The following is a 57,204-nucleotide window of genomic DNA, read 5'->3' on the forward strand; positions in this document are numbered from 1 at the left end:
CCACCCCACCAAAAACCCCACCGTCGGCGAGACAAACACGCCCAAACCACCGCGACCACCCGCCAACACAGGCAACCCCATCGCACACAAAGCAATAACCACCAACGACGCCGCGGCACCACGCCGTGCACCCAACACAGCACCAGCCAACATCACACCCAACGTCTGCAAAGTAATAGGAACACCCGACCCCACCGGATCAATAGCCCCCGGCACACCCAACACCCAAATCAACGCAGCAAACGAAGCCACCAAAGACAAATCACGCGCCGAAAACCCCCGCGACCGCCCCGCCACCTTCGTGAACTTCTGCACACTTTCGCTACTGCCAGGCATGATCACCCTTTCGACGAAGATAGACGGATAGAGTCTGGCAGGTCAGCGCGACACACACCCCGGAGACTCCCGGACAGCCACGTCGCGGCAAAAAAGGCGAAGGAGCCACCCGTGCTGATCGGCATACCGCAGGAAACCACCCCCGGCGAAACCCGCGTCGCCGCCACCCCCAGCACCGTCACCACCCTCATCAAACTCGGACACAACGTCATCATCGAATCCGGCGCAGGCGAACGCGCCGACATCTGCGATGACGCCTACCTCGAAGCAGGCGCACACATCGGCGACACCGCCACCACCTGGGCAGCCGACATCATCGCCAAAATCAACCCCCCCAACGACGAAGAACTCGACAACATCCGCGACGGCGCCACCCTCATCAGCCTCCTCAACCCCCGCACCGACCCCGCCATGGTCGACAAACTCGCCACACGCAACATCACCGCACTAGCCATGGACGCCGTCCCCCGCATCTCCCGCGCACAATCCATAGACGTCCTGTCCTCCATGGCCAATATCGCCGGCTACCGCGCCGTCATCGAAGCCGCACACGAATTCGGCCGCTTCTTCACCGGCCAAGTAACCGCAGCCGGAAAAGTACCCCCCGCCAAAATCCTCATCGCCGGCGCAGGCGTAGCCGGACTCGCCGCCATCGGAACAGCCGGAAGTCTCGGCGCCATTGTCCGAGCCACAGACACTCGCCCCGAAGTCGCCGAACAAGTCCAATCCATGGGCGCTGAATTCGTCGCAGTCAACACCAACGAAAAAACAACCTCCACCGACGGCTACGCACGCGAAACCAGCAGCGCCTACGAAACCGCTGCAGCAGCCGTGTACGCCGAACAAGCCAAAGACGTCGACATCATCATCACCACTGCCCTCATCCCCGGCCGCCCAGCACCACGACTCATCACCGCTGACATGGTCAACAGCATGAAACCCGGATCCGTCATCGTCGACATGGCCGCAGCCAACGGGGGCAACGTCGAAGGCGTCATCCCCGGCGAAAAAACCACCACCCCCAACGGCGTCACCATCATCGGGTACACCGACCTGGCCGGACGCCTCCCCACCCAAGCCTCACAGCTCTACGGCACCAACATCGTCAACCTCCTCAATCTCCTCACCCCCCACAAAGACGGCCACCTCGCCCTCGACATGGACGACAGCGTCATCCGCGGCATGACAGTCATCCACAACGGCAACCTCATGTGGCCCCCACCCCCCGTCAATATCTCCGCCAACACACCCCCCACCAACACAACCCCAACTCCACCAACACAACCCCCACCAACCCCTAACCCCATACGCCGCTACATCGGCATCGGCGTAGCCTCCGCTCTCTTCCTCGCCCTCGCCGCCTTCACCCCAGCACCCCTGCTATCCCACACGGTCGTATTCGCCCTCGCCGTAGTCATCGGCTTCTACGTCATCGGCAGCGTCCACCACGCCCTCCACACCCCTCTCATGAGCGTCACCAACGCCATCTCCGGAATCATCATCATCGGAGCCATCACCCAAATCACCACAAACAACACACTCATCTCCACCCTGGCCTTCATCGCCGTCCTCGTCGCCAGCATCAACGTATTCGGCGGATTCACCCTCACCCACCGCATGCTCGCCATGTTCCACAAGGACCCATCATGACCGCCACCATGACCCAAGGCGCCTTCATCGTCTCCGGGCTACTGTTCATCCTCGCCCTCGCCGGACTGTCAAAACACGAAACAGCCCGCGCAGGAAACGGCTACGGCATCGCCGGCATGGCCATCGCCCTCATCTTCACCCTCGGCGTCACCATCACCCAAGACGCCCCCACATGGACCATCGCGCTGCTCATCATCGGCATCCTCGCCGGCGCAGCTATCGGTACCGCCCGGGCACTCAAAGTCGAAATGACCCACATGCCCGAACTCATCGCCCTCCTCCACAGCTTCGTCGGACTCGCCGCCACCCTCGTGGGCTACAACTCCTGGATCGAAGCAGGCAACCACATCGCTGCCACCACCAGCGACACACGAGCACTCACACTCATCCACAACGGCGAAGTCTTCATCGGCATCTTCATCGGCGCCCTCACCTTCACCGGCTCCATCGTCGCCTTCCTCAAACTCTCCGCACGCATCAAATCCGCCCCCCTCGCCCTCCCCCACCACAACCTCATCAACCTCACAGCACTACTCATCTGCCTCACCCTCATGCTGTGGTTCACCCCCACAGCCCACGCAATACCACTCATCCTCATGACCCTCACCGCCCTCGCCCTAGGCTGGCACCTCGTAGCCAGCATCGGCGGCGGAGACATGCCCGTAGTCGTATCCATGCTCAACAGCTACTCCGGATGGGCAGCAGCAGCCTCCGGATTCATGCTCAACAACGACCTACTCATCATCACCGGCGCCCTCGTCGGCTCCTCCGGCGCCTACCTCTCCTACATCATGTGCAAAGCCATGAACCGATCATTCACCTCCGTCATCCTCGGCGGCTTCGGCTCAGAAGGCACCATCACCAACGACACCAAGGATTACGGAGAACACAGCGAAACCACCGCCGAAGACGTCGCCACCCTCCTCAAAAACGCCAACTCCGTCATCATCACCCCCGGCTACGGCATGGCCGTAGCCCAAGCCCAATACCCCGTAGCCGCCATCAGCACCGCACTACGCAACGCCGGAATTAACGTCCGCTTCGGAGTTCACCCCGTCGCCGGACGCCTACCCGGCCACATGAACGTCCTACTCGCCGAAGCCAAAGTCCCCTACGACATCGTCCTCGAAATGGACGAAATCAACGACGACTTCACCAACACCGACGTCGTCCTCGTCATCGGCGCCAACGACACCGTCAACCCCGCAGCCCTCGACGACCCCGAATCCCCCATCGCCGGCATGCCCGTACTACGCGTCTGGGAAGCAAAAAACGTCATCGTTTTCAAACGCTCCATGAACGCCGGATACGCAGGAGTCCAAAACCCTCTCTTTTTCAACAACAACACCGCCATGCTCTTCGGCGACGCCAAAGAACGCGTAGAAGACATCCTGCGCGCCCTCACCTAACCCCCACATCACCCCAACGCCTGAGACCTCATCTCAGGCAACCCCAACGCAGCCACCGCTGCCACCCCAAACGCAACCCCAAACACAACAAACACCAACACATTCCCACCAACACCAAGCAAAAACGGCACCAACAAAGGCGCCACCACCGACGCAAGACGCCCACACCCCGCAGCAGCACCCACCCCCACACCACGAACCGCCGTCGGATACACCTCAGGCGACACGGCGTACAACGCACCCCACGCCCCCAAATTAAAAAACGACAACACCATCCCAAAAACAACAATCAACAACGGCGACGACGCAAAACCAAACACCCCCGCAGCACAAGCCGACCCCACCAAAAACACCACCAACGTCACCCGGCGCCCCCACCACTCAATCAACCACGCCGAAACCGCATACCCCGGCAACTGCGCCAACGTGATCACCAGCGTGTACTCAAACGACTTCACCAAATCAAAACCCTGCTTAGCCAACAAACTCGGCAACCAAATAAACGCCCCGTAATACGAAAAATTCACCATGAACCACACCACCCACAATGACACCGTCCTCCACCGCAACACCGACGACCAAATCCCTCCCGCCACCTCACCAACAACCTCCACCCCACCAACCGACCCACCACCAGCCCCAGAAACACCCGCAGCCTCCTCAAACCGACGCACCGCAGCCTCAGCCTCATCAACACGCCCAGCCCTCTCAAGAAAACGCACAGACTCTGGCAACCCGAACCGCACCACCACCGCGTACACCGTCGGCACCACACCAATACCCAGCGCCCACCGCCATCCATCAGGACTCGAGGGAATAACGAAATACGCAATCAAAGCAGCGAAAATCCACCCCACGCCCCAAAAAGATTCCAACGCAACCACCATGCGCCCCCGAATATGCCGAGGGGAATATTCACTGACCAAAGTCGAAGCCACAGGCAACTCCGCCCCCAACCCCAACCCCACCAAAAAACGCAAAGCCATAAGAAGACCGACCCCCGTCGCGAGCGCTGAGGCACCCGTTGCCACCCCATAAACCAAAAGAGTCCCCGCAAACACCTGACGCCGACCAAAACGATCAGCTAGAAGTCCACCCAATGTGGCTCCCACAGCCATACCCACAAACCCAATCGACCCAATCAGCGACAAAGCTCCATCTGACAAGTGCCACTGCTTACCCAGGGCAGCCATGACAAACGAAATAAGCCCCACATCCATGGCATCAAGAGCCCACCCCACACCAGAACCAACCAGCAGTCGCCCATGCATCCACGTGAACGGCAGGACGTCCAAACGCTCAGCACGAGTGCGCCCCACACCTTCGTTTACAACACCAGCGCTCATATCCACTTAACCCTCCATTACGCAGCCCTAGCCGCCACGAACCCCACACATAAACGCCCCCGCTCATCTCGAGGACATTTTTGGTCGCCAAAACTCCAGAATGTTTTTGTTCTTTGCCTGCGGATACGTCCCGTGGATGACGCCTTGAGAACGTGACCTGGCATCCACGGTTGTGCGCGTACTGGGTTCTTTCACTACAGCCACATGCCCAACCGTCGACGGGCCGAGGTAAGAGTCCCAAAAAATAAGATCACCTGGTTGTTCTGCCCCCTCCCCTACACGCTCACAATTCCCCTGCGCGCACCAATCACGTTGAGCATCAGCAGTTCTAGGCATATCTAAACCGACCTGCGCGAACGCAGTACGCGCAAAGCTCGAACAATCCCAGGCTCCAGGACCATTAGCTCCCATGACGTACTCATCGCCCACATGAGAGTCCACCCACGCCAAAACCACCCCAGCCACTCCAGAGCGGGCCGCAGCCACCGCCTGAACTGGACAATCCGCTCCTGTCAACGTGGCCACAATGTTGCGGGCCTCCCCCATCCGCTGCGCATATCTGTCCGGAAAGGCAGAACGCTGAACCTTTTGTGCAGCAGCACCAGGTTCCAAATTCTGCCAATCTGGAACCTGCTTCAACGCTGCGAAAAAATCATCCGCTGCAGCATCAACGTTTTGGCTATTGCCCCACCCTTGAGAAGGGCGTTGTTGCAACCAACCGAGTGAATCCCTATCCCCATGTGAGAGATTCGTCAGCTCAGACTCGACCAAACCCGTCGCCACAATGATCTCGGAACCTACACGCCCCACTCCCGCGCGTTGCGCCGCCGCGATACCTCTCCGCGCCACATCCGTCTGCTCATCACTTAACCCCAGCTGGGACACGCTTTCTGCTTTCACGCAGCTAGTCCCCGTATTCAAGATTGAGCGGCCAGGTGTCGGAAACATCGACATTGATGATTCGCCTGGCACAAGAAAACTCGCTATCAACGGGCAGGTAACCAGCAGTCCTGCCACATAGCGCAGCTTCATCAAAGCGTTCTCAGCGCGGTAAAAGTCATAACAGGAACTGGTGAAAGTTCTATAAGTCCGGATGATGCTTGGGGTGCGTCGGCAATATTTGTCTTCAATTCACGCCACGCAGTCACATACCAAAGGCCATCCCCTGCGGGAGTAGAGGCCTCAACCCGCACACGAACATTCGCCGGTTTAACGTCGAAAACTACATCACACGATGCTGTTTCATCGTGATGATTCACCTGATTCGGTGTGCCTGAGGGCACACGGGAAGGATCGATGTCTGACACGGCGTCACTTAGCTGTGGATCAATCCATCTACCCACTCTGCTTGCCCACTGTTTATCTTTCGGGGCTACGAAGAAATCATGAGCAAAGCCACTCGCCACAATTTGACAGGACGAGCGGTCGAAACCACTTTCTTTTGCTGTTGCTGGATCGTTGGCTTTGCCGGTGACTGCTGTAATGAGCCCGACCAGCAGGGTTAGTGACACGACACCGACTGTTATAACGACAACGGCTGCTCTGCGAGGACTGTTCAGCATCCACGCCAACACCGACACCACACGCGCAGACCTATGCATCGGATGTGCAGGCACGTTGACTCCTTTCTTTTTGGTTCTCTTGACGCGTGAGGTTGTTGTTCTTGTGGACCTTTGAAGCAGCGACATTGGGAGAGCATGACGACGCGTCCAGGCGGCGCGGCCGATCTATCCGATGCCCGTGCACATGCATGTTGTTGGCTTGATCTAATCGATGCTGGATTAGATCATCGAAGTTATTCGGCGTCTGTGCAGCTATGAGTGTCTGGGGCTGCTCGTTCTCGTAATAAGCAGTGGGTTGTTGTGGAGTTAGTGTCGTGCGCTGTTCAGCGGTCTGGGTGGTTTCTTCGTGCACGGTGATACGGCGAGGGGTTTCGTCGGGGAGTTCTCGGTCGTTGGTGTGGTTTGTCTCAGCTTTTACAAAAACTGCTGAAGGGGTTACTGCTTCGGTGGGGGTGTTTTTAGCTGAGTTGTCTCTTAGTTGCCGGAATTCCTCGCGCAGTGCTTCTAATGCGGTCGCAAGTGTTCGGGTGTCTTTGTTGACGCCAGTGTGTTGGGCAAGCAGGTGTCTGCGTTTCCAGGCAGAGCGGGCTACAACGAGCATGATGAGCATCGCGAGTACTTTTGCAGAGGTGCTGGCTTCGGCACCGAGTATGTTGCCCACTCCCCCAGCCACAAAGACGACGAAGAGAGTTGTGGCAATCGCCGCGGTGAGAAAATAGGAGCTGATCCAGCGCACCATGGCGCTGGCTGTCCATTGAAGGCGGGGAAATTGGGCTATGAGCGCGCCGATCGGCGCGATGGCTAGCGCGATATCGAGTACGAGGCGCAGGGTGCCCATCCACCATAGAGACCAAGTGAGGAAGATAACGATAGGTAGGCAGGCGAGAAGTCCTGCCAGGGCAGCGGAGGGTCGTTCGCTGGTGTTGTTCCCTGCGAAGTATCGGTCATAGGTGCCTGGGTAGGTGGTGTGGTATTCGGCGGCTACGCGTGCATAGTCGGCTTTTTGGCTGCTTGAATGTGGGCGGCGTAGGCGCGGTCGGTGGCGGCGCGTTGAGCTTCGTGACGGGTGTATGTTCCGGCAGCAAACAGGCGTGGGCCGAACTGTGCGGCAGCTTTTTGATCTGGGCCGAAGTGGATGGTGGCCCAGGAGGGGTAGATGACGTTTTGCATGAGCATGTCGCCGATGACTGCGTCTGTTTTTCCGAGGGGAGGCAGGTCTGTAGGTGGGTTGAGTTGGGCAGAATTGACTGATCTGCTGATGTGAGGGGCTTGGGTGGTTGCTTCCCCCATTGCTGTATAGAAGGCCGCGACTCCGGATGAGATGAGCGACCCGGCTGTGACGGTGGTGGCCAGAGTGAGGGCTCCGGTTGTGAGGATGAGTGCGGATTTGGCTGAGGCGGAGCTAGCTTCGGCGAGGTCGCCGCGACGGGATCGCAGTAGCCAGTAGATACCGGTGGCTGCTAGGGAGAGTGTTCCGAAGAGTAGCCACCATCTGACTCCGAGAGTGTGACGGGTGAATGAGGTGATGGGTGTGATGAAGGACCAGATTCCTTCGGGGGTGAAGACGATGTGTGTGGCTTCTACTGCTACTGCTACTGCTATGAGTTGGAGTTGTATGTAGAGGGTGGCGGCTTCGTTGCGTGGGTCAAAGATGCGTGAGATTGCTCCTTGGGCGCCGTTGTGTATGGACAGGGGACATCCTGGGTCGTAGATGACCGGTTCGTAGCCGCCGTACCCGTAGCGGGAGTAGAGGCCATTTCCGGGGGTTGAGGGGCCTGCGTCAATCCATCCTGCGAGTCCGTTTTTTGGGTCTCCTGGGGTGGGTGGGTTTTTGCATTGGAGGTCGGACTGGGTTCCACGGATGGTGTTGCCGAGGTCTTCAAGCGGGTTGGGGGGTGTTGGTGGTTGGGTGGGTGTGAGGGTGGGTGTTGCTGACGGGGTGGGTGGGTTGGGTGTTGCGTTTGTGGGGGGCGGGGGTGCGGTGCAGAGCAGTGCGGTGAGTGCAGCGATGCTGAGGTATCGGGTGAGGCGTCTGGCCGGGGTGTGGTCTCGGGGGCGCCGTGGGTGGGGAGTCACGCGGACCAGTCGCCGTAGACGTCGGCGACGCGGGGTGGGGTGTGGAGGCTGGTGGTGTTTGCTGCAGAGCGGAGTTCGGGTGTCCACCATGCCCAGTCGTGTGCGGTGATGGCGAGGCGGTCGTCGAATCCGCGTATGAGCATTTCGGCGTTGCGGAGGCGTTCGATGCGTTCTGGCCATCCTTCGCCGGTGGGGGTGCGCATGAGTTGCGCGACTTCGTTGGCGTTGCGTTCGCTGGCTCGGAAGGTGATGAATTGTCCGATGAGCGTTCGGATGAGATCGTCGCCGAGGTGGGTAAGTGGGGTGATGGTGTGCATGATCCACATGACGGCTGCGGCGACTTTGCGGGTGTCGAGGGCGGATCGGCGCATAAGTGAGGTAATGGCTGATTGGCCTGCTGCCAGGACGCCGAGTTCGTCGATGATTTGCAGTTTGCGTTCTCGGTCGGCCCACAGGTGGAGGGAGGCTAGGCGGGCTGCACCCAGGAGGATGGGTACGGCTTGGCGCATTTGGCTGGTCCATTCGGAGCGGGGCATGTTTGCTTCGGGGACTTCGATGCCGGGGATGGTGACGATGGTGAGAGTTTCGGAGCTGACGAGGTCGATGACTTTGTCTGGGTTAACTTCGGTGGCGGGGAAGACGAGTTGTCCTTCGAGGGATTCGCGTTTTCCGGCAAGTTGGGCGGCCGCGCGGGCTCCGGCGGTGCCTTCTTTGGTGAGCGCGTCGATGATTTCTTGGCTGTGGGTGCCGTAGGCGCCGCCGACGGCGTTGCAAGCTGCTTCGATGGCGGCGAGGGTGTCAGGGTTTTCTGCCATGCCGATGGGTAGGCAGGCGCGGGTCATGTCGATGGCGTGGGCAATGCGTTCGGAGGCGCGGGCGCGGCGGTCGCCTTCGTATTCTTCGGTGTTTTCGAAGTCGGTGGGGCGTGGTTCGGGGATGGCGGTGTGGGGCATGAGTGCGCCCGGTGGTGCTTCTTTGGTGATGGGGACGACGCGGGAGCGGTGGTTGATGGATTTCAAGTGTGCAATGCGGGCGAGGGAGCCGTGTGGGGAAGGGTCGATGACGAGAGTGGGGATGCCTGCGAGGGTGGCTTCGTAGGCGGCGCGAACGGCGAGGGTGGATTTTCCTTCGCCGAGGTTACCGGTGACGAGGGTGGTTCCGGCGCGGTTGCGGCGGGGGCCTTCCCACCAGTCCATGTGGTAGACCTCGTTGGTTCCGGCGATGCTGCCTAGGAGTGCGCCTGTTTCGGCGCCTGCTTTGCCGGTGACTTGGGGCATTCCTGCGGCCCAGCTGATGATGGGCATTTGGGTGAGGTGACCGGTGAAGTCCCATTCGCGGCCAGGTTGGAAGGTGAGCCAGTCTGTGTATTGGCCGAGTTCGTGGGTGAGGGTGGTGTTGTTGTCGGCGTCGGCGGCGGCGCGGATGGCGCGGACGGCGGCGGCGGTGTCTTCGGGGGTGTTTTCGGTGACGGCAATTTTGATGAGTCCGGTGAAGCGGTGGCGCAGGGATGATGAGGTTGAGTTGACTTCGCGTCGGTAGCTGCGGGCGCGGGTGAGGCCGTCTTCGACTTCTGGGCGGGTGTCGTATCCCTGTGCTCGGTCTGCACGGGCGATGGAGGCGTTTTGGCGTACGAGGAGTTCGGCGGTGTTTTTGAGTTCGCGTCCGTCAATGATGTCTCCGCATGCGACGAGGTCGGTGCGGGTGGTGCGGGTGCCGTACCAGGCCAGTGGTGGGGTGAGGAGGTCGTTGGTGTCGATGTTGTCTGGGGCGTTTTCGACGCGGAGGATGGCGGTGTAGCGGGAGGTGGTTTCGCCGTTGTGGAGGGTGGTGAGTTGGACGGAGGGTTGGAGTGCGTCGGCGCTGGGGTGGATGGGGCCGTGTCCGGGTAGTCCCATGCGCATGGATTCGATGAATACTGCTTCGACGCTTTTGGTGGTCATGGGTTCTGCCCATGGCGCGTGGGGGTTGTAGCCGGTGAGGGTACGGGTGAGGTGGTCGACGCGTTCTTGGATGGGTAGGTAGTTGTGCATGTTGTGGGGTACGGGGGGACCGGGTATGCACAGGGGTAGTTCGGTGCGGTCGATGGCGCGGTTGGAGAGGCGGATGGCGAGAATGGTTCGCCATCGTGTGGCGTTGAGTTGGTTGATGGCTTGGGCTTGGCGTTTGAGGCGGCCTTGCCAGCCTTCGGTGTCGGTGGTGGGGTTGGTGGGGACTGGTTGTGGTGCGGTGTTGCTGTATGCCTGGGTGATGGCGTTGGTGGGGTATGTGGTGGGGTAGCTTCGCAGCCAAATGCGTTCGCCGAGGAGTTGGGACCAGATGGTGGCGCTGGTGCGGATGGTGGCGTCGCGTTGGGGGGGGCGGAGCGGCCTCGCCAGGTTTGGTCGTTGAGGCGGAAGAAGAGCCAGGTTTCGTTGGTGATGGGTGAAGCCAGGAGGTTTGCGTGTCCGTAGGGTTCGGTGGTGCGGATGCGTTTGGTTTCGGTGTGGTGTTCACGTAGCGCGCTGAGGCTGCGCCGCAGGCGGGTGATGACTGTCACTGGGGGCTCCAAACATGGACGGTCCGTGGACGGGTGCGGCGGTGGGGCGGCTGCTCCAGTCGGGCATGGTGAGGGCGGGGCCGTCGATGGGTGGGGGGTGTTCGGGGTGCGTGGAGTTCGGCGCGGAGTTGGTGGATTCGGTAGGTGAGGGGGGGGTGGCGGGGTTTCGTATCGGCCGGTGATGGTGAGGATGGCTGTGGTGGCGATGATGGTGATGGTGGCGCCGGTGAGGGTGGCTGTGATGGTGAGCCAGGGGCCGTGGGTGAAGAGTGATCCGAGTAGCCAGAGGGTGAAGGAGGTGAGGGGGGATGCCGATGAGGCAGGCGATGTAGAACCTGACCCATTGGAACCAGCGGGCTTCGCCGGGTAGGTCGTAGAAGGTGAATTCGACGCGGGTGGCGGCGTCGTCGGTGCGGATGCGCATGGGTGTTGGGTTATTGGCCGAAGACGCTGGTGAGGAAGCTGCCTACGCCGGATACGAGAAGGGTGGTGAATCCGCCGATGGCGAGGGCTACCCAGAAGGTGCCGATGGCGGCTACGGCGGATTGGCGGCCTGCTTGGCGGACGTCGCCTCGGCGGGATGAGGCGATTTGGGTGATGCCGATGTAGGCGAAGAGGGCGGTGACGATGCCGATGATGACGGATCCGAGGAAGACCCAGTTCATGCTGCCGGTGTGGTTGAGGTTTGCGGCGTGGTTGAGGGTGTCGCTGGTCCAGCCTGTGGTGGCTAGGTGGGTGGGTGGTGTGGTCAGCATGGTGGTGATCATGTGTGGCTTTCTGGGGTGGGTGAGAAGGAGTGGGGCGTGCTTCCTTTCACGCGGTGTTCAATCTTCCACGATCGCAATCGTTTTCCTAGGAAGCTCGGTGTTGTGCCGGTGGATTGTTTGGTTGGGGTGTTGTTTGTGTTCGCCCGGCACGCGAGACCCTTGGGGCAGGTTGGGTGAGTTGGTCTTATCCTCCTGATATGCCTTCACAGGTCTCCAAAAAATTTGGTCTTCTTCCCAGAATTCTTTTCGCTATCGTCTTGGGGATAGCGTGCGGCCAGTTCTTCCCTCATGAGTTGACACGTGTTTTCGTTACTTTTAACGGAGTTTTCGGAAACTTTCTATCTTTCATCATTCCGTTAATTATTGTGGGGCTTATTACTCCTGCTATCTCTGAGTTAGGTAAGGGTGCAGGTAAGTGGCTGGCAGTGACTGCAGCTATCGCATATGTGTCAACGATCTCTTCGGGACTTTTGGGATGGGCCACGAGTACTGCGGTTTTACCGCACCTCTTGGCGGGGCGAAGTGTTTCATCAGTCACGAATCCTGCAGATTCGCTACTTAAGCCGTATTTTACGATCGAAATGCCGCCCGTTTTTAATGTCATGACTGCCTTGGTCTTAGCTTTCATGGTGGGTGTTGCCCTTACCGCAATCCGGGGCGACGTATTGTTGCGTGGTTTTTGCGAGCTGCGTGAAATGGTGAACAAGGTAATTTCTGCAGTGGTGATCCCCCTGCTGCCGATTTACATTTTTGGTATTTTCCTCAACATGACAGCCGTGGGTGAAGTTTTTAACGTCATCACGACATTCCTTGGCGTGATCGTGATGGTTTTTGCGCTCACCTGGGTGGTTCTTTTTGTGCAGTATGCGATTGCTGGTTTAGTTGCGCGGCGTAATCCTTTGGTTCTTCTTAAAACTCTTTTACCTGCTTATGTGACGGCTTTGGGGACCTCTTCGTCAGCTGCAACTATTCCTGTGACATTGCGTCAGACTGTCAAAACAGGGGTTTCGGAGCCGGTTGCATCGTTTACTGTCCCACTGTGCGCGACCATTCATTTGGCAGGCTCAACAGTGAAAATTGTTTCTTTCTCGCTCGCCGTAATGATGCTTTCTGGTAAGACAGTCGACCCATGGCTGTTCCTTGGGTTCATCCTCATGTTGGGTATCACGATGGTTGCAGCTCCTGGCGTACCTGGAGGTGCGATTATGACGGCGGCTGGACTACTGGCAAGCATGCTTGGGTTCACGGATCCGCAGGTGGGGTTGATGATTGCCACGTATATCGCTATCGATTCTTTCGGTACGGCGACAAATGTCACAGGCGATGGCGCACTGGCTACGATCGTGGACAAGCTTGTCTTGAGGGACCAAGAGAAAAAGAAGTCACTGCAGCAGATCCCTGATGCGCCGTAGGAATACTTACGCCACAAAGAGATTGAGCCTTGCCTGAAGGTCGCCCTCACGTGTGAGGGTGACCTTTCTTTAGCGACGGCTACGCATGCCGATGGGCACAGTAGTCGCGCCTCAATGCCGCCCATCCCGGGAGGAGTCCCTCAGCGCGACAGGAAGACTCCTCGCGTAAGGATTTTCTGTGCTTTCGCGCCGCTCAGGTCCCCTTCACCCTTTCCGGCTGTACCGCTCCGGCCGACTATGTGCCTTCTCGGTCGCTTTAGTGTTTTTAGGAAGTTCGGCTTCCGCCAGCGCTGCTAGCGCTTCAGGGCCAGTTTCAGTTATCACTTTTGGCGATTCGGTCCCAAGTGGGGCGGCGTGCCACTGCATTCCTTTTGGCGAGAAGGTCGCAAATTCTATTGCATCAACTCAGGGTAAGAATTACGCATTTAGAAACTATGCGCGCGGCGGCTCCACTTCCGCTGGACTACTGTCAACTTTGAAAACTCCCGAGGTTCGCACTAACACGGCTGGAAGTGATCTTGTTCTTGTCGAGACGGGCGCGAATGATTTTTCTTCATCCAAAGCAGCACAGTGCCGGAATGACATCGCGTCAAAAAACTGCTACGGCCCGCAGCTGCGTGCACTGCGCTCAAATCTTTCCTCCGCCCTTCGCACGATTAAGTCTTTGCAAAAATACCCTCGCGCTGAAGTCATGGCTCTGGGATATTGGAACGTTTTCCAAGACGGCGTAGTGGGGCATGCAAAAGGAAATGATTTCGTTGTTGGAAGCGATCGACTCACGCGCGAAGTGAATAAAACTATTCGTTTTGCTGCACGTGATGCTGGCGTCTGGTACGTCGACGTTTACACCCCATTTAAGGGCCCTAAAGGGACAAATGACCCGACTTCTCTCCTTGCGGCAGATGGAGATCACCCAAATGGAGATGGGCATCAGGCGCTTGCCGATGCTGTGATCCGCCGTTTGGGGCCTCGTACTTCTCTCGTTTGATGCTGCGACTGCACCTGAAAGGAACCGAAGGGCGAAATATTGCCGTGGGTTTGTGAGGTATCTAGGCTCTACCCATGCTTCGTCTTTCCGGATCCAGGTGCCAGCATCCAGGTACCTCGCGTGCGTCACGGTCGGCTCTTGTTCTACGCGCCGGTGTCGCTTTCGCTTTGGTTGCAGCGCTTGCTGGGTGCGGTGGCGATGACTCTTCCTCCGCGAATCAGGGAAATAAAACTGCTTCGAAACCCACTCCCACGGAGGTCAAGCCACTGGCTTCATGGAGTAAGCAGCCGGTGAAGGTTGGACGTGCGGTTGAAACCAAGTACCAAGGCCCCAAGTCTGGTGTGTCATTCAAAGTTCATGTGTGGCTTCCGACGGACTACGACGAGCCTTCTGCGGCTTCAAAGCGTTACCCGGTAGTTGTTGCATTTCCTGGCGGATCTGGCACGACGGGCACGCCGTGGTTCACGCATGGGGGTCCCTCAGCGATTGCTGCGGGGGCTCAGTCAGGCAAGTCGAGTCAGTTCATTCTCGTGCAACCGCAGATGCAGATTGACGATGCTCATGACACGGAGTGCACAGACCTTGAAGGGCAACCGCAGGTAGGCACCTTTCTCGGCAAGGATCTTCCTGAGCTGATCAAGCATGATTTCCGTACCTCAACCTCCTCCACCGGCTGGGGCACGACAGGAGTTTCTTCTGGGGGGTACTGCGCAGCTGTCATTGCGATGCATAACCCGAACACTTTCTCCGCAGCTGCGCCACTGGATGGGTATTTCAATATCGATTCCAATCTCGCAGCAGGTAAGACCCCGGCTGCGAAAGCAACTGACCCTATGCACGTGGTGCAGACCGCTCCCCCGAAGTTAGCGATTAAGAGCTGGTATGGCACGGGGGCCAACAACGGGGCTTTGTCGAAGAAAAACAGCACAGACTTCGCTGCCGTAGTTAAGCCTCCTACAACTTTCGAGATGCAAGAGGTGCCCAATGGAGCCCACTCCTGGACTACGTACACCTCGATCTTGCCTGACGTGTTTTCTTGGCTAAGTAGCAAGCTGGATAAGCCTGCAGGTTGATACAGCTTGGGCTGTTCCTATCGGTCATGTCGTCGACATCGCACTGTCGGCGAGGCATATCCTGTACCTGAACGATCACGTATCGTCGGACCGCTCCCGGAGCAGGATGTCGAAGGGAACAGCCCATGAACACACCCGAACCATCTGAGCAGGAAGACTCATCGGGTTCATCTATCTATCGGCGTTTTTTCTTTGTCGTGTTGCTTTGCCTTGCCTGCGCTGTGATCGCTGCCGTTTTCGCGACACAGCAGTGGAATATGTTTAAGCCACGCTCACGTCCTACGAGCATGCAGGCAACCACTGCTTGGTTCGGCCCCTCTCCCAGCTTCTCAGGCGATAACAGCACCCCCAGCGCGACTGGCAGCAAGCATCTGTCGATCGTGACTTTGGGAGATTCGGTACCTGCGGGGATGGCATGCGATTGCGATACATATTCGCAGCAGGTGGCCCAAGCCCTCTCGCGGCGCCACAACCGTACTGCAGGGCTAGTGAATCTTGCTCTAGGCGGCGCCCGTAGTTCCGATATTGTTGCCCAACTTGCCACTCCTCAGCCGCGTGCGGACATCACTAATGCGGACCTGGTTTTACTTCAAGTTGGTGCTAATGATTTCAATCCCGAGCAAATCGAAGAATGCGCAAACAATCTCGATGGCTGTTATGGCGCAGACCTGACTCGTCTTCGCCGAAATATCTCATCTTTAACTGATGAAATATCACGAATAAGTAATTATCGAGCGAAAATTGCTGTTATCGGCTATTGGAATGTGTTCCCGGATGGCAAAGTCGGATCTCACTACGGCGAGGGCTACCTCAGGGCAAGTGATCGACTAACACGCAAGGTCAATGCTGCCCTGCGCGAAGCTGCTGGGAAGAACGGGCAGTTTATCGACGCCTACACGCCCATCAAGGGCAAGAACGGCAAAAAAGACCCCACGTCCAAGCTGGCGCCCGATGGGGACCACTTGGATGCTTCGGGGCACACTGCACTTGCTAAGGCTGTCTTGGCGACTCTGGGGCCCTCATTCGCAGCAGGCTGAGTGACCTGACCTCTACTCGCACACGAAAAAGCGTTTTGTCTTAGATGCATGATCTAAGACAAAACGCTTTTTCGTCACCGCACTCAGCGGAGAAGACCGCGCTGTGCTGCTTTGACGAGGTGACGGGGCACCTGAAGCTGCTCGCCGTCGACCTGCACTGCCACCAGGTCAGGAACGCTTGCCTTCCACTGCGACCTGCGGTGACGGGTATTGGAACGAGACATTTTTCGCTTGGGGACTGCCATGGTTTCTTCCTTCGAGAATCAATCAGTTGCGTACTGTGCGGAACCATCTTGCCCGCTTGTTCGGGTTCTAGGCTACGTCGCGCCGTTCTCCAAGCCATGGATCATAGTCGTCCGGGCGCCCTGCCCAACTGTCGAGCCCGGCTGCAAGTTCAGCATCGGTAAGTAGAGCAGCTTCGAACGCGGCTTGTGCTTCGGTGGGGTCACCGTCGACGCCAGTGATAACTAAGCGGGTAACTGGATCGACTCCAGCTTCCTGCCATGTCATGTGCGTGCCGATACTGATCTGCCCTCCAGCGGAATCAAATTGGCAGACTGTCTCCGGGCGAGTGGGTAGCCAAAAAACACCTCGACCACGGCCCGGGGTACCACCAAGGCCTTCAAAGTTTTCACGCAACCGATCCGGATGACATGGACGCCATGAAGAAAGCTCTACTGTCCATACTCCGTGCGCATCCGGAACGCCGGATGGAGCAGCTGCCAGAGGGTCTCCTCGATGCTCCACTTCCTCCTGAGGCAGAGGATCCAAAAGGCTGGATGCCTGCAGCTCACATACCGGAACAGGAGCTGCGCCCCCTGGGTGCATATGACGAAGAACGGTTTCCTCGGCTTGCGCCACGGGCCCTGCAGTGACGACGACGTCGGCGCACTCAATCTGGCGCGCCAGCGCCTCCCCCAAGGCTCGATCATCGTCGGCCCCGAAGCCGAGGTCACGCTCACTGAGCAAGTCGTCGCCACAGAGGTCCCACATCACTTCTTCACCGTCCACTGCGGCTACGACACGTCCGACCTTGCACATCCCCTCTTCAGCAAGCTCAGCCAATGCACGCAAAGCAGGCACTGGTTCAGCACTCAAAGGAAGTGCGAGCACGATCACCTCAGGACGGCGCATGAGGACCTCCCGAATAGCCGGGATGATGTCTTCGCGCAAAGCGCAGCCAAGGCATGCATGCGCCAGGGGGGTGCTGCGGTCATCGATGACACCACTACCGTCAGCGATGACCCGCCGCAAGATCCCCGCATCGGGATCGATGTCGTGTCGGACAAGCACCGCGCCTGGGATATCGAGCAGCAACCCACCGGTAACGGTGGAGCGCATAGACTCGTTGACCGCGGCGCAGGTGATGACTGTCGTCATCGACCCTCCTGGCCACCTGCACGTCGCTTGCCGTAACGGCGGTTGAACTTTTCAACACGTCCCTGAGTGTCAAGAACACGGTTACGGCCAGTCCAGAATGGGTGGCTTGCGGAGGAGACGTCGACATCAACGACGGGGTACGTGTTACCGTCCTCCCATTCGATTGTATTCTTAGGTGTAGCGGTCGAGCGGGTAAGGAATGCATACCCCGCGTTGTTGTCACGGAAGACGACGGGGTGATAGTCGGGGTGGATTCCCTGTTTCATGTGATCTCCTGTACCTTAATGCGAACGATTATCATTCCTAGCATAGGAGGTCCCATGAGCGCACGCTGCCAGGTCACGGGCGCAACGCCTCAGTTCGGAAATTCAGTGTCACACAGTCACCGACGCACAAAACGTCGTTTTGACCCGAACATTCAGCGCAAGCGTTACTGGGTGCCCAGTCTCGGACGCCACGTCACGATCAACCTTTCCGCAAAAGCTATCGGCATTGTCGACCGCCGTGGAATCGACGCCGTGGCCGCTGAACTCATCGCGAAAGGAGAACGTATCTAATGGCAAAGAGCAACGAGATTCGACCGATCATCAAGCTCCGCTCCACCGCCGGAACTGGATACACCTACGTCACGCGCAAGAACAAGCGCAATGACCCTGACCGCATGCATCTCACCAAGTACGACCCCATCGTGCGCCGCCACGTGGAATTCAAAGAGGAACGCTGATGGCTAAGAAAAGCAAGATCGCCAAGGATGCGCAGCGCCGCGAAATCGTCGCTCGCTACGCGGACCGCCGCGCTGAACTGAAGCGCACGATCCTCTCGCCGCAGAGCTCACCCGAGGAGGTTTCCGACGCAGTCAAGGCCCTGGCAAAGCTGCCCCGTGACTCCTCCCCCACTCGTTTGCGCAACCGCGACGTGGTCGACGGGCGCCCGCGCTCCGTCTACCGGAAATTCGGCCTCTCCCGCGTCCGCCTGCGCGAAGAAGCCCACGCAGGCAACCTGCCTGGCGTTACGAAATCCAGCTGGTGACAGAAACACCCTTTTAGGAGACTCTCATGAAGGTCCGCGCCTCCATCCGCTCGCTGGCAGCAGCTCCCGGATCCAAGGTGGTTCGCCGCCGTGGCCACCTCTACGTCATCAACAAAGCGAACCCTCGCTTCAAGGCACGCCAGGGCTGAGTAGCAGCCTCGTGGGCACGATAGCGCGAGCCCCGGACCGACAAGACGTCGATCCGGGGCTCAAATAATGTGCACAGGCCCGCCATAAACACCCCAGGAGCCACCCAGAGGCCCTAAATCCCCTTGTTTGCTCCCGTAGGGACTCGATCTACCCACACGGCCTCGGTGAAGCTTTACAGCCCTTGGAAATCAGGCCTACAGCCCACGGCACGTAAACCCGCTTGCCCCCGTGCTGATCCTCCAAGCCCAACGAAGCGATACACGCAGCCCAAAAATTGCCAGATTATCTATTGACTATCGCTGCAAAATGATTCAGTGAGCAATAACACAAGTTGCCCGTATTTCCTCAGGTTGCCACCACACGAGGAAATACTCAGAGTTCACGAATTCATTTTGAGCACAATCAGATTCCCCGGTTAACTTGACTCAATGGGACTTTCATTTACTTAGGAAGCTTACTCTTTAATTTCCCGGACTATTTCCCAAGCAAGAATTTCCGTGCAACATAAACCAAAAAGTTGTCGGCTTATTTATTCTCATAACTTTGAGGCACCCATTAGCGGCCACACAGGCACCTCCACCACTGTCCCCTGACCGCTTCAATACCTCGCTTCTGCTGCACTCCAAGAGCCAGAGAGTATACACGAAGAGAGCCAGGTTTAACATTCCGGTTAAACCTGGCTCTCTTCTGCACTCCTGGTGGCTGGTCAAGGATTCGAACCTTGGTAGCTTGCGCGACGGATTTACAGTCCGCTCCCTTTGGCCGCTCGGGCAACCAGCCTTGTCGGTGCGAGTACGACGATAGCAGGACGTTCGTTTCACAGACAAACTGGCACCTCGCCCACCCATTTACCCCCTCCCACTTCCCGTGGGGCACGTTCACCAACCCCCGCACGTTGGCTAACCTCAGCCCTAACAAAGTTTCACTTACCAGCACGAGGAGCCCCATGGCAGACAGCTCATTCGACATCGTCAGCAAAGTCGACCACCAAGAAGTCGCCAACGCCGTCAACCAAGCCGCCAAAGAAATCTCCCAACGCTACGACTTCAAAAACGTCGACGCCTCCGTCGACCTCTCCGGCGAAACCATCACCATGAAAGCCAACTCCGAAGAGCGCTGCCTCGCCGTCCTTGACGTCCTCCAAACCAAGCTCGTCAAACGCGGAGTCTCCCTCAAATCGCTCGACACCGGTGACGGCACCCCCAAAGCCTCCGGCAAGATCTACCGCCTCGACGGCGCCCTCAAAGACGGCATCAGCCAAGAAAACGCCAAGAAAATTAGCAAACTCATCCGCGACGAATTCGGCAAAACAGTCAAACCCGTCATCCAAGGCGACGAACTACGCGTCAGCTCTAAAAGCCGCGACGACCTCCAAGCCGTCCAACGCATGCTCAAAGAATCCGACCTCGACGTCGCCCTCCAATTCACCAACTACCGCTAACCAAACAACATGAACACCCCCACCCCGCAGGCACGCCCGCGGGTCCTGATCGTGGCGGCCGGCGGCACCATCGCCGGCTCGTCGGCCGCCGCGACCGGGCACCGCTACACCGCCGGAATCCTGAACATCACCGACCTCACCAACGCGATCGGCCCCATCGGCAACCACATCAACCTCACCGCCAAACAAGTCTTCTCCATCGACTCCACCGAGATGACACTCGCCGACCGCATCACCATCGCCCACACCATTCACACCGAACTCACCAACGCCACCCACCAAGGCGCCCCCTACAACGGCGTCGTCGTTACACACGGAACCGACACCCTCGAAGACACCGCCTTCTGCCTCCACCACCTCCTGCCCGCACAGACACCCATCGTCATCACCGGAGCCATGCTCCCCGCCGACGCCCCCGGCGCAGACGGCCCTGCCAACCTCACCGACGCCATCACCATTGCCGCCTCACCCCACGCACAGGGATGCGGCACCCTCGTCGCCTTCGCCGGACGCATCCACACCGGCCGTGACGTCACCAAACGCTCCGCCTCCCGCATCGACGCATTCACCTCCGACCACGGCCCCATCGGAGAAACGGTCGGCGGCCATCCCTACCGCCTCACCCCACCCCCCACCCCAACAGGACAATTCCCCATCACCCAACTCCCCCACACCCTGCCCCGCGTCGACGTCGCCATCGGCCTACCTGAAAACGCGCCCACCAACCGAGCCATCATCAACACCGCACCCGATGGACTCATCTACATCGGCCCTGGCAGCGGCAACGTCGACACCGCCAACGCAGACATCCTCGACCAGGCCAGCAACAACGGCATCAAAATCGTCCGCACCTCCCGCACCGGAGGAGGCATCACAGATCACAACGGCGCCATCAACGACACCGAACACAACTGGATAGCCGGCGCAGGCCACCCCTGGCACAAAGCCCGCATCCTGCTCACCCTCGCCCTAGCCCACAACCCCACAGCAACTACCACCGAACTACAACACCTCTTCAACCACTCCTAACCCACCACTACTGCCCCATACGCCGCGCCATCTGCTGCAAACGACCAATACGATCAGCCATCGGCGGGTGCGTCGAAAACAGCTGACCGATGTCCTCAGCCCTAAACGGACTAGCAATCATCATGTGCGACGAATTCTTCAGCTCCTGCGTCGGCTCCAACGGCGCCAACGACACACCAGTGCTCAACTTATTCAACGCACTAGCCAATGCCATTGGATCCTGAGTCAGTTTCGCCCCATCTTCATCAGCGTCATACTCGCGCGTACGACTAATCGCCATCTGAATCACCGCCGCAGCCACCGGCGCCAACAACGACAACGCCAACAAAGCCAGCGGATTCGGACGGTTCTCCCGATCACCCCCACCAAAAATCATCAACCCCTGCGCCACACTCGTAATCACACCCGCCAACGCACCAGCAACCGACGACGTCAAAATGTCCCGGTTGTACACATGCATCAGCTCATGCCCCAACACCCCTCGCAACTCACGCTCATCCAACAACGCCAAAATCCCCTCCGTGCAACACACCGCCGCATTACGAGGATTACGCCCCGTGGCAAACGCATTCGGCGCCTCCGTCGGAGACACATACAACTCTGGCATCGGCTGCCCAGCCCGCTGCGACAGCTCCCGCACAATCCGATACATCGCCGGCTGATCACTCTCGCTCACCGGATACGCATGCATCGAACGCAGCGCCAACTTCGCACTGTTCCAATACGAATAAAACGTCGTCGCCACCCCCACCAACGCGAACAACCAAATAAAACGACCGCCACCAACAACCGAACCCAACCCAAGTAACACCGCGAAAATCGCGCCGAACAAAACCGCCGTCTTCAAACCGTTGTAATGCGAATGCATGCCGGTGCAACGCCCCACCACACAATCCTGTTCCACCCAACGCATACACCCCCACGTTCCACCGACAACACCCAACCGAGGCCAAGTGGACTAGCGTTAACCCCAAACGCCGTGTCACCACCCGGACCACGCAACGCCGCCACCACACGCACGCGCAGCGCTGCACACACCACCCGGAACGACACGGCACTGCCATGCCCCCACGGGCCCCACACAACATCGAGAGCCTGGTGACATCCCCAATGGCCGAAAAGCAGGTCGAGCAGCGCGAGCACGTCGTCATCCGCTTCGCCGGCGACTCCGGCGACGGCATGCAACTAACCGGTGACCGCTTCACCAACGAAACAGCGCGCCTAGGCAACGACCTGTCCACCCTGCCCAACTTCCCCGCAGAAATCCGCGCCCCCCAAGGCACACTGCCCGGAGTCTCCAGCTACCAACTCCACTTCTCCAGCCAAGACGTCCTCACCCCCGGCGACGCGCCAGACGTCCTTGTCGCAATGAACCCCGCCGCCCTCAAAGCCAACCTCAAAGACATCCCACCTGGCGGCACCCTCATCATCGACTCCGACGAATTCACCAAACGTTCCCTAGCCAAAGTCGGCTACACAACAAATCCTCTCGAAGACGACTCACTCGACCAATGGCAAGTCCACGCCATCCCCCTGACCTCCATCACAGTCGAAGCACTCCGTGACTACGACCTCACCCGCAAAGAAAAAGAACGCAGCAAAAATATGTTTGCGCTTGGCCTGCTTTCCTGGCTATATCAGCGCACCCTCGAAAGCACCACCGCCTTTCTCAAAGCAAAATTCGCTACTAAACCAACCATCCTCGAAGCCAACCTCGCCGCCCTCAAAGCTGGCTGGAACTTCGGCGAAACCACCGAGACCTTCTCCATCCGTTACGAAGTAGCCCCCGCCTCGGCAATCCCTGGCACCTACCGCAACATCACCGGCAACACTGCCACCGCATACGGCCTAGCCCTCGGCGCCCACCGCACTGGACTGCCCCTCGTCCTAGGCTCCTACCCCATTACCCCCGCCTCCGACATCCTCCACGTCCTATCCGGACTCAAACGCTACGGCGTAGCCACCGTTCAAGCAGAAGACGAAATCGCAGGAGCTGGCGTCGCCCTCGGCGCATCCTTCGGCGGACACCTCGGCGTCACCACCACCTCCGGTCCAGGCCTATCCCTCAAATCCGAAACCATCGGCCTAGCCGTCTCCACAGAACTCCCCCTCGTCATCGTCGACGTCCAACGCGGCGGCCCCTCCACCGGCCTGCCCACCAAAACCGAACAAGCGGACCTCCTCCAAGCTATGTACGGCCGCAACGGCGAATCCCCCGTAGCAATCGTCGCCGCTCAAAGCCCCTCCGACTGCTTCGCAGCCGCCGTCGAAACCGTACGCATCGCCACCCAATACCGCACACCCGCAATCCTGCTCACCGACGGCTACCTCGCCAACGGATCCGAGCCCTGGCGCATCCCCGACATTGATGACCTCCCCGACATGACCGTCGAATTCGCCACCGAACCCAACGCCACAGACGCTAAAGGCAACCCCACCTTCCACCCATTCCAACGAGACCCCCAAACCCTCGCCCGCCCGTGGGCAATCCCCGGAACCCCCGGCCTAACACACCGAATCGGCGGCATCGAAAAAGCCAACGGCAGCGGCGAAATCAACTACACCCCCGACAACCACGACACGATGGTCCGCCTACGCGCAACCAAAATCGAACGCATCGCCGACACCATCGAAGACCTCACCGTCTATGACCCCAGCGGAAAAGCAGAACTGCTCATCATCGGCTGGGGATCCACCTACGGCCCCATCCGCGCAGCCGTCAACCGCATGCAATCCGAAGGCATGGCCATCGCCCACGCCCACCTACGACACATCAACCCCCTCCCCACCAACACCGGCGACATACTACGCAGCTACAAACGCGTCATCATGCCCGAAATGAACCTCGGCCAAATGGCTACCATTCTGCGCGCCCGCTACCTCATCGATATCCACTCCCACACTCAAGTCAACGGCCTGCCCTTCACCTCCGCAGACCTCATCGAACACTTCACCCAAGCCCTCGCTGAACTCGGCCAACCCGCAGCCGAATACCGCACCCACCTCAACGACACCCAGGCCTAACCAGAAAGCAGGTACACACATGAGTATCGATCTGCCCACCCCGGTTCACGGCCTCGCGGGCGTCCCCACTCTCCCCAGCGACGCCCCCAAACCAACCCGCAAGGAATACGCCAGCGACCAAGAAGTCCGCTGGTGCCCCGGATGCGGTGACTACGCCATCCTCGCCGCCCTCCAAGGTTTCCTCCCTGAACTCGGTATCCCCCGAGAAAACATCGCTGTCATTTCCGGGATCGGCTGCTCATCTCGATTCCCCTACTACCTCGATACCTACGGATTTCACTCCATCCACGGCCGTGCCCCCGCTATCGCCACCGGACTAGCCACAGCACGCGAAGACCTCTCCGTCTGGGTCATCACCGGCGACGGTGACGCCCTCTCCATCGGCGGTAACCATCTCATCCACGCAATCCGCCGCAACGTCAACCTCAACATCCTGCTCTTCAACAACCAGATTTACGGACTTACCAAAGGCCAGTACTCCCCCACCTCCAAGCAAGGCCTCATCACTAAATCAAGCCCCGCCGGATGCCTCGACACCCCCTTCAATCCTCTCCAACTAGCGATCGGCGCTGGCGCCACCTTCGCCGCACGCAGCATAGACTCAGACCGTAAACATCTCACCGAAACTCTCCGCCAAGCCGCAGTCCACCGAGGCACGTCATTCGTTGAGATCTACCAAAACTGCCCTATCTTCAACGACGGCGCATTCGAATCGCTAAAAGACAATGACGCCAAAGCCGAACGTCTATTACCTCTCGAAGCTGGAAAACCCATCGTCACCCCCGACGGACGCTTCAAAGTAGTCCGCTCCGGCATGGACTACGAAGTGGTTGGCACGCACTCCAGTGACGAAGAAGCAGTTATCCATGACCCCACCGCTGCCAGTCCTACCCATGCATTCGCTCTGGCAGGCCTAGACGACACCGAATTCCGTCACGTTCCCTTTGGGGTTCTACGCAACGTTGACGCTCCCGCATACGACGACCAGGTGCGTGCACAAATCTCCGCAGCGACCACTGCTGCAGGTGGCGAAGCACAGGATAGCGACTTCGCTGCTCTTTTGCGTGGACGCGATTCTTGGATCGTGGAATAAAGCCATAGAAAACCCATTTGGGGGTATTTCCCGCATCTGTGGGAAATACCCCCAAATTTTTATCCCTGTTTAACCGATCATGCTAAGTATGTTTCATTGGGCAGAAGAATCAGAATTAAGTTCTGCTCCTTTATGCAGGGAGCATCCTTTCTTGTGAAAGTCAATCCTTCCGGAGTCAAAGCATCCAACAAGCTCATCCACGCGCTGCCCATACGAGACACCTTGAGCTACTGAAACTTTCCCGGATTCATCAACCTCGCACGGATTGTCGGCCTCACACTTTTTACCACCTTCGTTTTTCGTATTGTGAATTCCGACGATCTCGCCATCTTTATTGAATATAGGAGAACCACTTGTTCCCGGAATAAGACCACACTTCTCACCCGAGTAACGCAAAGACTTTTCCCAGTAATAATTTCCTTCTTTAAGCACGGGGATAAACCCATTGAACCCACAAAGGTAGCTCTTTCCCCACAGTGCAGAAGGAATCGAAAGCTCATCACCTACTTCAGGGGTAGCTTTCGCAAAGTAACGCGGTTTCACCCCTCCCCTTTCGAGTTCTTCAAACGTCTTATCGAGCTCATACAAAGCAACATCCGACCTCTTCAATGTCGCATAAAGAAGCTTAGTAGTACGGACATCCATTGCATTTGTAATCTTTACGCCTCTGACAATCGTCACAAGATGAGACTCAGGAGCATTGACAACAACCTGATCCCCCGAAGGGGGATTTTCAGCACAATGAGCATTCGTCAAAAAAAGTCCCTTATCGCTCTTTTGCGACGAAGGAAACTTCACAATCGAACCAGAACACTTCATAATCCGGGCTGCACCATCGAAGGCCTCGAGCCTAGAACCCCCCTCAGCGAAAGCTAATGGCGCCCCCGCAACAGCTCCCCCCAGAAGAACCCCAACCATTGCAAACTTAGCGACCCCAAGGCCACCCTTAAGTGTGATCATCATTAAGTTCTTTTCATTAAATTTAAGAAACAAACGAGAGGCAACAGGCACAAAAGAGAGGAATTAATTAACTAAACTCCGCTCTCAACAATCGCGAAAATAGTTGAAAAAACAAGCAATTTCCGTATGCAGCAGATGTAGGCATCCTAGCCTCACCTACACGACACCTAAGAAGCCCCCTTACACGAAACGACCTGTCCCGTAGATCACAGAACAGGCCGCCTCAGCAAGCGTTAGGCTACCTAGCCCCCCACATTCAATGACCCCAAGGCCGTGCCTTCCAAGTGACCCACCACACTGTCCAACACGATCCTCACCACCTCATCGATAGCCTCATCATCCCGATCCACCAACCACGAGAACGTCACCCCATCCACCAACGACAAGATAACCCGAGCCAAAGTGCGCGTTGAAAGCTGTTCTGTCCCCTCCAGCTTCAAACCTTCGCTAATGAACCCTTCCAGCACATCCAAATACGTGGTGTAGAGAACACGTGCAACCTCACCGTCAGAACGAATCGACCACGCAGCCAACTCATAACTCAATAGCTGCCGCCCCGGCGCACGACGCATCTGCACCTTATACGCATCAAACGCTTTAAAAACCAGATCACGCATACTCAAGCCCTGGGCGTCACCCTCTTCAATAGCCGCAGCTACCGGGCCAAGAATAGGCGTCGCAAACGACTCCGCGACCCCGGAGAGCAACGCTTCCTTTGAGTTGAAGCAATAGTGCACAACACCCAGAGACACGTTGGCCCGATCGGCGATACGGCGCACGGATGCGGCGGCGAGACCCTCTTCAATAGCAAGGTCGATCGTCGCCTCGATCAACTGCTCACGTCGCTGCTCAGCTGGAACACGGGACATAGCTTTCACAATACGGCCAGCATCCGGAACAAATCCCGAGGCCGGACGATCTCTTACTCCCCTCATACTCAGCTCTTATCAAGACCGGATAAACACGTGTCGGGTTTCCGCCAAAATGCGGCAACCAGTAATCATCGCCACCACTGCCCTGATGCTGCCTCTCAAACAGAGAAACACCTGCTCAAGAGACAGCCCAGAAGCATCAGCAATAACTAGCCAAGTCACCCCACACGCGCTACAGAACTTGAAGCCAACGCACAAAGTGCTTGCACCACACGACTATTACCTAATGGCGACAGTAACTCAGAAGCTTCCTGCGCGACACGCCGTGTGATCTCCCGTGCCTCATCCAACAAAGGATGAACACGCAGCAATCCCAACGCCTCAGCCAACAGCGCATCATCACTCAAATCTGAATCCAACAGCTCAATAAGCCGCGCATCTTCAGCAGCACCACGACGACGGACAAGGATCGTAACCAGCGTATCCACCCCCTCACGCAGATCAGTACCAGGAGTTTTACCCGACTCTTCAGCATCCGAAGCAATATCGAGTAGGTCATCAGCAAGCTGGAACGCCATCCCAACTTTCTCACCGTATTGCCGCATGATTTCCACGGTTTCCGGATCAGCGCCACCAAACATCGCCCCATAAAGCGCTGCCGTAGCAATCAAAGAACCCGTCTTATCCGCAAGCACTCCCATGTAATGCTCCAACGGATCAGCACCACCAGGCTCCTGCTGCGTATCCCGGATCTGCCCCGAACACAAACGGATAAACGTCTCCGCTTGGATCTTCACTGCTTCAGGCCCCAGCTCAGCGACAATCGCCGAAGCCTTACCGAACAACAAATCACCAACAAGAATCGAAACCGTGTTACCAAACGCAACATTCGAACTCATCACACCACGACGAACCTCCGCCTCGTCCATCACATCGTCGTGATACAACGACGCCAGATGCGTCAGCTCTACCGCCGCCGCAGCAGCAACCACGTCATCTCCAGCAACTTCCTCGCCACCGAGATACGAAGCAAGAACCGTCAACATAGGCCGAAACCGTTTGCCACCAGCCTCAAAAAGGTGCGACGCCGCCCGGGAGATAAACTGCTCTTCCGAACGCACCTGCGCTGCAATGAACTTTTCGACCCTGCCCACGTCTTGCAATACGTGTTCAGACAGTTCCGCATCCACATCAAGACGGCCGAAACCGGCCTGCGGCGCGCTCATCGGATGAAAATCGATGCGCTTTCCAGCAGGCTCAAAGCCGGGCTGGGCATCACACCGAGAACAATAGTGACGAGCAATCCAAGAGCGATCGAAGCCTGCGTCAACGCCGAAGGCGCAACAACACTGACCTCATCGTTAGCGTCATCGGCGAAAAACATCAAGATGACAAATCGGAAATAAACGAACGCAGTGACAGCACTACACAACACACCGATGACCGCCAAGGTCACCCCTGGCGTACCTGCAGCACCAATAGCCGCACCAAAGGCAGCAACCTTGGCAGTAAACCCAGAAGTCAGCGGAATACCTGCAAAAGACAACAGCACAAACCCCATGCTCCCAGCAATCACAGGATGTTTGCGTCCCAAGCCAGCCCACTGAGACAAATCGGTAGCTTCCACGCCACGCACACGAACTAGCATGACCAGCCCAAACGCGGAAATCGTAGTAAAGGCATACGCGGCGAGGTAGAACATCACACCAACCACACCACGCACATCAAAGGCCAACAGACCAACCAGAATGAACCCGGCATGCGCCACCGACGAATAAGCCAGCATGCGTTTGATGTCCGACTGAGTGATCGTCAAGATCGTGCCGATCACCATCGTCAATCCTGCAACCACCCACATCACGGCTTGGAAGTTCCACCGTGCGCCCTCGAAAGCGACATACACAACGCGCATAAGCGCACCAAAAGCTGCCACCTTCACTACTGCGGACATGAAAGCCGTCACCGCAGTAGGAGCTCCCTGGTAAACATCTGCGGTCCACCACTGGAACGGCGCCGCGCCCACCTTGAACAACATGCCGCTCAACACGAGCAGAATGCCGATAACAAGAAGTGGCCCCTTACCTGCCACAGATCCCATCGCCAGTGCGATCGTGCCCAAGTTCAGGCTCCCGGCATAACCGAACAACAGCGCACTACCAAACAAGAAGAACGCCGACGCAAAAGACCCCAACAGGAAATACTTCAAGCTTGCTTCCTGCGAAAGCAAACGACGACGACGCCCCATCGAGACCAAGACGTACAGCGGCAAAGAAAACATCTCCAGCCCCACGAACAACGTGAGCAGATCACCAGCTGCGACAAAAAGCATCATCCCAGCGACGCAGAAACAAGCAAGTGGGTAGAGCTCCGTGGAAGAGCCCTCCCGAGCAGCAAGTGCTTCCTGCGGCGACCCAGGAACTGAAGAGCCTGCCTCGGTAAACGCATCTGCGGTACGCCCAGAAAAACGCTCCGTCGCAAGAACAAGCGCAAGCAAAGACGTCACCGCAATAACTAGCTGAAGTAGCCAGCCGGGGCCGTCAATCACCAAACTGCCAGCAATCGTGGGCCCCGTCATGATCGGTCGCCCGATCACAAGAAGCACGATCGCGAACAGTAACGAAGCGACCATCAAACTTGTTTGAGCAGTGTGACGGCTAGACCGGTTCATGAACGCCTCAAACAAGAGGCCAATAAAACCAGCGAGAACGATCACCGCTACCGGCATGATCGCGGCCGGATTGAAATCTGCGGCGGAGACCGTCGAGACGGCTGTGGGCATGCTCAAGAACGGCATCAGCGGTCACTCCCGATCGATGGTGCAGTAGTCGACGAGGTTGCAACACCTACAACCGACATGGTTTGGGTGACCGAAGGGTTAACAACGTCGAGAGCCACCTTGGGATAGAACCCCAGCAGCAAGAAAGCGACGATGATCGGCGCAACAACCCATTTCTCACGGACAGTGAGATCAGGGACATTTGCACGGTCGGTCGGCCGTGCGCCGGTAAAGATTCGCTGATAGGTGATAAGCACATACACCGCTGCAAGAATCAACGCCGTCGCTGCAATAACAGCAGCAATCGGGCTAGTGGCGTACGAGCCAACCAAAACCATGTACTCAGAAACGAACGATCCAAGACCAGGCAAGGCCAGCGTGCTCAACCCAGAGATAAGGAATGCTCCTGCCAAGACAGGCGTGACCCGCTGCCACCCCCCATATGCGTCTCGGTATTTGCTCCCACCTCGACTGATCAGCATTCCTGCGACCAAGAACAGCCCCGCGGTGGAGAAGCCGTGGTTAACCATGTAGAGCACCGACCCGCTACCGGCGACCGGGGTGAAAGCGAAAATGCCCAAGATGATGAAACCGAAGTGGCTGATAGAGGTGTACGCAATAAACCGCATGATGTCGTTCGACCCAATGGCCAAAACAGCCCCATACAGAATCGATATAACCGCCAGCGCAATGACGTAAGGGGCTGCTTGTTTAGAAGCCTCAGGGAACATCTGCAGACAGAAACGAATCATTCCGAATGTGCCGACCTTGTCAAGAACACCAACGAGCAGCACCGCGGTAGCAGGGCGAGATTCGGTGGAGGCTTCCGGTAGCCAGGTGTGAACCGGCCACATAGGAGCTTTGATCGCAAAAGCGATGAAGAAGCCACAGAACAGCAGCATTTCGATGCCAGGATCCAGCTTCAAACCGGTCAAAGAAGAGACCAAGAAAGCAGTATCTCCGCCGGGGCCCAGCGGGAACAACGCCAGCACCGCAACAAGCATGACCAGTCCGCCGGTTAATGAGAACAGCAAGAACTTCATTGCAGCTGCGCGGCGGCCAGGCCCACCGTAAGAACCGATGAGGAAGAACACCGGGATCAGCATGACTTCGAAAAACACGTAGAACAGCACCACATCGGTTGCTGCGAAGACGCCGACGATCATCGCCTCAAGGAACAGCATCCAGGCGAAGTAGCGATTCTGGCGTGTGCCGCCTTCGGGAACGTCGTCCCAGGCGGCGAGGATGCACACGGGGACGAGGATGGCTCCCATAACGATGAGTGCCAGAGCCATACCGTCAACGCCGAGTGCGTAGCTAATACCCCACTGTGGGATCCACGGGTGGAGTTCGGTGAGCTGGAACTGTTCAGGCGAGCTCGGGTTGAACTGCAGAGCAGCACCAACAGAAACCGTCAGTGTCACAAGAGAAACACCAAGAGCGACGATCCGGCCGGAGGGTGCGCGGCCCATGAAGGCTACGGCCAGAGCGCCGACGAGTGGGATCAATCCCAGCGTCGTCAACCAAGGAAAGGTCGTCATCAGAGCACCACCAACACAGCAGCGAGGATTGCGACGACGCCGGAAAGCATCATCAGGGCATAAGAGCGGGCGTAACCGTTCTGGAGTCGAGCGACAACGCCGGAGAGTCCAGCAAGGCCAGCGCCGATCCCGTTGGCGCCACCGGAAATGACAATCTCGTCTGTTCCGGTAGCGCCTTTGACGACTGCGTTACCAGGACCAACAAGCACGAGATCGTTCACGGAGTCTTGATAGAAGTCATTGCTGGCGATCTTGATCAGTAGGTTGCCTTCAGGTGCAGTGACCGGAACATCCTTCTTTGCGTAGTCACGCCATGCCAAGAAGACCCCCACAGCCACACAGACCAAAGTGATCCCGGTAATCACTGGAACAGGAAGGACCGGGTGGTGTTCAGCACCGTGAGCACCAACAACTGGCTCGAGCCAGTGCGGGAAACCAAAGAAAGTCAACGCCCCACCCAGGAAGACCGACCCGATAGCGAGAATCACCATGGGCACCGTCATCGTGGCCGGAGATTCGTGCGGGTGGTCATCTTTGAGCCAGCGTTTACGGCCATGGAATGTCATGAAAAACAGACGTGACATGTAAAACGCGGTAAGTCCGGCAACAAGTACCACGAGTGGGCCGATGATCCAGGGGCGGATACCTTCGCCGATGAATGCAGCTTCGATGATCTTGTCCTTGGACCAGTATCCCGACAGCAGCGGGAATCCAATGATGGCTAGCCAACCGCAGAGAAAAGTAATCCACGTGGTGCGCATCTGTCCGGCAAGTTCGCCGAAGGTGCGCATGTCGACGCGGTCGGACATGCCATGCATGACCGACCCAGCGCCCAGGAACATCCCGGCCTTAAAGAAGCCGTGGGTAATCAGATGGAAGATAGCGAAGCTGTACCCGATAGGGCCCAGACCCGCAGCAAGCATCATGTAACCGATCTGGCTCATGGTGGAAGCAGCGAGGGCTTTTTTGATGTCGTCTTTCGCGCACCCGATGATCGCCCCCATGGTGAGGGTGATCGCGCCCACGGCAATAACGAAAGTCTGTGCGGTGGGTGCGGAGTTAAAGATTGGGTGGCTTCGGACGATGAGGTAAACGCCGGCAGTGACCATCGTGGCGGCGTGGATGAGCGCCGAGACGGGGGTCGGGCCTGCCATAGCGTCACCGAGCCAGCTTTGTAGAGGGAACTGGGCCGACTTAGCGCAGGCACCTAGCAGCAGGAACAAGCCGATAGCGGTCAAGGTGCCTTCATTGGCTTTTTCCACTCCGGTGAAAACAGTGGCGAAGTCAAGGTTGCCGAAGGTAGTGAGGATGATCATCATCGCGATCACCATGCCCACGTCACCAAACCTGTTGGCGATGAAAGCTTTGTTCGCAGCGGAGGCGTAGGGCGGGTTCCAGTTCCAGAAGCCGATGAGCAAGTAAGAGGCCAGTCCTACTCCTTCCCAACCGAGGAACATGAGGGTGTAGGAGTTCGCCAACACGAGCGTAAGCATTGCCGCGACGAACAGGTTGAGGAAGGCGAAGAACTTACGTTTGTCGGGATCGTGGGCCATGTACCCAAGTGAGTAAATATGGATGAGCGATCCGACGAAGGTGATGAGCAGTACAAAGGAAATCGATAGCTGATCCACAAGCAGCCCCGCATTGAGCGAGAAGGTGCCAGCTGAGATCCAGTTCCACAGGTCTACTGAGACGGCTCGTTGTTCAGCGGGACGCCCGAGCATGTCGACTAGTAGGGCCGCTCCCAGCAGGAAGCTCGCCCAGGACAGCGCGGTTGCCAGGAGCGGGCCGAAGGAGTTGGTTACCTTGCCGCCGATGAGTAGCAAAGCAGCGCCAAGGGCGGGCAGCGCAACCAGGAGCCAAGCCCAGCCGGTGAGGCCCGCTTGAGCGGGCGTCACCGCCGTGGTGACTGCCGGTGCGATCGATATCGCAGTGTGGGATAGCACGCCGTTCGCTCCTTACAGCTTCAGCAAATTGGCGTCATCGACCGAAGCCGAACGACGGGAACGGAACATTGTCATGATGATGGCCAGCCCAACCACGACCTCCGCGGCGGCGACAGCCATGACGATCAGGGCAATGGTTTGGCCTTGGGAGGAGCCGACGCTTCGCCCGAAGGTGACAAAAGCCAAGTTCGCGGCCACCAGCATGAGTTCGATCCCCATGAACGCGATGAGTGCGTTGCGGCGGGTGAGAACGGTGACGGCGCCGATGGCGAACAAGATGCCCGCTAGGACGATGTAGTTGGTGAGGCTCATCGTTCGCTTCCTTCCTCGATCTCGTTCCCAGTGGTTTTTGCTGCCTCGACAAAACCGTCAGGGGTGTTTGTCTGGCGGCGGGCACGCAACACGCGAGATACAGACAGTTCGCTGGGTGTGCCGTCAGGCAACAACGCTGGGGTGTCGGCGGCGTTGTGCCGGGCATACACACCAGGTGCAGGGAGCCCAGCGACGTAGTGGTTGTCCTTGACTCGTTGAGCCATGAGGTCGCGTTGGTGGCGTTTGGGGACGAGGCGTTCGCGGTGGGAAAGGGTTAGAGCAGCAACACCGGCGATGGTCAAAAGCACACCGACCATCTCGAAAGCCAGCAGGTGGGTGCCGAACAGTTCGAACGCTAGGGTGGTCACTCCGCCCAGGTCGCCGGTTGGTTCGGCCATGGGCAAAGCGGTTCCCGCGATGGGGCCGCAGATGAGCACTGCGAGGGCGATGCCTAGCCCCAGGGCGATCCAGCGGTGGCCGCGCAGCGTTTCGGTCAGGGTTTCGGAGGCATCAACACCAACGATCATGATGACGAAGATGAACAGCATCATCACGGCACCGGTGTACACGAACACCTGCACCATGCCGAGGAAGTCGGCGCGTTGGGCGAGGAAGAGCACGCCCATGAGGATCATGGTGAACGCCATAGAGAGGGCGGCGTAGACCGCTCTCTTAGAGAAGATCAGCCCTAGTGCGCTGATAACCATGAGCGGTGCCACGATCCAGAAAAGGACTGCTTCGCCGACGCTGGTCATGCCCGTCCCTCCTTGAAGTGGGCCAGGGGCCGGGTGACGGACTCAGCGGTGCGGCGGGGAGTGAAATCTCCGCGCTGTTCGCGTAGTTCGTGCACAGCCTCGCCGTTCTCCTCAGCCCAACGCTGTTGTCCGGGAGTTGCTTGGGTGACGCGGCCGCGGAAGTAGTCGCGTTCTTCCATGCCTTCAGCCATGGGGTGCGGCGCTGTGAGCATGCCTTCTTGCAAAGGTGCGAGGAGGTCTTGTTTTTCGTAGATGAGGTCTTCGCGGTTGCTGTCAGCGAGCTCGTAATAGGTCGTCATGGTCAACGCGCGGGTGGGGCAAGCCTCGATGCACAGTCCGCACAGGATGCAGCGAAGATAGTTGATTTGGTAAGTGCGGCCGTAACGCTCTCCTGGTGAGAACCGTCCGGTGCCACCTTCTTCCAAGGGGGTGTCATCGTTATCCGCACCCTCGACGAAAATCGCGTCTGCGGGACAGGCCCAAGCGCACAGTTCACAGCCGACGCATTTCTCGAGTCCGTCAGGGTGACGGTTGAGCTGATGACGGCCGTGCCACCGAGGCGGCATCGTGTTTTTCACTTCGGGGTACTCCACGGTGTCCCGTTTGTGGAACATCGTTTTGAAGGAGACGCCGAAGCCAGCTACGGGTGCGAACAGGTCAGCGAGGAGACTTTTTCTTTCCTGCTCGTCTCGTTCGGGGCCCCGGTATGGGGCGACGTCGCCTGATCCGCGGGGGCGGGGGTGCTGTCGGCCACGGTCATGCCTCCTGTCGAGGATTGTCGGAGGGTGTTTCAGTGCCGCGGGTGCCAGCGGTGAGGCTGGGGTCCGGGGTGCTGGTACGAGCGGGTTCGCGTAGTCGCTGTCCAGGCAGCGGCGGGACGGGGTATCCACCAGCGAAGGGGTCGATCTCAGCCGGTGGGGTTTGGCGTTGGGTTTGTTCGGCTCGTCTGACGTCCCACATCCAGGCAGCGCCTAGTGCCAACACCGCAACGGCCGCTACCACCACTGTGGTGGCGAGCATGGTGTTCTCGCCGAGGAAGTTGCGCTGGGCAGCGCGCAAGAACGCCACTGCAAGGACCCACAGGATGGTGGCAGGGATAAGGATCTTCCACCCGAAGGTCATGAATTGGTCATACCGGACGCGGGGCAGGGAACCACGCAGCCAGAAGAAGTAGAAGATGAAGAGCCAAATTTTGATGGTGAACCAGAGCACTCCCCACCAGCCGGTGTTGAAGTAGCCGTCACCAATCGCAGCGATTCCAGGAGGTGCCGCTGGCCCGCCGAGGAACAAGGTAGTGGCCAGGCCTGCGGCAGTAAACATGTTGACGTACTCGCCCAGGAAGAACATCCCGAATCCCATGCCGGCGTATTCGGTGTGGTAGCCACCGACGAGTTCACCTTCACCTTCAGCAAGGTCGAAGGGAAGACGGTTCGTTTCGCCAACCATCGTGATCGAGTACACGACGAACGAGAAGATCGCCGGGATGATGAACCAGACGTTCTGCTGCGCCGCCACGATGGATGAAGTCGACATTGACCCTGCGTAGAGGAACACGGCAATGAGAGACAATCCCATCGCGATCTCGTAGGAGACGACCTGGGCTGTGGAGCGGATACCACCCAGCAGGGGGTATGGGGAGCCAGAGCTCCACCCCGCTAGCACGAATGCGTAGGCGGAGATGCCTGCAGCGGCCAGGACAAGCAGGGAGGAAACCGCCGAGTCGGTCAGTTGTAGCGGTGTGGTGAATCCGAAGACCTCGACAGTGCCACCAATCGGGATCACGGAGAACGCTATGAAGCAGCAGGATCCGGCGATGATGGGGGCGAGGTAGTAGGTCTTTTTGTCGGCGGCTGCGGGAACGATGGTTTCTTTCCACACAAGTTTGAAACCGTCGGCGAGGGTTTGCAGCACTCCCAGCGGCCCGAACCTGTTGGGGCCGGGGCGTTGCTGCATGAAACCCAGAACACGTCGCTCGGCCCAGATCACAACGACAACTTGCAGCAACAAGTAGACGAAGATCATCAAAGCTTTGATGAACGACATCCACAAGGGGGTGTCGCTGAAGTCAGCCACGGGCTGTTCGAGCGCGTGCAGCGCACCGGCCTGGAGCGCGAGACCGGGCATGGAGGTCATGCCACACCTTCCTTTCCGGCTGTGGCCGGTGTGGGCTCAACGGATTTGGGTTCGCCGGCGGCCAGGTGGACTACGTCTCCTGCGCTGGCGCCGAGCATGGTGTGGACTTGGGATCCGCCAGAGTTAGCGGGAACCCAGACCACGTTGTCGACCATGTCAGTGACAATGAGAGGTAGTTCGATGGAGCCGGTGTCGGTGGAGATTGTGATGTAGTCGCCGTCAGTGACTCCGATGGTGCTGGCGGTTCCTGCCGATAGTCGGGCGACGGTGTCGCGCGCGGTGTCGGCGAGGAAAGGATCGCCGTCCTGCATACGACCAAGGTCAAGCAGTTGTCGCCAGGTCGCGAGGATGGCGTCGCCAGCAGGGATGCGGTTCAGGCCGATGGGTGCCACAGCGGGGAATGGTGCGCGGGGTCCGCTCCACGGGTCGAACTCAGCTAGCTCGTTGCGGACCAGCTCGAGAGTAGCGGTGCCGATTTCGTGGCCCATTTCGGTGGCGAGCATGTCTAGTACCCGGTGGTCTGCCATGTGTCGGCTGCTCAGGGATGCCTGTGTTTGACGCGGGCGTCCTTCCCAGTTGACGAAGGTGCCGTTGCGTTCTGCGATAGCCGAGACAGGGAAAACCACGTCAGCAAGGTCGGTGACGTCGCTGCGGCGGATCTCCAGCGAGACGACGAAGGCACGTTCCATGGCGGTACGAGCCACATCGGCCTCTGGCAGATCAGCCAGCTCGACCCCACCAACAAGTAGAGCATCAAGTTCACCGTGAGCGGCAGCGCGGAGAATCTCTGCGGTTGAGCGTCCAGGATTGGTTGGCAGTTTCGTGATCTGCCAAACGTTCTGAACAAAGGAGCGGGCGATGTTCTCCAAGATGGGGCGGCCACCTGGAAGCACAGAACCCAACGCTCCAGCTTCGAGTGCGCTGCGTTCTCCGGAACGGCGTGGAATCCAGGCCAGGCGGGCTCCGGTCTTGTCGGCGAAAGCACGCACTGTCGATAGCGCGCCGGTCACGCCTGCGAGGCGTTCACCGACAAGGATGATCGCATCCTCGCTCATAATATCGGCGTATTTACCCAGTTCAGGGTGCCCGGTGCGCATCGCCTCAATTACCTCAGCCTCAGTGCCGGGGGCTGCCTCGATGAGTGTGCCGAACATCTTTTCAAGGCCGCGTGAAGCGAAAGGCGCGATCGAGTAGACCTTGAGGCCTTTCTTGCGGGCCGCTTTACGCAGTCGCAGGAAAACCATGGGGCATTCGTCTTCTGGTTCAAGACCAACCAGCAGCACTGAGGTGGCTTTTTCCAGGTCGGTGTAGGTGACGGCACCTTCGGCTGGGCCGCGACCGGCGATGCTGGAAGCTAGGAAATTGCTTTCCTCCTCGCAGGTCTGCCTGGCCCGGAAGTCGATGTCATTGGTGCCAGCCACCACTCGCGCGAATTTCCCGTATGCGTAGGCATCTTCACGGGTGAGGCGACCACCGGGCAGGATCCCAGCGCCACTGCGTCCAAGCGCAGCAGACAACCCATCGGCTGCCACAGCCAGCGCTTCAGGCCAGCTCGCTTCACGCAACTGTCCAGAAGCATCACGAACCAGTGGGTAGTCGATGCGGTCTGAAGCAGCGCCGTACTGGAATGCCCAGCGTCCCTTGTCGCAGTTCCATTCCTCATTGACCGCCGGATCATTTGCTGCCATGCGACGCAACACCACACCTCGGCGGTGGTCGGTGCGCTGCGCACAGCCAGCTGCGCAGTGCTCACATGTGCTCGGCGTAGACACCAGGTCAAACGGCCGTGACCGGAACCGGTACATGGCACCTGTCAAAGCACCTACCGGGCAGATCTGCACCGTGTTGCCGGAGAAGTACGACTGGAACGGCTGATCCTGAAAGATACCGATCTGTTGCTGCGCGCCTCGCTCAACCAGAGCGATGAACGGGTCACCGGCGATCTGGTCAGAAAAACGCGTACAGCGTTGGCACAGCACGCACCGTTCTCGGTCCAGCAGCACCTGTGCAGAGATGCCGACGGGTTTGGAGTAGGTGCGTTTGATGTCGGTGAACCGGGAAACAGGCCGTCCGGTGGACATTGCTTGGTTCTGCAGCGGGCACTCCCCGCCCTTATCACAGACTGGGCAATCCAGCGGGTGGTTGATGAGCAGGAACTCCATCACACCTTCCTGCGCTTTTTTGGCTACAGGGGAGGTCAGCTGGGTTTGGACTTCCATGCCCTCCATCACCGTCATGGTGCAGGCGGCTTGGGGTTTAGGCATTTTGCGGACTTCGCCATCGCGGCCTGGCATGGCCACGTCAACGAGGCACTGACGGCAGGCACCGGCAGGGTCAAGCAGTGGGTGGTCGCAGAACCGTGGGATCTCAATCCCGACTTGTTCGGCTGCACGAATAATCAGGGACCCCTTGGGGACGCTCACCTCGACGCCGTCAATTGTCACAGTGACGTTCTCGACGCCTGCAGTGTTCTGGGCTGTCATGAGGACATGCCCTCCTTCACGAACAGAACGGATCGCTGCGGCGGGAATGAGACGTCAACCGGGGTGGTCATGGCCATCTCGAACTCGTCGCGGAAGTGTTTGATGCCGGACAGAACCGGTGTGGCGGCAGCGTCGCCGAGAGCGCAGAAAGAACGGCCAGCGATGTTGCTCGCGATGTCTTCGAGCTTTTCGATGTCGCCGGGCTGCCCTTGTCCTTTCTCCAGGCGCGTCATGATCTGTTGCAGCCAGTACGTGCCTTCACGGCAGGGGGTGCATTTGCCGCATGACTCGTGGGCGTAAAAATCGATCCAACGGGAGACCGCTTTGACTACCGAAACAGTCTCGTCGAATACCTGCAATGCACGGGTACCCAGCATGGATCCGGCGGCCGAGACCTGTTCATAATCCAGCGGCACGTCGAGGTGCTCGGGAGTGAACAGTGGTGTCGAGGAACCACCAGGAGTCCAGAACTTCAGCTCGTGACCGGCACGGACCCCACCTGCCATGGTGAGTAGTTCCCGCATGGTGATGCCATACGGTGCTTCGAACTGACCTGGCCTGGTGACGTGGCCAGAGAGGCTGAAGATGCCAACACCTTTGCTTTTCTCTGTACCGAACTTGGCGAACCAGTCCGCTCCATGCAGGAAAATCGGCGCCACTTGGCTGATGGTCTCCACGTTGTTGACCACGGTGGGGCGGCTGTACAAACCAGCAACAGCAGGGAACGGGGGCTTGAGACGGGGTTGTCCGCGGCGCCCTTCCAAGGAATCCAACAGCGCTGTTTCTTCGCCACAGATGTAAGCACCGGCACCGGCGTGCACAGTGATGTCGAGGTCGAAACCGCTGCCCATGATGTTTTTGCCCAGCAGCCCGGCTGTGTATGCCTCTTGCACAGCATTCATCAGGCGCCGGTAAACGTGCACGACCTCGCCGCGCAAGTAGATAAACGCGTGGTGGCAGTTAATGGCGTAAGAGGTGATTGCCATACCTTCCACGAGCACGTGGGGGGTGGCCATCATGAGCGGCACGTCTTTACAAGTACCTGGCTCGGACTCGTCCGCATTGACCACGAGGTAGCGGGGGCCGCCGTCATCCGGAGGCAGGAATCCCCATTTCATACCTGTGGGGAACCCCGCTCCCCCACGGCCACGTAGACCGGAATCTTTCGCCTGTTGAACGAGGTCTTCACAGCTAAGCGCGAGGGCTTTACGCAGCCCCTCATATCCCTCATGTCGCTGGTATGTTTCCAGCGTCCACGACTGTGGTTCGTCCCAGTACCGCGAGAGGACGGGGATGAGTTGTGTACTCATGCCTGTCCTTCCTTAGAGCTGGTTGTGTCTGCCCAGCCGTGTTCCTTGGCGTATTTCAGGCCGCGTAGCGAGTTCTCTCCGGCGCCGACTCCTTCATCAGCACGCCCATCTGGGAATCCTGCCAAAACGCGGGACACTTCTTTGAAGGAACACACCTTTGCGGCGCCGCGAGTGGGGCGGATTTCTTTACCGGCGCGCATGTCATCAACCATGGCCACGGCCGATTCGGGCGTTTGTGCATCCATGAACTCCCAGTTCGCCATCACCACGGGGGCGTAGTCGCAGGCCGCGTTGCATTCGACTCGTTCAAGAGTGATGCGTCCATCTTCGGTGGTTTCGTCGTGGCCGATGCCCAAATGCTCAGAAACGCGATCGAAGATGGCGTCTCCGCCCATCACAGCGCATAGCGTGTTGGTGCAGACACCGACGGTGTATTCGCCGTTGGGGTGGCGTTTGTACTGTGAGTAGAAGGTGGCCACGCCGCTGACTTCGGCGGGGGTGAGTTCGGTCATCTCGGCCGCGAACCGGATCCCCTCGGGTGAAACGTATCCGTCGACGCTTTGCACCAGGTGCAGCAGCGGCAGGAGCGCGGATCGTTTACTCGGGTAACGGCCAAGGATTTGCGCTGCATCGGCGCGCAACCCAGCGAGGGTGTCCTCACTCCAGCTTGCGTCGTCCGTTGCAGGTTGGGTGCCGTAGTTCGGCTGGTCCCAGTTTTTACTCATCGGTCCACTCCTCCCAGCACCGGGTCAATGGAGGCCAGCGCCACAACGGCGTCCGCCAGGTATCCGCCCTCGATCATCACCGCGGCGGCTTGCAGGTTGTGGAAGGCCGGGTCTCGGAAGTGAGCCCGGTAGGGGCGGGTTCCTCCGTCGGAGGCCAGGTAGGCGCCGAGTTCGCCCTTGGGAGACTCGACGGGCCGGTAGGCCTGACCTGCGGGCACTCGGAACCCTTCGGTGACGATCTTGAAGTGGTGAATGAGCGACTCCATCGATTCGCCCATGATTTCGCGGATGTGTTCCAGGCTGTTGCCTTGCCCGTCAGTGCCAACAGACAGTTGTGCAGGCCACGCGATTTTTTTATCGGCGATCATGACTGGCTGGCCTTCGGTGGCGCGTAGCCGGTCGATGCATTGGCGCAGAATCTTGATGGATTCTTTGATTTCGTTCAGTCGTACGCGCAGTCGACCGTATGCGTCAGCGGTGTCCCATACGCAGATGTCGAAGTCGTAGTTCTCGTAACCGCAGTACGGGTCAGCGCGGCGCAGGTCCAGGGGGTATCCAGCCGAGCGCAGGATGGGGCCAGTGACGCCCAATGCCATACATCCGGCTAGGTCGAGAACGCCGACGTTTTCGTAACGCCCCTTGAGGATGGGGTTTTCCAGGGTGAGGTCTTCGAGCTCTTTCTCTGCGCGGATCAGCTCTGGCAGTTCACGTTCAAGGAGAGCCTGCCAGTTGCTGGGGAGGTCTTGAGCCACACCACCGGGACGGATGTAGCCGTTGTTCATACGCAGACCAGTGATGGCTTCGATGACGCGCAGGCATGCTTCACGGCCACGGAAACCAATTTCCATGACCGTTGTGGCACCCAGCTCTAGCCCACCGGTGGCCACAGCAACAAAGTGTGAACTGATCCGGGTGAGTTCCATCATCATCACGCGGATGTCGCTGGCGCGGGTGGTGATTTGGTCTTCGATCCCCAGAAGCCGCTCAGTGCCCAGGCAATATGTCGTCTCCTGGAACAACGGGGTCAGATAGTCCATGCGGGTGCATAGCGTCACGCCCTGTGTCCAGGTGCGGAACTCCATTGTTTTTTCGATACCGGTGTGCAGGTATCCGATCCCAACGCGGGCTTCGGTGACTGTTTCGCCATCAAGTTCGAGGATCAGGCGCAGCACGCCGTGAGTCGAGGGATGCTGCGGGCCCATGTTGACAACGATGCGTTCGTCGCTGTGTTCCATGGCCTCTTGGGTGAGCTGGTCCCAGTCACCCCCGACTGCGTTGATGAGGTAACCGTCAGCGTTATCGGACGCTGCACCTGAAGCGCGCACATCACCGTGCATGACGTCAGCGTTTTCACTCGTGTTGGTGGTCATCAGTTGTACGACCTCCGCTGGTCTGGGGGTGGTGTGGTTGCGCCTTTGTACTCGACAGGGATTCCCCCCAACGGGTAGTCCTTCCGCTGGGGGTGCCCCGGCCAGTCGTCGGGCATAAGGATGCGGGTCAAAGCCGGGTGACCATCGAAGATGATCCCGAAGAAGTCCCAGGTTTCGCGCTCGTGCCAGGTGTTGGCGGGGTACACCTCGACGATGGAGGGAATGTGGGGGTCGTTGTCGGGGCAGGTCACTTCAACCCGGATGCGGCGGCATCCATGCGTGATGGAGGTGAAGTGGGTGACGGTGTGCAGTTCACGTCCCGTCTCTTGCGGGAAGTGGACACCGTTGACTCCACCGCACAGTTCAAACCGCAGCTCGGGAAAGTCACGTAGTTGCCGGGCCACGGCGAGCAGGTGCTCGCGGCGCACCATCACGGTCATTTCGCCGCGGTCGATCACAACCGCTTCGATTGCTTCCTCATACGAGGGTCCACCTGCTTGACGCAGTGCCTCAGCGAGCGCGTCGGCGACGGTGTCGAACCAGCCGCCGTATGGCCGAGGTGAGGGACCGGGGAACAGTTTCGGTGTGATGAGGCCGCCGTACCCGGAGGTGTCACCGGTGCTGGCGTGGAACATGCCCTGCCGTTGGCCTCGCTTGACGGGGCCGTATTGGTCTTCGGTGCGGGTGGGGAGGTTTTCCTCGTCGGTGAGAGCACCGTGGGGGGTGTTCTCCGTCATGCCAACAGCCCCTTACGTTCGGATAGTGGTGTGGCTGCCATTGCTTCTCCTTCGATACGGCGAGCCAGTTCGCGTTTAGTCGCTGGGGAGAAGTGCGGGGTACGCAGGCTCTGCGCGTGCAGTTTGAGGATCGCGTCGAAGAGCATCTCGGGTCGAGGTGGGCATCCTGGTAGGTAGATGTCGACCGGGACGATGTGGTCCACGCCTTGCACAATCGCGTAGTTGTTGAACATGCCCCCGGAGCTGGCGCACACACCCATGGAGATGCACCATTTCGGCTCGGGCATCTGGTCCCATACCTGGCGGACGATAGGCGCGAATTTTTGGCTCACGCGACCAGCGACGATCATCACGTCAGCCTGTCGTGGTGTGGCGCCGAAGCGCTCCATCCCGTAGCGAGCGATGTCGTAGTCCGGGGCGCCAGCCATCATCATTTCGATAGCGCAACAAGCCAAACCGAACGTGGCAGGCCACATTGAGTGCTTCAGCAGGAAGCCACCGATTTGGTCCAGCTTGCCGATCTGTACGCCCGCAGGCAGCTTCGAATCGGCCCATGCCCGGTAGGGCGTCATTCCATCAGTTTTAGCCATATCAGTCCCACTCCAGTCCGCCGCGGCGCCAGATGAATACGTAGGTGATGAGAATCGATGCCACGAAAACCACGATCTCGATGAGGGCGAACAGCCCTAACTGGTCAAAGGCGACCACGAACGGGAACATGAACAGCACCTCGACGTCGAAGATGATGAACAGCATCGCCGTTGTGTAGAACTTCACCGGCACACGCCCACCCTGCTCTGCGTGCGGTGACGGTTGAATACCGCATTCGTATGACTGCAGTTTTGCTGCGTTGTACCGCTTGGGTCCTAAAAGCTGGAACCCAAACACGGAAAAAGCCGCGAACGCGATACCGAGGAAAAAGAAGAACAGGATCGGCACATAAGGGTTCATGGCGTGCCATCCCCTCTCTGATCATGGTGGGGCGAGTGTTTTCAACGGCGGGACCCGTACCAGTGGGTGACGCCTCAAGGGCTGGAAGGCCGTCGCTGGGACCCGTCCTCATGCTCCATGGGTGCGGGAGCTTGGGCGGATGACGGCAGGCGGCATCACCCTTATCTTAGAGATTCACAAGGATTTTCATGCCGAAGGCGTCAATCGCGTCAAAGCTTCAATGACACGGTCTGTACGTACACCCCCGTGAGGTTCACGAATATTGGCCATGACCTTCAACAAGATCTTCATCAAGGAGGTTCGCGGCAGCCCATATTTGATACCGAAACGCATCACTTCGGGGTGTCCGATCAGGGCAGCGAAGTATGTTCCGAGCATGAACTGCCCTCCCAGATGAGCTTTCATCCGGTCAGGGTAAGTAGAGAGCACCCGGTTACGTTGCTCAGCAGTAGAACGCGCGATAGCTTGCGCAACTATTTCCGCAGCCATGCGACCAGACTCCATCGCATAGTCAATTCCTTCACCGTTAAAGGGGCTCACCATCCCACCGGCATCACCGATAAGCAGCAGACCGTTCTCATACAACGGCGACCGGTTGAACGCCATCGGTAACGCCGCGCCTCGCACCGGAGTCGTCATCGTCTCAGGAGTGAACTCCCATTCGGCAGGCATGCTGGCCACCCAGCGCTGCATCACATCTTTGTAGTCGACTTTCCCGAACGCTGGGGAAGAATCCAACATCCCCAACCCCACGTTCGCGGTTCCGTCTCCCAAGGGAAAAATCCACCCATACCCCGGCAACAAAATGTCCCGGCTACGCGGGTTGTCGCGGTTTTCTTTCACCTTCAGCTCAACCCACGACTCCATGTAGTCGTCATCATGGCGAGGAGTGCGGAAGTACGTACGCACCGCCACCCCCATCGGCCGGTCGTCACGACGCTCACGCCCCACCGAAATCGCCAAACGGCTGCTATTGCCATCAGCAGCGATCACAACCGGTGCCCGGAACACCACCCGCTCCCGCGTGGCCCGGCCCGACTCATCCATCAGCTTGGCCTCAACACCCACCACCGTGCGCCCATCAGCGCCAAGCACCGGGCCAGTCACGTTATGCCGTTCTAGAAGACGCGCACCTCGCCCCACAGCGTGGCGAGCCAGCATCTCATCAAAATTCATGCGCGCCCGCGTCAACCCATACGAAGGAAAAGAGGGCACATCATCAGGCCAATCCAGCTCCAACCGATGCCCACCACCAATAATCCGCAACCCGCGGTTACGAATCCACCCATCCTCAAGCCGCGTCGGCACACCCAAATCGATGAGCTGACGCACCGCCCTAGGGGTCAGCCCATCACCGCAGATCTTGTCCCGAGGAAAAGCTGCCTTCTCCAGCAGAACTACATCTAGCCCCGCCGAGGCCAAATACGCTGCCGCAGTCGAACCCCCTGGGCCCGCCCCGACAACGATGACATCAACATTTTCACCGGCCGTACTCACTGCTCCCACCCGGGTGAGACTAGCGGCTCGCTGTACAGGCAACCGAATTGCGGTACATACACGTGAGCACCATTACACGATCTGTATAACAGCCACGCAGACATCAACGCTTCACCCCGCGATGCACCGCCACAATCCCACCAGTGAGGTTCCTCCAACGCACGTCTTTCCACCCAGCCGAGGTAATCCGCGAAGCCAACGCACTCTGAGCAGGCCACGACATGATCGACTCACTCAGATACATGTACGACTCCGCATCCGAGCTCACCCGCGCTGCAACCGCCGGCAATCCCTTACCCAAATACCACTTGTACAGCTCACGGAACCCAGGAACCACCGGCTGCGAAAACTCCGCAATCACCAACACCCCACCAGGACGCGTCACCCGCAAAAACTCCCGCAACGCCGCATCTGGATCCACCACATTCCGAATGCCATACGAAATAGTCACCGCATCAAAACTCTCATCCGCGAACGGCAACGCCATCGCATCAGCAGCAGTGAACGACAAATCCGGACGACGACGACGCCCCTGCTGCAACATCCCCATCGAGAAATCCGCCGGAACAACATCCACCCCAGCATCAGCCAAAATCGCGCTACTCGTACCCGTCCCCGCCGCGATATCCAACACCCGATCGCCCGGACGAGCATCGAGAACCTTCATCACCGAACGCCGCCACAAGGTCTCCATCCCACCAGTCATGAACGTGTTCGTAATGTCATACCGCGGCGCGACATCATCGAACATCTTCGCCACATCGGCAGGTTTCTTATCCAAGTTCGCGCGAGCCATACCCCCATCCTCCCACCTGAAACACCCCGCACAGGACGAAATCACTCAGCAACACAACTGCCCCACCCCCATAAACGCTTCACCTGCCAAAACCCCACCCCAACAGCACACCTATTGCCAACAAATTCCACAAACCCAACCAATAAACGACAAACCGCTCGACGCCATGACCACCCCAAACGTAAGCTCACCCCATGTGACGCACACCGTGAACCAAGCGCCCACCCCACGCCTCTACGCAACCACCACTGCCCTACCCCCCACTGACGGGCCCACACACCTGCATAACGCCCTACGCGACGCCGACCCACGCACTACCCTCGCCTGGGTCCGCGACGGAAACGGACTCATCGCCCACGGACGCGCCACAACCATCACCACCCACGGCCACAGCCGCTTCACCGACGCCAACACCTGGTGGCAAACCATCACCAACAACGCCACCATCGACAACGACATCCAAGCCCCCGGAACCGGACTCATCGCCTTCGGTAGCTTCGCCTACTCCCCTCACTCCCCCCACGGCGCCACCCTCATCGTCCCCGAACACATCACCGGAACCCACAACGGCATCTCCTGGCACACCACCATCACCACCACCCCAACCACACCAACACCACCGCCCCCCGCACCACCCATCACCGAACCAGGCCCAGCCACCTACACCCCCGGAACCCTCACCGAAACCACCTGGACCGACCGCGTCACCCAAGCCATCGACGCCATCACCAATGGCCAACTCGACAAAGTCGTCCTCGCCCGCGACGAACACATCACCACCCCCCACCCCATCGACCCCCGATGGCTACTCACCCAACTCACCAACAGCTACCCCCACACCTGGGTCTTCGCCATCGACGGCCTCATCGGCGCCACACCCGAAATGCTCATCCGCCTACATAACAACACCGCCACAAGCCGCATCCTGGCCGGAACCATCCGCCGCACCGGCAACACCACCACCGACACCAACCTCGCCAGCACCCTCACCCACTCCCCCAAAGACCTCCACGAACACGCCTACGCCGTCACCTCAGTCACCGACGTGCTCCAACCCCACTGCCACACCCTCTCTGTCCCCGAAACCCCCTTCGTTTTGGACCTACCCAACGTCATGCACCTAGCCACCGACGTCACCGGACACACCAACACAAACATCAACGTCCTAGAGCTAGCCGAACAACTCCACCCCTCCGCCGCCGTCTGCGGAACCCCCCGCACCACCGCCGACAACCTCATCAACACCCTCGAAGGCATGGACCGAGGCCGCTACGCCGGCCCCATCGGCTGGATCGACTCCCACGGAGACGGCGAATTCGGCATCGCTCTACGCTGCGGTCACCTCGACCCAACCCACACCAATATGCGCATCTTCGCTGGCTGCGGAATCGTCGACGCCTCCGACCCCACCGCAGAACTCAACGAATCCCACGCCAAACTCCTCCCCATGAAAAACGCCTTCACCCCACCCCAAAACACCCACCCCTAAACCGAAAACACCTGCTCCACAGCCACATCCGCAGCACTAACCAACGCCTCACGGTCCACCCGTGCCCTCATAGCCGGCACCACTATTTCCACAACAGTGAACCCACACGGCACCTGAGCGGCTACCTCAACCAACTCCCCCGGGGTACTCGCACGCACAAACCGAGCACCATGCGCCCTAGCCAACGCCTCCACCGACGTACCGATAGGCGTAGCAAACAACCGCACAAACCCTTGCGGATCTTCACCCCGCACATCCGAAGATCCGTACTCCAACGTGTCAAAAATCGCGCCACCATCGTCATTAACTACCAGCACCGTCAAATCCGGACGCCGCTCCAACGGCCCCACCGACAAACCAGCGCTGTCATGCACAAACGTCAAATCTCCCACCAGCGCAAACGTAGCCCGATCATCAGCCAACGCCATCCCCGCAGCCGTCGAGACACACCCATCAATCCCTGCCAAACCACGACTAGCAACTGTCTCCACATCACCCCTACCCGACCCCACAAAAGCCACATCACGCACAGTCGAAGACGAACCACAAAACAACCGAGCTCCCCGAGGCAACGCACCCAATACACACGCCGCAACAGCAGGACCACTAGGCCACGTACCCGGAACCACCTGCTCAACAGCACCCGAAACCGCCACCCCAGCCTCACGCCAACGCCGCCCAAAATCATGCGCCGCCGCCACAAAATCCTCCGACAACACCGGTGACATCAACGACAACGCACCCACCGAATGCACCGAACTCACCACATGAGAAGGATCAGGCCACACCGGATCAGCCGAAACCGCCACCGCACACCCCGACCGACGCACCAACGCACCCACCGCACGCGACAACGTCAACCGCCCCACCACAACCACCCGATCAGGCACATTCTCCGCTACCGCAGCAACCCCCGTCTCAGCAACCAACGGCCCGTGCGGCACCACCACACCCTCAGCACCCTGACCAAACGGCCCAGCCAACACCGGATGCCCACGCAACGCAGCCCACTGAAAAGCCCGCTGACGCACATCGCCAGAAACATCCCCCACCACCACAAGCGTCCGCGCCACCTCCGGCAACCCATCCCCACCAACCAACGACGCTGGCTCACACACCGTCCACGCCACCCCACCCGGACGCCCCTGTAGCTCCTCCGGCAACCCATCGCCTACCAACGGACGCACACCAGCCTCCGGCGCCAACGGATCACGCAAAGAAACATTCACATGCACCGGCCCCGGCACACCACCCACAGCACCCATCGCCGCCGCAACCGTGCGATCCATGCATGTACGCCAATACGGCATCGGTGAAGCGCCCTGCACCGGTGCCTCCAAATCCAACGCAAGCCGCACCGACCCACCAAAAATCCCTGGCTGATGCGTCGTCTGATTCGCCCTCGTCGGACGTAACTCATGAGGACGATCCGCCGTCACCACAACCAACGGCACCCGCGCCTCATGCGCCTCCAATACCGCCGGGTGCAAATTCGCCACCGCTGTACCCGAGGTCGTCACCACCACCGCAGGCACCCCCGTGGCCTTACCTAAACCCAAAGCACAAAACGCCGCCGAACGCTCATCAGTGCGCACATGCAGCTCCAACAGCCCAGCGCGCTCAGCATCAAGAGCCGCATACGCCAACGGAGCTGACCGCGACCCCGGAGACAACACCACATGCCGCACCCCAGCCCGCACTAACTCATCAACCAAGACCACCGCGAAAAACTGTGCGACCGTTGTCATTGCGAAGCTCCACAACCAGCACCCACCGCGTGGGTCCCTACAGCAACCGGTAAACGCCCCGCCGCTGGTTTATGCCCCACCAGCACCTCAACCAACGCCCGCATTACTGCCGGAGTCCGACCAAAAGTCGCCAAAGTCGCTCCCTGTTCCCGAGCAAGCGCATACGGCACATCCAATGCCACCGTCACCGCATCCGGGGTCGGCGGTGTCACTTTAGCCACCAAATGCGGCTTCTTCTCTTCCGCCGCTCGGTAAACCACCGAATCAATCAAACGCACCGCAGTCCCAGCTCCCACAGCCAACCCGGCAGCCTTCGCGCTCTCAGCCAACAACGCACGATCGCCAGCAGTGCCCCCAGAGATCACAATGCCACCTTTGACCAGCGGAGCACCGCACTTACCACCGAGCTGCGTGATCGCCGCAGCCGCCGCAGCATCAGCCACATCTTTACCCGAACCAGGTTGCGTTGGCCCCTGGGTGGCACGCACTGGCGCATGACGCAGCGTCGCTACCATCCGAGCCGCCGCATCCACCAGGCGAGAGCGGTCTAACGCTCCGGATTCCACCGCCTTCACCAAACCTTCAACAGCTGCCTTGGGATCCGAGGGCATCAACAACACATCCGCCCCTGCCCATACCGAACGCACAGCGGCAGCGCCGGAATCAATACCGATCGCACCCATCTCCAACGCGTCAGTGACCACCAAGCCCCGGAACCCCAGCTCTTGGCGCAGCAATCCTGACAACACCGGGCGACTCATCGTGGAGGGCGTTGTGCCATCAACCGCATCCAGCACGATATGTGCAGTCATCACCCCTGGCACGCCAGCATCGACCAACTCCTGGAAAGGAAGAAAGTCCCGGTCGCGCAGCACTGACATCGGCATCCGTTGCCGCACTCGACCTTGATGCGTATCTGCTGGGACACTCCCATGACCAGGAAAGTGTTTCGCCACCGCAACTACGCCACCATCGGCATACCCCTGAGCTAAACCAGCCACGATCTCAGCAGCCAGCTTCGAGTCAGAAGAAGCAGAACGCACCCCGATAGTTGGATCCTGCTCACCTGAAGTCACATCAGCATCTGGTGCCAACACCACTGTGAACCCCAGACCAGCCAACTCTGTTGCCGACGAAGCCCCCACACGCTGCGCCAATTTCGTATCACGTGCAGCGCCGAGACCCATCACCGCCCCAAACCTCGTCAGTGGATCCCCCACCCGCGTGACTGGGCCGCCTTCCTGATCGACGGCGATGAATGCAGGCCATTGGCGATCACTTTGCACGGCAGCACTAATGCGTTTGTTAGCTTCGGTGATGTTCTGCACCACTTTGGTTTTATCGGCCGGAGTGTGTTCAGCGAAATGCGCCATTCCCCCGTACCCCATTTCACGCACTAACCGAGCAGCCTCTACCGAGTCGTTTGGGCGCCTGGGCACCACGATCTGTGCAGCCAGGCGCCGCGTCGGCAACTTTTCGACATCGGTGCGTGCTTGAGCCATCTCTGCACTTGTGGGAAGACCAGATAGTTGTGACTTGCTTGAGTCGGGTTGCCCTGTGGTCACCGCTTCTTTCACTTCGCTGCTACCGGCCGCGCACGCTCCGCACATTCCCACGAGCACGGCAGCCGCGGCTGCGAGAACACGTCGCGGAGCCCGCATCAGACACGCACCTGTGGAACATCAATCGGCAGCGAGGAGTCACCTGGGATATCAAGGGTGCTGGGGGCTATGCCACGTTCGACCATCGCTGCGCCCAACGCGGCGATCATCACACCGTTATCGGTGCACAAGCGTGGGCGGGGCACGCGCAGCGAGATTCCTGCCTCGGCGCATCGTTGTTCAGCTAGTGCCCGCAGTCGGCTATTTGCTGCTGCTCCGCCACCGATGAGCAGGTGTTTGACGTCGTGTTCTTTGCAGGCCAGGACAGCTTTGCGGGTAAGAACATCGGTCACGGCTTCCTGGAAGCTGGCTGCGACGTCAGCGACCGACACGCTCTCGCCAGCGGCCACTTTGGCCTCCACCCACCTGGCCACAGCTGTTTTCACTCCCGAGAAGGAGAAGTCGTAGCGGTGGCGCTGCATGTCCCGTCCGCTAGTGAGTCCTCGTGGGAAGGTGATTGCTGTGCCATCACCTTCTTGTGCGGCTTTGTCGACGTGGGGCCCACCGGGGAACCCAAGGCCGAGCAGACGCGCCACTTTGTCGAATGCTTCACCTGCGGCGTCGTCAACGGTTTGCCCGAGCTGGACGATGTCGCTTGTGATGTCTTTGACGTGCAGGATGTTGCTGTGTCCGCCTGAGACCAGCAGCGCGATCATCGGTTCGGGCAGGGGTCCGTGTTCGACGATGTCTACGGCCACATGGCCGGCCAGGTGGTTAACGCCGTACAGCGGCTTGTTCACGGCAACAGCGAGGGCTTTGGCTGCTGCCAATCCGATAAGCATGGCGCCGGCCAGACCGGGGCCAGCGGTCACAGCAATGGCATCGAGGTCGCTCAGACGTACGCCGGATTTTTCGCAGGCTCTGGCGATAGTGGGGGCCATTGCTTCCAGGTGGGCGCGGGCTGCGACTTCAGGTACAACACCGCCGTAGCGGGCATGCTGATCGACGCTACTGGCGACCTCGTCGGCGAGTAGTTCTCCGCCACGCACGATCCCGACGCCGGTCTCGTCGCAGGAGGTTTCGATTCCCAGAACTAGGGGTGCGCTGCTCATGCGGTCTCCTTCTGACCTGCCTTTTCAGGCGAGGTGGATAGGGAGCGGCGCATGATGAGGGCGTCTGCTCCCTTGTAATAGTTCGGTCGGGTGGAGATGGTCGTGAAATCCCATCGCGTGTAGAGGCCGATAGCGACGTCGTTGTCTGACCGGACTTCGAGGATCATGTGTGTGGCTGTGGTGGCGGTGGCGGTTTGCACCATCCAGGACATGAGTTGGGTGGCGATTCCGGTGCCTCGGGCGTGAGGGGCGGTGGTGATGGTCATGATGTCGGCAATGTCGCGGCCAAGGTCCAGCCCTGCGTATCCATAAATGAGGTCGGGGGCATCTTTAGGGGTGGCGATAGCGTAGGCGCGTTGTGGTCTGGCGGCGAGTTCGCCCCACCACGATGATTCCGACCAGGCATCTTTGCCATACACCTGGCTTTCTAGCGCGGTGAGTTGGGGAATGTCTCGGTGGTGTACGGGGCGTAGAACGGTTGTGTTCACTCGCGGGACTCGCTGGCAGCGGCGGGGACCAGAGGTGCGGTGGCGTTGGCTTTGGCGTCGGGGCGGCGCAGGTAGAGGGGGTGTGCGCGCTTGTGGGTGGGGAGGGTACCGGCGTCGTGGTGGGCGTAGGCGAGGTCGAGCAGGTCGCGTGCGTCGACGTCGAGTGGGCCGATGCTGTGGGGGAAGAAGTCGGGGAACAGGTGTGGTCCGCGTCCAACAGTGGGTAGGGCGCGGACGTGTTCGGGTAGGTCGGCGGGTTTGGTGACGGCGGGTTCGCTAGTGCGGGTGAGGCTGGTGGCCAGTGTTGGGTTTTCGTTAGTAGTACCGGCCCAGTGATAGGTCGCCCAGTAGACCTCTTTGCGGCGGGCGTCGGAGGCGACGAGGAAGTCGCTGTGGGCCTCTAGTGCACCGTGGCGGATGGCGGCGGCGGCGAGTGCGTCGAGGCTGCATAGGCCGATGTATTGGGCGTTGGTGGCCAAGGCGATGGTTTCGGCGGTGACTAGGCCGACGCGAAGTCCGGTGAAGGGGCCTGGGCCTTCACCGGCGATGACGTGGGTCAGATCGCTGGGGGTACGTCCTGCTTCGGTGAATAGTTCTGATATTTGGGGCGATAGCCATTCGGCGTGACCGCGACTGTCGGTTCTGGTGCGTAGGTATGTGTGCTCTCCGTCGCGGAGGGCGGCGGTGATCGCGGATGTGGAGGTGTCGATAGCCAGAGCAAGCACCTAACCAGGGTAGATCAGTCGGTGGATCGCTCGAAGATTTGGGTTGTTGTCCATCGGGTGCCGACGGGGTGGATGTGGATAGTGCGGGGGTCGAGATCGGTATGTTCGGCGTAGGGGTCGGTGGCGCCGACGGCTCGGTTGAGTTCGATGATGAGGTAGTCCGAGGAGAGCCCTTCGGCGATGCCTGCTCCCCATTCGATGACGGTGACGGAGGTGTCCATGTCGGCGTCGAGGTCGAGGTCGTCGAGTTCGGCGTGGTCGCCCAGGCGGTAGGCGTCGACGTGGATGAGGTCGGGGCCGTTGGTGAGGCTGGGGTGGACTAGGGAGATGGCGTAGGTCGGTGAGGCGATGGGGCCGCGTACGCCTAGTCCTTCGCCGAGCCCTTGGGTGAAGGTTGTTTTTCCTGCGCCGAGTTCTCCAACGAGCAGGATGAGATCGCCGGGGCGTAGATGGGTGGCCAGTTCGCGGGCGAAGTTTCGGGTGTCTTCGGCGGTGGGCAGGGTGCGGGTGAGCTCCATGAGGCGTGGTCCTTCCGTGGTGGTGTGTTGGGTGCAGCCTATGCAGCTTGGTGTGGGTGTGTCGTTCTCTGGGGTGTTAGTTGGGGCGGCGTAGGAGGGCGGCGATGGTGGTGGGGAGGGTTTCGGCGACGTGGAGTGCGCGGATGGGGCCGCCTGGGTTGGTGTCGTGGGCGGCGACTCCGTGGACGAGGGCGGCAAGGGATCCTGCGTCGAGGGGGTTGAGGCCTGCGGCGAGGAGTGTCCCTGCGATTCCGGCGAGGACGTCGCCGGCACCGGCGGTAGCGAGCCAGGCGGGTGCGTTGGTTTGGGTGCGGATAGGCAGGTTGTCTGTGGGGGGTACGACTAGGGTTCGGTTGCCTTTGAGTAGGACGGTGGCGTGGAGGAGTTCGGCGGCGCGGCGGGCGTGGCTCACGGGAGCGTTTTCGACGTCTTCTCTGCTGGTGGGGGTGCCGGGGTCGAGACGGGTGAGGAGGCGGGCGAGTTCGCCGGCGTGGGGGGTGATGAGGGTGGCTGCTCCGGCGTGGGGTCGTGGGCCGGTGAGCAGGTCGAGCCCGCCAGCGTCGATGACGGCGGGTTCGTTGGAGTCGAGGGCTTGGCGGGCGTGAGTGAGGTGGTTGTGGCCGGTTTCGTCGTCGGCGGGGTGGGGGTCTAGGCCGGGGCCGATTACCCATGCTTGGACTTTTCCGGGGCCGTGTACTGCTTCGGGGATGTGGGTGCGGATGAGGTTGGTGGGGGTTGGGGGGCCGATGTAACGGACCATTCCGGCGCCGGCGTTAACTGCGGCGGTAACGGTGAGGATTGCTGCTCCGGTGTAGTTTTCGCCTCCGGCGATGATGCCGACGACACCGCGGGAGTATTTGTCGTCGCGGGGTCCGGGGGTGGGCCACATGTGGCTTACGTCATCGAAAGTGAGGCGTTCGGCCATGGGGGTGGCGGGGCCGTCGGTGAGGAGGGCGTCGATGTGTTCTTCGTTTTCGTTGGCGAGTTCGCCGTCGGTTCCAAGTCCGAGTAGTCCGTATTCGTCGATGCCGATGTCGATGATGGTGAGGAGTCCGGTGGCGTTTTCGCCAGCGAGCAGGTGGGTTCCTTTGATGAGGGAGAAGGTGACGGTTTCGTCGGCCCACACGCAGTTGTCTGTTTCGGTTTCGCCGGCTGGGTCGGTGCCGCTGGCGACGTCGACGGCGATGAGGTAGGCGTCGTCGGGGATGGCGTTGACAAGGGTCCAGGCTGCCGGTGGTGGGGTGTTTTCGTCGTGGTGGGATAGGTCGAGGCGTCCTCCGATGCCGAAGAGGCCATCGACGATGATGTCGGCGGTGGCGATCATGTGGACGGCTGTTGCCAAGCCTTCGTCGGTGCTGGCGTCTAGGGGGGTTAGTCCAGCGTCGTGGATGGCTTGGAGTGCTGAGGGGTGGGCTTGACCGGTGAGGAGGACGGGCACGATGTCGGCGACGTGAGCTTGGGTTGGGTTGGTTTCTTCGAGGCGGGTGGTGTGGAGGTGGCGTAGGAAAGCTGCGGCGAAGAGGGCGTCGCCGCCGTTTCCGCCTGGTCCGGCGAGGACGATCATGCGTACGTCTTCGCCGGGGCTGGTGTATTGGGCTATTTCGTCGGTGCGGGTGGCTAGGACGTTGGCCAGCCCGTGGGCGGCTCGGTTCATGAGTTCGTCATTGGGGAGGAATTTTTTCGCGGCTTCTTCAGCTGCGCGGACTCGTTCGACGGACCATGCCTGCATCACCATGGGCATAACCCTAAAGGACGGTTTTTGGCCGTATCTAAAGCAACACCGGATCTTGGGTGTTGGCGTATCTGTTCGATGGGTAACGGTTTTCGCCGCGTGTTGGCGGGGCAGGTTTGACGAAAATAAAAGTGTGGCCCGGTCGACGGTGAGGTCTGTACCGGGCCACACAGGTGGTGTCAGGATTCGGCGATCACGAAGGCGGTAGCAATACCAGCGTCGTGTGACAAAGACACGTGGAATCGGGTTACTCCCAATGCTTCGGCTCGTTGACGGACTGTGCCTGAGATTTGCAGTTCGGGTGGTTTACCGACAGCGCGTGGAGCCCACGCATCGAGCCATGACATGTCGCCGGGGGTCAGTAGTGCCTTGGCGACTGCTTCTTTCATCGCGAATCGAGCAGCTAGCGAGGCAATTGGGAGTTCTTTTTCTGCTGGGGCGAAAACACGGTCACGTAAACCGGGTGTGCGCTCCAGCGTTGCCTGTAGCCGCTCGATACCGCATACGTCTACACCGATACCGACAATCACGTCACTACTCGACGGTGACGCTCTTGGCGAGGTTGCGGGGCTGGTCTACGTCGAGGCCTTTAGAGGTTGCTAGTTCGCACGCGAACACCTGCAAGGGCAGGATGGTCAGCATCGGAGATAGCAGCGGCGATGTGGCTGGTACCCGGATGATCTCGTCGGCGAATGGTGCTACCGATTCGTCACCAGCTTCGGCGATGACCAGGGTGCGGGCGCCGCGGGCACGGATCTCCTGGATGTTGGAGACCACTTTGTCGTGCAGGTTGTGCGGTGTGCTGGGGCTAGGCACCACGATGAACACCGGCTGGCCTGGCTCGATCAGCGCGATGGGGCCGTGCTTGAGTTCACCTGCAGCGAATCCTTCGGCGTGAATATAGGCGATTTCTTTGAGTTTGAGGGCACCTTCAAGAGCGATCGGGTAGCCCACGTTACGGCCAAGGAAAAGCACCGAGCGGGTGTCTGCCATGAAGCGGGCGATCTCGCGTACTCGGTCCATGTCGGCCAAGACTTCGCTGATCTTGGCGGGGATTTCTTCGAGTTCGCGCATCACCTTTTTGACTGATTCGCCGTGGCCGCGTTCCTGGGCCAGGTAAAGGCCCAGGAGGTAGCAGGCTGCGATCTGGGAGGTGAATGCTTTGGTGGAGGCGACAGCAACTTCGGGGCCAGCGTGTGTGTAGAGCGCGGCATCAGATTCGCGGGGAATGGTGGCGCCGTATGTGTTACAGATGGAGACGGTGAGTGCGCCCAGTTCACGGGCGTGTT

57 protein-coding genes and 1 tRNA gene (2 of these 58 cut by a window edge) are annotated in these 57,204 nt (G+C 59.3%); 16 read left to right on the forward strand and 42 right to left on the reverse strand.

The annotated features are described in order from the left end of the window. A protein-coding gene (locus tag DXZ77_RS06780) for a biotin transporter BioY (RefSeq protein ID WP_115030925.1) crosses the window boundary here: on the reverse strand, positions 1 to 336 show its 5' portion. 276 nt of this gene lie to the left of the window's left edge; 336 of the gene's 612 nt are visible here — the first part of the coding sequence; its start codon is at positions 334 to 336; its stop codon lies off the left edge, out of view. Positions 337 to 447: 111 nt separating this feature from the next. On the opposite strand from DXZ77_RS06780, the gene DXZ77_RS06785 reads away from it, so the two are divergent. After that, the gene (locus DXZ77_RS06785; RefSeq protein ID WP_115030927.1) at positions 448 to 1,986 is read left to right on the forward strand and encodes a Re/Si-specific NAD(P)(+) transhydrogenase subunit alpha; all 1,539 of its coding nucleotides are present in this window, start codon (positions 448 to 450) and stop codon (positions 1,984 to 1,986) included. Beyond that, complete coding sequence (gene pntB, locus DXZ77_RS06790; RefSeq protein WP_115030928.1) at positions 1,983 to 3,395, forward strand: Re/Si-specific NAD(P)(+) transhydrogenase subunit beta; 1,413 nt, start codon at positions 1,983 to 1,985, stop codon at positions 3,393 to 3,395. The genes DXZ77_RS06785 and pntB overlap by 4 nt, the downstream gene beginning before the upstream one ends. An 8-nt stretch (positions 3,396 to 3,403) precedes the next feature. Here pntB and DXZ77_RS06795 read toward each other — a convergent pair whose 3' ends face one another. The 6 genes from DXZ77_RS06795 to DXZ77_RS06815 form a co-directional block, all read right to left on the reverse strand. After that, positions 3,404 to 4,741: an MFS transporter gene (locus DXZ77_RS06795; RefSeq protein WP_115032702.1), complete on the reverse strand. Its 1,338-nt coding sequence runs from the start codon at positions 4,739 to 4,741 to the stop codon at positions 3,404 to 3,406. 63 nt (positions 4,742 to 4,804) lie between these two features. Then, a complete protein-coding gene (locus tag DXZ77_RS06800; RefSeq protein WP_181816057.1) occupies positions 4,805 to 5,626 on the reverse strand; it encodes a C40 family peptidase in 822 nt (273 codons plus the stop codon). A 146-nt stretch (positions 5,627 to 5,772) separates the two neighbouring features. Further along, positions 5,773 to 6,252, reverse strand: a complete 480-nt coding sequence (locus tag DXZ77_RS11770; RefSeq protein WP_147279212.1) for a hypothetical protein — start codon at positions 6,250 to 6,252, stop codon at positions 5,773 to 5,775. A gap of 82 nt (positions 6,253 to 6,334) precedes the next feature. Beyond that, entirely contained in the window at positions 6,335 to 7,141 is an 807-nt protein-coding gene (locus DXZ77_RS06805) for a hypothetical protein (protein WP_115030931.1), read from the reverse strand. Between the two features lie 143 nt (positions 7,142 to 7,284). Beyond that, complete coding sequence (locus DXZ77_RS06810) at positions 7,285 to 8,379, reverse strand: hypothetical protein (RefSeq protein WP_115030932.1); 1,095 nt, start codon at positions 8,377 to 8,379, stop codon at positions 7,285 to 7,287. Next, positions 8,376 to 10,409 carry an ATP-binding protein gene (locus DXZ77_RS06815; protein WP_115030933.1) on the reverse strand — a complete coding sequence of 678 codons (2,034 nt, stop codon included), beginning with the start codon at positions 10,407 to 10,409 and terminating at the stop codon, positions 8,376 to 8,378. Before DXZ77_RS06815 ends, DXZ77_RS06810 begins: the two co-directional genes overlap by 4 nt. Before the next feature lie 82 nt (positions 10,410 to 10,491). Between DXZ77_RS06815 and DXZ77_RS12045 the strand changes: the two genes are divergently transcribed. Next, positions 10,492 to 10,656, forward strand: a complete 165-nt coding sequence (locus tag DXZ77_RS12045) for a hypothetical protein (RefSeq protein ID WP_181816058.1) — start codon at positions 10,492 to 10,494, stop codon at positions 10,654 to 10,656. Between the two features lie 212 nt (positions 10,657 to 10,868). Here the strand turns inward: DXZ77_RS12045 and DXZ77_RS12050 are convergent, their stop codons facing one another. Then, entirely contained in the window at positions 10,869 to 11,339 is a 471-nt protein-coding gene (locus DXZ77_RS12050) for a hypothetical protein (protein WP_181816059.1), read from the reverse strand. A gap of 10 nt (positions 11,340 to 11,349) precedes the next feature. Further along, the gene (locus DXZ77_RS06825; RefSeq protein ID WP_115030935.1) at positions 11,350 to 11,682 is read right to left on the reverse strand and encodes a hypothetical protein; all 333 of its coding nucleotides are present in this window, start codon (positions 11,680 to 11,682) and stop codon (positions 11,350 to 11,352) included. Between the two features lie 197 nt (positions 11,683 to 11,879). Between DXZ77_RS06825 and DXZ77_RS06830 the strand changes: the two genes are divergently transcribed. The 4 genes from DXZ77_RS06830 to DXZ77_RS06845 all read left to right on the forward strand — a co-directional run bounded on the left by DXZ77_RS06830 (position 11,880) and on the right by DXZ77_RS06845 (position 16,192). Next, positions 11,880 to 13,094, forward strand: a complete 1,215-nt coding sequence (locus tag DXZ77_RS06830) for a dicarboxylate/amino acid:cation symporter (RefSeq protein ID WP_115030936.1) — start codon at positions 11,880 to 11,882, stop codon at positions 13,092 to 13,094. 178 nt (positions 13,095 to 13,272) lie between these two features. Continuing rightward, positions 13,273 to 14,082: an SGNH/GDSL hydrolase family protein gene (locus DXZ77_RS06835; RefSeq protein WP_115030938.1), complete on the forward strand. Its 810-nt coding sequence runs from the start codon at positions 13,273 to 13,275 to the stop codon at positions 14,080 to 14,082. Positions 14,083 to 14,372: 290 nt separating this feature from the next. Then, on the forward strand, positions 14,373 to 15,155 hold the full coding sequence (locus DXZ77_RS06840) for an alpha/beta hydrolase (RefSeq protein WP_181816060.1): 783 nt from the start codon (positions 14,373 to 14,375) through the stop codon (positions 15,153 to 15,155). 125 nt (positions 15,156 to 15,280) lie between these two features. Further along, positions 15,281 to 16,192 (forward strand): SGNH/GDSL hydrolase family protein, encoded by a 912-nt coding sequence (locus tag DXZ77_RS06845; RefSeq protein ID WP_115030942.1) that lies wholly within the window; start codon positions 15,281 to 15,283, stop codon positions 16,190 to 16,192. Between the two features lie 83 nt (positions 16,193 to 16,275). On the opposite strand, the gene rpmF is transcribed toward DXZ77_RS06845, so the two are convergent. From rpmF to DXZ77_RS06860, 3 genes are all read right to left on the reverse strand, one after another. After that, the gene (gene rpmF / locus DXZ77_RS06850; protein ID WP_034400420.1) at positions 16,276 to 16,437 is read right to left on the reverse strand and encodes a 50S ribosomal protein L32; all 162 of its coding nucleotides are present in this window, start codon (positions 16,435 to 16,437) and stop codon (positions 16,276 to 16,278) included. A 67-nt stretch (positions 16,438 to 16,504) separates the two neighbouring features. Beyond that, the gene (locus tag DXZ77_RS06855) at positions 16,505 to 17,572 is read right to left on the reverse strand and encodes a GTP-binding protein (protein ID WP_115030944.1); all 1,068 of its coding nucleotides are present in this window, start codon (positions 17,570 to 17,572) and stop codon (positions 16,505 to 16,507) included. Further along, positions 17,569 to 17,838 (reverse strand): type B 50S ribosomal protein L31, encoded by a 270-nt coding sequence (locus tag DXZ77_RS06860; protein ID WP_028326580.1) that lies wholly within the window; start codon positions 17,836 to 17,838, stop codon positions 17,569 to 17,571. The genes DXZ77_RS06855 and DXZ77_RS06860 overlap by 4 nt, the downstream gene beginning before the upstream one ends. 54 nt (positions 17,839 to 17,892) lie before the next feature. On the opposite strand from DXZ77_RS06860, the gene rpmB reads away from it, so the two are divergent. From rpmB to ykgO, 4 genes are read left to right on the forward strand one after another with little or no spacing between them, the layout of a single operon-like run. Next, complete coding sequence (gene rpmB / locus DXZ77_RS06865) at positions 17,893 to 18,129, forward strand: 50S ribosomal protein L28 (protein WP_028326581.1); 237 nt, start codon at positions 17,893 to 17,895, stop codon at positions 18,127 to 18,129. Then, positions 18,129 to 18,296 carry a 50S ribosomal protein L33 gene (gene rpmG, locus DXZ77_RS06870; protein ID WP_028326582.1) on the forward strand — a complete coding sequence of 56 codons (168 nt, stop codon included), beginning with the start codon at positions 18,129 to 18,131 and terminating at the stop codon, positions 18,294 to 18,296. Before rpmB ends, rpmG begins: the two co-directional genes overlap by 1 nt. Then, a complete protein-coding gene (gene rpsN / locus DXZ77_RS06875) occupies positions 18,296 to 18,601 on the forward strand; it encodes a 30S ribosomal protein S14 (RefSeq protein WP_028326583.1) in 306 nt (101 codons plus the stop codon). Before rpmG ends, rpsN begins: the two co-directional genes overlap by 1 nt. A gap of 26 nt (positions 18,602 to 18,627) precedes the next feature. Further along, complete coding sequence (ykgO, locus tag DXZ77_RS06880) at positions 18,628 to 18,750, forward strand: type B 50S ribosomal protein L36 (protein WP_028326584.1); 123 nt, start codon at positions 18,628 to 18,630, stop codon at positions 18,748 to 18,750. A 697-nt stretch (positions 18,751 to 19,447) separates the two neighbouring features. Here the strand turns inward: ykgO and DXZ77_RS06885 are convergent. After that, positions 19,448 to 19,531: transfer RNA gene (locus DXZ77_RS06885), tRNA-Tyr, on the reverse strand. 166 nt (positions 19,532 to 19,697) lie between these two features. On the opposite strand from DXZ77_RS06885, the gene DXZ77_RS06890 reads away from it, so the two are divergent. Then, a complete protein-coding gene (locus DXZ77_RS06890) occupies positions 19,698 to 20,192 on the forward strand; it encodes a YajQ family cyclic di-GMP-binding protein (protein WP_028326585.1) in 495 nt (164 codons plus the stop codon). 9 nt (positions 20,193 to 20,201) lie between these two features. Then, positions 20,202 to 21,221 carry an asparaginase gene (locus DXZ77_RS06895; RefSeq protein ID WP_115030946.1) on the forward strand — a complete coding sequence of 340 codons (1,020 nt, stop codon included), beginning with the start codon at positions 20,202 to 20,204 and terminating at the stop codon, positions 21,219 to 21,221. 7 nt (positions 21,222 to 21,228) lie between these two features. Here the strand turns inward: DXZ77_RS06895 and htpX are convergent, their stop codons facing one another. Then, positions 21,229 to 22,089 carry a zinc metalloprotease HtpX gene (htpX, locus tag DXZ77_RS06900; protein WP_028326586.1) on the reverse strand — a complete coding sequence of 287 codons (861 nt, stop codon included), beginning with the start codon at positions 22,087 to 22,089 and terminating at the stop codon, positions 21,229 to 21,231. Between the two features lie 242 nt (positions 22,090 to 22,331). Here htpX and DXZ77_RS06905 point away from each other — a divergent pair, with 242 nt between their 5' ends. Together DXZ77_RS06905 and DXZ77_RS06910 are read left to right on the forward strand one after the other, a co-directional pair. Beyond that, positions 22,332 to 24,245 carry a 2-oxoacid:acceptor oxidoreductase subunit alpha gene (locus DXZ77_RS06905; protein WP_115032704.1) on the forward strand — a complete coding sequence of 638 codons (1,914 nt, stop codon included), beginning with the start codon at positions 22,332 to 22,334 and terminating at the stop codon, positions 24,243 to 24,245. 19 nt (positions 24,246 to 24,264) lie between these two features. Beyond that, on the forward strand, positions 24,265 to 25,338 hold the full coding sequence (locus DXZ77_RS06910; RefSeq protein ID WP_115030949.1) for a 2-oxoacid:ferredoxin oxidoreductase subunit beta: 1,074 nt from the start codon (positions 24,265 to 24,267) through the stop codon (positions 25,336 to 25,338). Positions 25,339 to 25,431: 93 nt separating this feature from the next. Here the strand turns inward: DXZ77_RS06910 and DXZ77_RS06915 are convergent, their stop codons facing one another. The 19 genes from DXZ77_RS06915 to DXZ77_RS07005 form a co-directional block, all read right to left on the reverse strand. Then, positions 25,432 to 26,349, reverse strand: coding sequence for a S1 family peptidase (locus DXZ77_RS06915; protein WP_147279213.1), 918 nt, complete (start codon positions 26,347 to 26,349; stop codon positions 25,432 to 25,434). 191 nt (positions 26,350 to 26,540) lie between these two features. Next, positions 26,541 to 27,167 (reverse strand): TetR/AcrR family transcriptional regulator, encoded by a 627-nt coding sequence (locus tag DXZ77_RS06920; RefSeq protein ID WP_051277375.1) that lies wholly within the window; start codon positions 27,165 to 27,167, stop codon positions 26,541 to 26,543. Positions 27,168 to 27,388: 221 nt separating this feature from the next. Further along, on the reverse strand, positions 27,389 to 28,396 hold the full coding sequence (locus DXZ77_RS06925; RefSeq protein ID WP_115030955.1) for a polyprenyl synthetase family protein: 1,008 nt from the start codon (positions 28,394 to 28,396) through the stop codon (positions 27,389 to 27,391). Next, on the reverse strand, positions 28,393 to 29,964 hold the full coding sequence (gene nuoN, locus DXZ77_RS06930) for an NADH-quinone oxidoreductase subunit NuoN (protein WP_258553184.1): 1,572 nt from the start codon (positions 29,962 to 29,964) through the stop codon (positions 28,393 to 28,395). Before nuoN ends, DXZ77_RS06925 begins: the two co-directional genes overlap by 4 nt. After that, the gene (locus DXZ77_RS06935; protein WP_115030957.1) at positions 29,964 to 31,487 is read right to left on the reverse strand and encodes an NADH-quinone oxidoreductase subunit M; all 1,524 of its coding nucleotides are present in this window, start codon (positions 31,485 to 31,487) and stop codon (positions 29,964 to 29,966) included. The genes nuoN and DXZ77_RS06935 overlap by 1 nt, the downstream gene beginning before the upstream one ends. Continuing rightward, positions 31,487 to 33,433 carry an NADH-quinone oxidoreductase subunit L gene (gene nuoL / locus DXZ77_RS06940; RefSeq protein WP_115030959.1) on the reverse strand — a complete coding sequence of 649 codons (1,947 nt, stop codon included), beginning with the start codon at positions 33,431 to 33,433 and terminating at the stop codon, positions 31,487 to 31,489. The genes DXZ77_RS06935 and nuoL overlap by 1 nt, the downstream gene beginning before the upstream one ends. 12 nt (positions 33,434 to 33,445) lie before the next feature. Next, positions 33,446 to 33,745: an NADH-quinone oxidoreductase subunit NuoK gene (gene nuoK, locus DXZ77_RS06945; RefSeq protein ID WP_028326591.1), complete on the reverse strand. Its 300-nt coding sequence runs from the start codon at positions 33,743 to 33,745 to the stop codon at positions 33,446 to 33,448. Then, positions 33,742 to 34,500 carry an NADH-quinone oxidoreductase subunit J gene (locus tag DXZ77_RS06950; RefSeq protein ID WP_028326592.1) on the reverse strand — a complete coding sequence of 253 codons (759 nt, stop codon included), beginning with the start codon at positions 34,498 to 34,500 and terminating at the stop codon, positions 33,742 to 33,744. Before DXZ77_RS06950 ends, nuoK begins: the two co-directional genes overlap by 4 nt. Continuing rightward, positions 34,497 to 35,156 (reverse strand): NADH-quinone oxidoreductase subunit NuoI, encoded by a 660-nt coding sequence (gene nuoI / locus DXZ77_RS06955; RefSeq protein WP_371667509.1) that lies wholly within the window; start codon positions 35,154 to 35,156, stop codon positions 34,497 to 34,499. The genes DXZ77_RS06950 and nuoI overlap by 4 nt, the downstream gene beginning before the upstream one ends. Before the next feature lie 100 nt (positions 35,157 to 35,256). Beyond that, positions 35,257 to 36,624 (reverse strand): NADH-quinone oxidoreductase subunit NuoH, encoded by a 1,368-nt coding sequence (gene nuoH, locus DXZ77_RS06960; protein WP_115032710.1) that lies wholly within the window; start codon positions 36,622 to 36,624, stop codon positions 35,257 to 35,259. A gap of 5 nt (positions 36,625 to 36,629) precedes the next feature. Continuing rightward, complete coding sequence (locus DXZ77_RS06965; RefSeq protein WP_115030961.1) at positions 36,630 to 39,116, reverse strand: NADH-quinone oxidoreductase subunit G; 2,487 nt, start codon at positions 39,114 to 39,116, stop codon at positions 36,630 to 36,632. Then, complete coding sequence (gene nuoF / locus DXZ77_RS06970) at positions 39,113 to 40,426, reverse strand: NADH-quinone oxidoreductase subunit NuoF (RefSeq protein WP_115030963.1); 1,314 nt, start codon at positions 40,424 to 40,426, stop codon at positions 39,113 to 39,115. Before nuoF ends, DXZ77_RS06965 begins: the two co-directional genes overlap by 4 nt. Next, positions 40,423 to 41,151, reverse strand: a complete 729-nt coding sequence (nuoE, locus tag DXZ77_RS06975) for an NADH-quinone oxidoreductase subunit NuoE (RefSeq protein ID WP_051277174.1) — start codon at positions 41,149 to 41,151, stop codon at positions 40,423 to 40,425. Before nuoE ends, nuoF begins: the two co-directional genes overlap by 4 nt. Next, positions 41,148 to 42,521, reverse strand: a complete 1,374-nt coding sequence (locus DXZ77_RS06980) for an NADH-quinone oxidoreductase subunit D (protein ID WP_115030965.1) — start codon at positions 42,519 to 42,521, stop codon at positions 41,148 to 41,150. The genes nuoE and DXZ77_RS06980 overlap by 4 nt, the downstream gene beginning before the upstream one ends. After that, entirely contained in the window at positions 42,521 to 43,258 is a 738-nt protein-coding gene (locus DXZ77_RS06985) for an NADH-quinone oxidoreductase subunit C (protein WP_115030967.1), read from the reverse strand. Before DXZ77_RS06985 ends, DXZ77_RS06980 begins: the two co-directional genes overlap by 1 nt. Further along, a complete protein-coding gene (locus tag DXZ77_RS06990) occupies positions 43,255 to 43,830 on the reverse strand; it encodes an NADH-quinone oxidoreductase subunit B (RefSeq protein WP_115032711.1) in 576 nt (191 codons plus the stop codon). Before DXZ77_RS06990 ends, DXZ77_RS06985 begins: the two co-directional genes overlap by 4 nt. Before the next feature lie 19 nt (positions 43,831 to 43,849). Beyond that, positions 43,850 to 44,209, reverse strand: a complete 360-nt coding sequence (locus DXZ77_RS06995; protein ID WP_115030969.1) for an NADH-quinone oxidoreductase subunit A — start codon at positions 44,207 to 44,209, stop codon at positions 43,850 to 43,852. 186 nt (positions 44,210 to 44,395) lie between these two features. Beyond that, entirely contained in the window at positions 44,396 to 45,706 is a 1,311-nt protein-coding gene (locus DXZ77_RS07000; RefSeq protein WP_208303718.1) for a geranylgeranyl reductase family protein, read from the reverse strand. A 103-nt stretch (positions 45,707 to 45,809) separates the two neighbouring features. Continuing rightward, the gene (locus tag DXZ77_RS07005; protein WP_115030972.1) at positions 45,810 to 46,502 is read right to left on the reverse strand and encodes a demethylmenaquinone methyltransferase; all 693 of its coding nucleotides are present in this window, start codon (positions 46,500 to 46,502) and stop codon (positions 45,810 to 45,812) included. Positions 46,503 to 46,698: 196 nt separating this feature from the next. Between DXZ77_RS07005 and DXZ77_RS07010 the strand changes: the two genes are divergently transcribed. Beyond that, positions 46,699 to 47,991: an isochorismate synthase gene (locus DXZ77_RS07010; protein ID WP_147279215.1), complete on the forward strand. Its 1,293-nt coding sequence runs from the start codon at positions 46,699 to 46,701 to the stop codon at positions 47,989 to 47,991. Here the strand turns inward: DXZ77_RS07010 and menD are convergent. The 9 genes from menD to glmS form a co-directional block, all read right to left on the reverse strand. Continuing rightward, the gene (gene menD, locus DXZ77_RS07015) at positions 47,988 to 49,739 is read right to left on the reverse strand and encodes a 2-succinyl-5-enolpyruvyl-6-hydroxy-3-cyclohexene-1-carboxylic-acid synthase (protein WP_115030976.1); all 1,752 of its coding nucleotides are present in this window, start codon (positions 49,737 to 49,739) and stop codon (positions 47,988 to 47,990) included. The genes DXZ77_RS07010 and menD overlap by 4 nt on opposite strands. Continuing rightward, positions 49,736 to 51,241, reverse strand: a complete 1,506-nt coding sequence (locus tag DXZ77_RS07020) for a glycoside hydrolase family 3 protein (RefSeq protein ID WP_181816061.1) — start codon at positions 51,239 to 51,241, stop codon at positions 49,736 to 49,738. The genes menD and DXZ77_RS07020 overlap by 4 nt, the downstream gene beginning before the upstream one ends. Before the next feature lie 158 nt (positions 51,242 to 51,399). Continuing rightward, positions 51,400 to 52,452, reverse strand: a complete 1,053-nt coding sequence (gene tsaD, locus DXZ77_RS07025) for a tRNA (adenosine(37)-N6)-threonylcarbamoyltransferase complex transferase subunit TsaD (protein ID WP_115030980.1) — start codon at positions 52,450 to 52,452, stop codon at positions 51,400 to 51,402. Further along, positions 52,449 to 52,940, reverse strand: coding sequence for a GNAT family N-acetyltransferase (locus tag DXZ77_RS07030; protein WP_115030982.1), 492 nt, complete (start codon positions 52,938 to 52,940; stop codon positions 52,449 to 52,451). Before DXZ77_RS07030 ends, tsaD begins: the two co-directional genes overlap by 4 nt. Next, positions 52,937 to 53,665, reverse strand: a complete 729-nt coding sequence (gene tsaB / locus DXZ77_RS07035) for a tRNA (adenosine(37)-N6)-threonylcarbamoyltransferase complex dimerization subunit type 1 TsaB (protein WP_115030984.1) — start codon at positions 53,663 to 53,665, stop codon at positions 52,937 to 52,939. Before tsaB ends, DXZ77_RS07030 begins: the two co-directional genes overlap by 4 nt. Before the next feature lie 14 nt (positions 53,666 to 53,679). After that, positions 53,680 to 54,183, reverse strand: a complete 504-nt coding sequence (gene tsaE / locus DXZ77_RS07040) for a tRNA (adenosine(37)-N6)-threonylcarbamoyltransferase complex ATPase subunit type 1 TsaE (RefSeq protein WP_115030986.1) — start codon at positions 54,181 to 54,183, stop codon at positions 53,680 to 53,682. A 76-nt stretch (positions 54,184 to 54,259) separates the two neighbouring features. Then, positions 54,260 to 55,918, reverse strand: coding sequence for a bifunctional ADP-dependent NAD(P)H-hydrate dehydratase/NAD(P)H-hydrate epimerase (locus tag DXZ77_RS07045; protein ID WP_258553185.1), 1,659 nt, complete (start codon positions 55,916 to 55,918; stop codon positions 54,260 to 54,262). Positions 55,919 to 56,094: 176 nt separating this feature from the next. Continuing rightward, positions 56,095 to 56,445 carry a holo-ACP synthase gene (locus tag DXZ77_RS07050; protein ID WP_115030988.1) on the reverse strand — a complete coding sequence of 117 codons (351 nt, stop codon included), beginning with the start codon at positions 56,443 to 56,445 and terminating at the stop codon, positions 56,095 to 56,097. 4 nt (positions 56,446 to 56,449) lie between these two features. After that, positions 56,450 to 57,204: the end of a glutamine--fructose-6-phosphate transaminase (isomerizing) gene (gene glmS, locus DXZ77_RS07055; RefSeq protein ID WP_115030990.1), read on the reverse strand. 1,099 nt of this gene lie beyond the right edge of the window; only the last 755 of its 1,854 coding nucleotides appear in the window; its start codon lies off the right edge, out of view; the stop codon is at positions 56,450 to 56,452.

The organism is Dermatophilus congolensis (genome assembly GCF_900447215.1).
GTDB lineage: Bacteria > Actinomycetota > Actinomycetes > Actinomycetales > Dermatophilaceae > Dermatophilus > Dermatophilus congolensis_A.

Coding starts and splice junctions, on each gene's coding strand:
- DXZ77_RS06825 (WP_115030935.1), bottom strand. CDS start 11,682: ATGATCACCACCATGCTGACCACACCACCCACCCACCTAGCCACCACA.
- DXZ77_RS07045 (WP_258553185.1), bottom strand. CDS start 55,918: ATGGTGATGCAGGCATGGTCCGTCGAACGAGTCCGCGCAGCTGAAGAA.
- rpmG (WP_028326582.1), top strand. CDS start 18,129: ATGGCAAAGAGCAACGAGATTCGACCGATCATCAAGCTCCGCTCCACC.
- DXZ77_RS12050 (WP_181816059.1), bottom strand. CDS start 11,339: ATGCGCATCCGCACCGACGACGCCGCCACCCGCGTCGAATTCACCTTC.
- pntB (WP_115030928.1), top strand. CDS start 1,983: ATGACCGCCACCATGACCCAAGGCGCCTTCATCGTCTCCGGGCTACTG.
- DXZ77_RS06910 (WP_115030949.1), top strand. CDS start 24,265: ATGAGTATCGATCTGCCCACCCCGGTTCACGGCCTCGCGGGCGTCCCC.
- DXZ77_RS06805 (WP_115030931.1), bottom strand. CDS start 7,141: ATGGGCACCCTGCGCCTCGTACTCGATATCGCGCTAGCCATCGCGCCG.
- DXZ77_RS06905 (WP_115032704.1), top strand. CDS start 22,332: ATGGCCGAAAAGCAGGTCGAGCAGCGCGAGCACGTCGTCATCCGCTTC.
- DXZ77_RS06895 (WP_115030946.1), top strand. CDS start 20,202: ATGAACACCCCCACCCCGCAGGCACGCCCGCGGGTCCTGATCGTGGCG.
- rpsN (WP_028326583.1), top strand. CDS start 18,296: ATGGCTAAGAAAAGCAAGATCGCCAAGGATGCGCAGCGCCGCGAAATC.
- nuoF (WP_115030963.1), bottom strand. CDS start 40,426: ATGAGTACACAACTCATCCCCGTCCTCTCGCGGTACTGGGACGAACCA.
- DXZ77_RS06965 (WP_115030961.1), bottom strand. CDS start 39,116: ATGACAGCCCAGAACACTGCAGGCGTCGAGAACGTCACTGTGACAATT.
- DXZ77_RS12045 (WP_181816058.1), top strand. CDS start 10,492: ATGGTTCGCCATCGTGTGGCGTTGAGTTGGTTGATGGCTTGGGCTTGG.
- DXZ77_RS06995 (WP_115030969.1), bottom strand. CDS start 44,209: ATGAACCCTTATGTGCCGATCCTGTTCTTCTTTTTCCTCGGTATCGCG.
- DXZ77_RS06815 (WP_115030933.1), bottom strand. CDS start 10,409: ATGCACAACTACCTACCCATCCAAGAACGCGTCGACCACCTCACCCGT.
- DXZ77_RS06890 (WP_028326585.1), top strand. CDS start 19,698: ATGGCAGACAGCTCATTCGACATCGTCAGCAAAGTCGACCACCAAGAA.
- DXZ77_RS06950 (WP_028326592.1), bottom strand. CDS start 34,500: ATGACCAGCGTCGGCGAAGCAGTCCTTTTCTGGATCGTGGCACCGCTC.
- DXZ77_RS06830 (WP_115030936.1), top strand. CDS start 11,880: ATGCCTTCACAGGTCTCCAAAAAATTTGGTCTTCTTCCCAGAATTCTT.
- DXZ77_RS06795 (WP_115032702.1), bottom strand. CDS start 4,741: ATGAGCGCTGGTGTTGTAAACGAAGGTGTGGGGCGCACTCGTGCTGAG.
- DXZ77_RS06990 (WP_115032711.1), bottom strand. CDS start 43,830: ATGACGCCCTACCGGGCATGGGCCGATTCGAAGCTGCCTGCGGGCGTA.
- htpX (WP_028326586.1), bottom strand. CDS start 22,089: ATGCATTCGCATTACAACGGTTTGAAGACGGCGGTTTTGTTCGGCGCG.
- menD (WP_115030976.1), bottom strand. CDS start 49,739: ATGACAACGGTCGCACAGTTTTTCGCGGTGGTCTTGGTTGATGAGTTA.
- DXZ77_RS06845 (WP_115030942.1), top strand. CDS start 15,281: ATGAACACACCCGAACCATCTGAGCAGGAAGACTCATCGGGTTCATCT.
- DXZ77_RS06920 (WP_051277375.1), bottom strand. CDS start 27,167: ATGTCCCGTGTTCCAGCTGAGCAGCGACGTGAGCAGTTGATCGAGGCG.
- DXZ77_RS06855 (WP_115030944.1), bottom strand. CDS start 17,572: ATGACGACAGTCATCACCTGCGCCGCGGTCAACGAGTCTATGCGCTCC.
- tsaE (WP_115030986.1), bottom strand. CDS start 54,183: ATGGAGCTCACCCGCACCCTGCCCACCGCCGAAGACACCCGAAACTTC.
- nuoK (WP_028326591.1), bottom strand. CDS start 33,745: ATGAGCCTCACCAACTACATCGTCCTAGCGGGCATCTTGTTCGCCATC.
- DXZ77_RS06925 (WP_115030955.1), bottom strand. CDS start 28,396: ATGAGCGCGCCGCAGGCCGGTTTCGGCCGTCTTGATGTGGATGCGGAA.
- DXZ77_RS06980 (WP_115030965.1), bottom strand. CDS start 42,521: ATGACCACCAACACGAGTGAAAACGCTGACGTCATGCACGGTGATGTG.
- DXZ77_RS06935 (WP_115030957.1), bottom strand. CDS start 31,487: ATGACGACCTTTCCTTGGTTGACGACGCTGGGATTGATCCCACTCGTC.
- nuoH (WP_115032710.1), bottom strand. CDS start 36,624: ATGCCCGGTCTCGCGCTCCAGGCCGGTGCGCTGCACGCGCTCGAACAG.
- nuoN (WP_258553184.1), bottom strand. CDS start 29,964: ATGCCGTTCTTGAGCATGCCCACAGCCGTCTCGACGGTCTCCGCCGCA.
- nuoE (WP_051277174.1), bottom strand. CDS start 41,151: ATGAGTAAAAACTGGGACCAGCCGAACTACGGCACCCAACCTGCAACG.
- DXZ77_RS06860 (WP_028326580.1), bottom strand. CDS start 17,838: ATGAAACAGGGAATCCACCCCGACTATCACCCCGTCGTCTTCCGTGAC.
- DXZ77_RS07020 (WP_181816061.1), bottom strand. CDS start 51,241: ATGGCTCAAGCACGCACCGATGTCGAAAAGTTGCCGACGCGGCGCCTG.
- ykgO (WP_028326584.1), top strand. CDS start 18,628: ATGAAGGTCCGCGCCTCCATCCGCTCGCTGGCAGCAGCTCCCGGATCC.
- rpmB (WP_028326581.1), top strand. CDS start 17,893: ATGAGCGCACGCTGCCAGGTCACGGGCGCAACGCCTCAGTTCGGAAAT.
- DXZ77_RS07005 (WP_115030972.1), bottom strand. CDS start 46,502: ATGGCTCGCGCGAACTTGGATAAGAAACCTGCCGATGTGGCGAAGATG.
- tsaD (WP_115030980.1), bottom strand. CDS start 52,452: ATGAGCAGCGCACCCCTAGTTCTGGGAATCGAAACCTCCTGCGACGAG.
- rpmF (WP_034400420.1), bottom strand. CDS start 16,437: ATGGCAGTCCCCAAGCGAAAAATGTCTCGTTCCAATACCCGTCACCGC.
- DXZ77_RS06985 (WP_115030967.1), bottom strand. CDS start 43,258: ATGACGGAGAACACCCCCCACGGTGCTCTCACCGACGAGGAAAACCTC.